Origin of the sequence: Desulfosporosinus cupriresistens (assembly GCF_001707885.1) — a bacterium.
Lineage (GTDB): Bacteria > Bacillota > Desulfitobacteriia > Desulfitobacteriales > Desulfitobacteriaceae > Desulfosporosinus.
This window is the reverse complement of sequence record NZ_MASS01000016.1, coordinates 1-57,671: the sequence shown is the minus strand read 5'-3', so window position 1 is coordinate 57,671 and position 57,671 is coordinate 1. Positions and strand designations below refer to the sequence as shown.

Here is a 57,671-nt window from a genome sequence, read left to right as displayed (position 1 = left end):
GTTCGGCCCTATTTATCCGATCAAAAGATCGTTTCCAATGGGATGCGTCAAGAGATTGACCGTTGTCGAGAAGCGATTCGTTTAGCTGCCGAAGGACACAGAGTGGCAGTAGTAAGTAGTGGAGATGCCGGAATTTATGGTATGGCTGGCATTGTTATTGAGTGTCTGGAACAAGAGGGTCTTTTAGACATTCCGCTGGAGATCATTCCTGGAATTACTGCCGCCACTGCGGCAGCATCCATGCTAGGGGCTCCTTTAATGCATGATTTTGCAGTAATTAGTTTAAGTGATCTTATGACGCCTTGGGAGGTCATTGAGAAACGCGTGCGTTTTGCGGCTGAAGCCGATTTTATCCTCGCGATTTATAACCCCAAAAGTAAAGGACGCACACAGCACATTGAGACTGTGCGCGAGATTCTCCTGCGTCACCGTCACCCTGAAACACCGGTCGGATTGGTCCGAGAGGCATTACGGGGCGAGGAGTCCAGCGTGCAAATGACCACACTTCAAGATTTCACCAATCAGACCATTGACATGCTCACAACCGTAATTATCGGCAACTCTCAAACCCGGATCATCGGTCCTTATATGCTAACTCCTCGAGGGTATAAGCTGTGAGGCTTTTGGTCTTAGCGGGAACTGAGGATGGGCGTGAATTAGCGAATGCCCTAAAACAGCGTGGCCACGATATTTTAGTGTCGACTCTGACCGCGTATGGCGCGGATTTAGCATTAGAACAGGGGCTTCAAGCTCGCTCTGGGGCTATGGATGCTCAGACTCTAACAGACCTTCTCCAGGGAAGTGCCTTTGATGCCCTGGTCGATGCAACCCATCCTTACGCAGTGCGGGTTAAAGAAATGGCCAAAACAGTCTGTGATAAACTATCGCTGCCCTACCTCCGTTGGCAGCGTTCTCCGCTTGATTTGGAGGTTCATCCTCTGATTCATTGGGCCGAGGATATTCCAACTGCTGCTCATATTGCTGCCCAACTCGCAGGTCAACGTATTCTCTTAACTACAGGAAGCAATGCTTTAGCAGAATGGGTATCTCTGTCTGCTTTAAAAGATAAAGTGCTCTTCATTCGCGTTCTGCCTACAGCCGAGGTCTTGGCACGCTGCGAATCTTTGGGGTTCAAGCCAAAGCAAATCATTGCCGCTCAAGGCCCTTTCTCCCAGGAATGGGACGAAGCAATGTTCAAACAATTAAATATCGAAGTCGTGGTTGCTAAAGAAAGTGGAAAAGTAGGAGGTACCCTCGAAAAGGTACAGGCTTGTCTCCGCTTAAACATCCCCTTGATTATCCTGAAACGTCCGGCAGAGGAGACTGACGAAAGCTCACTTCCCCAGTTCATAAAACATTTGGAGGCGATTTTATGAAATCAGAAATTATTTTATTAGGACACGGTAGTCGTCGTGCCGAAGCAAACCAAGGACTTTTAGTAGTCGCTCAAAAAGTAAGTCTTCTAATGGGGCAAACAGTAACACCTGCTTATATGGCGCACGATCAACCCAGTCTGCCAGAAGCAGTGCAGGCTAAGATTAAAGAAGGAGCATTAAAGATTGTTATCATGCCGCTCTTTCTTTTTCGAGGAGTCCATGTATCGGTAGATATTCATGAGGAATTACGAGAAATAAGGGAACAAAATCCGAACGTGGAAATTGTATTTACGGAAGAATTGGGAGCAGATGACGGCATCGCAAATTTGGCTTGCCTACGTATTAAGGAGGCTATGGGTGCATGACATCTTTTATCTTAGATCCGAGTCAAATCGAGACGGAAAGTATGCGCATCATACGAGCTGGACTGACTCGCCCCTGGTCTGAGGATGAATACCCAGTTGTAGAACGTTTAATTCATACGAGTGGGGATCCTTCCTTGGAACAAGCCATTGCCATTCATCCCCAAGCGATTGCTTGCGGACTCAAGGCGCTGAAAGAAGGCGCGAACGTTATTACAGATGTCGAGATGGTCCGAGCGGGTATCTCCAAAGAAAAACTAAAATCTTTGGGTGGAACTGTAGAAAGTTATTTGAATGCCCCTGGCGTTTCAGAACAGGCTAAAGCCTGGGGAATTACACGCTCAATGACAGCCTTTCGGATGCATCCCGAGCGTCTGCGCGGCGCGATCGTAGCAATCGGTAACGCGCCAACAGCACTGCTTGAAGTTTTGCGTTTAGCCGAAAATCAGGAAACTTGTCCGGCCTTAATTGTGGGAATACCCGTTGGTTTTGTGGGAGCGAAAGAGTCCAAAGATTTACTTTGGGAACGAGTCAACCTCCCGTCAATCACAGTATTAGGCACCCGAGGAGGAAGTCCACTCGCAGCGACAGTGGTCAATGCTTTAATTTATACCGCCATTTCGCAAATGCGTAGTTCGTAGTTCGAAAGCCGAATACTGAAAGTCAAACCACGATTATGCGAATATCGAATCGAACCACGAATATCGAAAATCGAACCACGAAAGGAGGGTGACATTCTTGTCTTCTGAAAAAAACTTGTCAGCAAGACTCATGATCCAAGGGACCTCTTCAAGTGTTGGGAAAAGTGTCCTGGCAGCTGCCTTTTGTCGGATTTTTTATCAGGAAGGTTATCTGGTTAGTCCTTTTAAAGCGCAGAATATGGCTCTTAACTCCTTTGTCACAGCAACTGGCGGAGAGATGGGGAGAGCACAGGTGGTACAGGCCCAAGCTGCAGGAGTTGACCCGGATGTTCGCATGAACCCGATTTTGCTTAAACCAAGTGGGCCTAGCGGTTCTCAAGTAATCATCATGGGGCAGTCCCAAGGGAACGTGACAGCCCTGCGTTACCACGGAGAATATCAAAGGATGACCTGGCCATCTGTTCAAGAGGCCCTCCACTCACTGCTTGACGAATACGAGATCTTAGTTATTGAAGGAGCAGGGAGTCCGGCGGAAGTCAATCTTAAATCAAATGATATTGTTAATATGCGAGTAGCTCTGGAGGCGAAGTCACCAGTCTTGCTTGTTGCTGATATTGACCGTGGCGGTGCCTTGGCTTCTGTTGTGGGGACCTTGGAATTGCTGGAACCCGAGGAGAGAGACTTGGTTAAAGGGATTATCTTTAATAAGTTTCGCGGCGAACTGGCCCTACTTCAACCTGCCTTAGATTTCATTGAAGAGCGAACAGGAATCCCAGTGGTAGGGGTTGTCCCTTATTTTAAAATCCGCATCCCGGATGAAGATTCGGTTGCCTTGAATGAGTCTACCGAGAGACCCTCTGTTTCGCTCCCTGATCAATTAGACGTTGCAGTGGTTCGGCTGCCTTACATTTCTAACTTTACGGACTTTGATGCGCTTCAAGACGAATCGGATGTCTCGGTCCGCTATGTCACCGAAATCGGTAATCTTGGCAAACCCGATCTTATTATTCTTCCGGGAAGTAAAAATACCCTTGCTGATTTGCGTTTTCTACATGAGAGCGGTTTTGGGGAGCAGATTTCTAAGCTCAGTGAAGAGGAAATTCCTCTTATCGGTATTTGCGGTGGTTACCAAATGATGGGACGTTCTGTGCTGGATCCGCTGCATACAGAATCTGAACTTGAAGAGGTAGCAGGACTTGGTATTCTTCCAATGGTAACGGAATTCTATCCCCAGAAACATACCGTCCAAAGTACAGGAACAATTCTGGCGAATCGAGACTTCTTTAAAGCTTGTACCGGGGAAACGGTTGTTGGCTATGAGATTCATATGGGGCGATCCACAATGGATGAGGGACATACGCCACTGTTTAATTTGACTTCCAATGGAGTATCTTATCCGGATGGCTTGCAAACCAGGAATTCCTTTGGAACCTACTTACATGGAATTTTTGACAATGACAGTTTACGGACGGAACTTTTGAAATGGCTTTGGCAGCGCCGAGGTCGTTGTAGACCGGTTGAAGCGTCAATTTCTCAGGCCTCACTTCGCGAAGCAGCCTTTAATGAGCTGGCAGATTTAGTACGGCAAAGTGTGGATCTTGAACGTGTTCGTGCTATTATGGGTTTAGATACCCAAGCAATTCATCTGGCTGAGACGGTGTAAGCAATGCCATCAATTAGTTTTCTCACCATCGCCGTCCTGATCGGGTTTCTACTCGACCAAATCATTGGAGACCCCCGTAGTTGGCCCCACCCGGTCGTAGGAATTGGCCAAGTCATTTCCTTTTTAGAGCGCCGACTCAATCTGGGATCCCCCCAGGCACGCCGACGGCATGGAGTTCTTCTAACCTGCCTTGTAGTCGGTGGAACTTATCTGATTACCTGGGCCGCTGTTTGGGGTGCGAATGCACTTCATCCCTTATTCGGTTTAGGCGTGAGCGCGTATTTTATTTTTTCAACTTTGGCAGGAAAATCCTTATTAGATGCAGGACAAAGTGTTATGCAACCATTAAAACTCGGTGATTTGAGCGAGGCCCGATTACGTCTTTCCTGGTTGGTTAGCCGCGACACAAGTAATCTATCCGTTGGAGAGATTGTACGAGGAACCGTCGAAACCCTCGCTGAAAACTTCGTTGATGGGATCTTATCTCCACTTTTTTATGCAGCCCTTGGCGGAGCCCCTTTAGCAATGGCTTTTAAAGCTGTTAGCACTTTGGATTCGATGGTTGGTTATCGTAATGAACAGTATGAAGATTTTGGCTGGTTCTCAGCCCGAACGGATGATTGGGCTAATTATGTCCCAGCACGGTTATCAGTTCCCATCTTACTCTTTGCCGGCTGGTTAACCAGGATGTCGGTACGTCACGCTTATCGGATGTGGAAACGGGATGCCTCAGGTCATCCGAGTCCAAACGGTGGGAATCCGGAAAGCGTCGTCGCTGGGTTACTTGGTATTCGTCTTGGTGGTATCAATATCTATCATGGCAAACCCCATCATCGGGCAGAGATGGGAGATGCCCTTCATCCCGTGGACGCCGCTGATATTGTGCGCTGTCGATTTCTGGTGCGAACGGCAACTTGGATATCCCTTTTGCCAGCTCTTTTGTTAACCTACGTGGCATGATTCGTGGTTCGAACTGCGAACTGCGAACTACAAACTACAAACTAATAACTACAAACTAATAACTACTAACTTCTAACTACTAACTTCTAACCACTAACCACGAACTACGAACTACGAACTACGAACCACGAACCACGAATAGGGGGAGATAGTATGAGGATTCCTCGGATTGTTGTAGCGGGAACGCATAGCGGAGTGGGTAAAACAACTCTAGCTACTGGTTTGATGGCGGCTTTGAAAAAGCGCGAACGGCCAATCCAGGGGTACAAGGTTGGGCCAGATTACATCGATCCTAGTTATCATGCGGCAGCTACGGGAGCAGCTTCCCGCAATCTTGACCGGTGGCTGCTGGGTGAACATCTACCTTCCGTCTTTGCTCAAAGTTCAAAGGAGCGTTGGGCAGTGATTGAAGGTGTAATGGGTCTATTTGATGGAATGAGCGGAACGGCTGGTTTCGGAAGTAGCGCTGATGTAGCAAAACTCCTGCGAGCTCCTGTTATACTCATTATCGATGCCTCCTCGATGTCCCGCAGCGTGGCTGCCTTAGTACACGGCTTTAATACCTTTGATCCAGAATTAAACCTTCAAGGGGTTATACTGAACAGAGTAAAATCTTCGGCCCAAGAAAAGATACTTAGAGAAGCCCTTAGTGATCTTAAGATTCCGATTCTCGGAGTTTTCCCTAAGGAAGTGGCCTTACAACTTCCAGAACGGCACCTAGGATTGGTCCCCGTGGGGGAGGGCGGACCACTGGGAGGCTTTATCGATACCCTTTCCCAACTAATAACTGACCACATCGATCTGGAACAAGTTGAAAGCATTATGCTTAACGCACCGGATCTTCAAGAATCTACTTTTTTAGAAGTGAAAACTAGCACGCGTTCTGTTCTGAGTTCTGAGATGAATCCTGCTTCTATTTCTGCTAAGCCGCTGAATCATGAAACGTTTCGTTTAGGTTTAGCGTTGGATGAGGCATTTCTTTTTTACTACCAAGATGCCTTAGACCTCGCAGAACGCTTGAAATTTATAATTGTACCGTTTAGCCCTTTACATGACCAGGCCCTTCCCCAAGATCTGGATGGTATTTTCCTAGGCGGAGGGTTTCCAGAACTTCATGTACAGCGCTTGAGTGAAAATCTTAGCTTCCTCGATTCTCTGCGCTCCTATGCGGCGAGTGGCAAACCGATCTATGCCGAATGTGGTGGGTACATGTATCTGGGACAATCCATAACGGATTTTGAAGGAAGAGACCTTAAATTGGCGGGTCTTATTCCCATGAAGGCAGAAATGACTAAACGCTTACAAGGCATTGGGTATCGACGCGGGGTATTTCGTGAGGATAATTTTTTAGGTCCTCGCGGGACAACGGTTCAAGGACATGAATTTCATTATTCACGTGTGACCTATGAGCAAGAATATCCTGCAGCTTATGAATTATTCAAAGGGGATCACTCCGATCGAATGGAGGGATATGCCCGGGATAATATCGTCGCCTCCTACCTTCACCTTCATTTTTCTGGACACCGGGAATTGCTTGAACACTGGTTTAAGTCTCGTTCTCAGGGAATTAAGTCATGATTACCGTTTATACCGGACAGGGTAAAGGTAAGACAACGTCAGCCATTGGCGAAGCCGTGCTAGCTTATTCTAGAGGAAAACAAGTTCTAATGGTCCAATTCCTCAAAGGGAGTACTTACAGTGGTGAACTATTGGGTCTTAATCGTTTAGGAATTCCTCTCGTTCAATTTGGAGTAGGATGTCGTTGGTCGGGGATGATCCGTACCGGTATGAAACACTGTACGGGGTGTGGGGAATGTTTTCGCCAAAATCGCAATCCGGAGATCGCTTTAGAGTTGGTTCAACAGGCCTTTGATTTCGTGGTAGACGAAGTTAAGGCAAACACCTATCAAGTGATTATTTTAGATGAGGTGAGCCATGCCCTAAACCATGGTTTTCTGAGCTTGGATCTATTGAAAGAACTGCTGTCAACACATTCCTCCCTGCACTGGATTCTAACGGGACGAGGGATGTCCGCTGACTTAGAGCCTTTAGTGGACAATTGGTGGGACTTAAACTTACTAAAACATCCTTTTGCTAAAGGGGTTAACAGTCGTAGGGGGATTGAATATTAATGGATTTCACTGTTGGGTTGGCCCGGTGTCCGGGGACATGTGGAGAATGGGTACAAGGAGCTCGCAAAGGAGTTCCATTTCTGGTGGATTGTCCCATTGACCGATTTTCGGAGGCCAGGGTGGCATTGAATATGCACGCCACAGGCTGGGATCTTCCTCCGAGTAAAACAAAAGCGCTCCAAGTCTTGCAATTGCTTAAAGACAACTTAGGTCTACCAGCATTAGGTGGTACGGTGAAATTTATCCAGCAGCTTCCGGAAGGGAAAGGAATGGCGAGCTCAACCGCTGACATTTCTGCCGTAGCAGCAGCCGCTCTAATTGCTCTTGGAAAAGATCCTGCTCCAGAGCGCTTAGCGCATTTTGCTTTACGGATTGAACCAAGTGACAGTGTCATGTTTCCAGGAATCACGGAAATTGAACATGTTCAGGGCCATAGCCATAACGTGTTGGGAGCTTCAGTCCCTGCTTTATTTCTCGCCTTAGACTGGGGGGGAACAATTGATACCAGGGTGTTTAATGCCCGCCCAGGTTTAGCGGAGCACTATCGGAGATATGAAGGTGAAATTCAGAGGGCGTATGGTTTGGCCCGTGAAGGAATAGAGCAAGCTGATTTGGGAAAATTAGCTGCAGCCGGGACAATCAGTGCCCGGTGCAATCTTGAGATAAATCCCAAATCGTTGTTTGAGCCCTTCTTGGCCTGGGTTCGTCAGAAAGGAGGGCTGGGGGTTGTTACTGCTCACAGTGGCACCCTGCTCGCTGGCGTATTTCCTCAGAACAGCTTTGCCAATCGGGAGCTACGTAAGAACCTACGACTTGAAGCACATCAACTGTTTAACCCTGTGTATCTCGATCTCTTTAACAGTCATTCCGGTGGAATCTTAGCCACAAAACTGAAATTATCTGAAAATGCGGGGTGAAACTATGCACGGTGGAAATCTGCGCAGAGCTCAAGAATTGTATGGCTTGGATTCGTTTATTGACCTTTCGGCAAATATTAATCCTTATGGGCCGCCGCCTGGGGTTTGGGCATCCTTGCAACAGGGAATGCCAGAGATTGTCCATTACCCAGACCCCGAGAGTCAAGCCTTAAGAAAGACTCTGGCTAGTCATATGAACCTACCGGCCGAAAGAATCATGGTCGGCAACGGTGCTGGTGAATTAATCTTTACAATCGTTCAAGCGTTAAAACCTAAAAAAGTTGTGATTCCAATTCCAACATTCAGTGAATACGAACGGGCAGCGCGTTCTGTCGGGTCTGAAGTGAGCTATATCCCGCTGGGCCCAGAAGGCTGGGCGAAGTTTAAGCGTGTTGCTGGTGAAAGTGAAAACGAAAACACACGTGATGAAGGTGGGGTAGACCGAAAATGGCGAGAATACCTTGAAGGGTGTGACTTACTCTTTCTTTGTTCCCCGCATAATCCGACAGGGAGAGTCCTGGAAAAAGACACCTTTGAACGAATCTTATATCTAACCAAAGAATTAGGCTGTCGGATTCTCTTCGATGAGTCGTTCCTTGATTTTCTTCCGGACGAGTTACGCAACTCTACTCGTGCCTATCTTGAGGCCAACGATCACCTTATTATCTTATACTCTTTAACTAAGTTTTACAGTTTACCGGGGTTGCGTTTGGGCACTGTCTTTGCTCATGAGTCTTTGCTTCACCTATTCGAGCAATACCGTGATCCTTGGTCTGTGAACGTTCTCGCTCAACATGCCGGAATCACTGCACTTCGGGATCTGAAGTATGCGGATGAGGTTCGGGAAAAATTGACAGAGAGCAGATCCTATTTTTATCGTGAATTCGCTCTATGCAATTTTCCCCATCTGCGACTTTGGCCAACCTCTGTTAATTTTGCTTTAATCGAAGTCTTGAATCATACCTCTAAAGAATTGATTGAACATCTGGGACGTCATGGGATACTGGTACGCGACTGTTCCAGCTTTGCAGGTCTGCCCGGTGATTTTATTCGGGTAGCGATTAAAGATATCTTCGTCATGGAACAGCTCATTGAAGGGTTGAAAGGATTCTATTTTTGATGTTCATGGCAACTTAACTCATTCGCAAGATGCGTTAGGTCACCATATCAATTACGGTTACGATGACTTAAACCGCCTAATCCATGTCCATGATCAGGCTACTATCGATACTTACTACAGATACGATGAAGACAATAACCTCATCTTAACAGATGCCCCATACCCCTGGGAAAACCCACGCCACTAATAAGTAGAAGAGCGGTTTACCATTTATGGTGGAACCGCTCTTCATTTTTGTTATATATTTATGCTCTTTTCGCAAATATTGTGGTTATAAAACAAACAATATGTATCTATTATGATAATGTGTTGCCCATCTTTATTAACTTTTTTAAATAGAAGGAAACACCGTACTCAAATCTACAGTTAAATCTGGAAATATTGATACGGTTATTTTTTCCTCTTCTGTGTATATTTCTGGCCTACCGTATCTACCGTTGCTTTGCAATAAGAATACACTTACAATCTTACCTTCTGGCTCTACAATCCAGTATTCTATAACTCCAGCGTTTTCATACTGATTAAACTTGGTAACCCTGTCAAGTTTAATCGAAGATGGAGAAATAATTTCAATTATCAAGTCGGGTATACCCTTACAGCCTTGTTTATCAATTTTAGATTTGTCACATACGACAGTAATGTCAGGCTCAAAAACTTTCTTTATGTCTTCGTCTTTCTTTTCGTCCCCCTTAGTTAACCTAACAGAGAATGGGGCTGCATAAACTTTACAAGGTTTTCCCTTTAAGTAGACTGAAATCTGAGTAGATAAATTCATTGATATCTCCTGATGCTCTGGTGAAGGGGTTGCTTGCATATAGAGAACACCATCAATAATTTCTACTCTTTCATCTTCAGGCCATGATAGGTAGTCTGCATACGTGTATTGTCTTTCTTCTTGGGGTACTAGCATAATAACACTCTCCTTTATTCGATATTGTAGTGTCTTCGCACGCCAGCCAAGTTTTCTTTGTTTGCCTATAAATTTGACGATATTATTATACCATGAAAAGGTAAATATTGCCGAATGAGAGAAGACCAGAACTAAACACACGGCCTGCAATCTATTTTTCTGAATGATTGGTTTTTTGTGACCCATCAAGAGATTCAAGGCACCCAGTATTTCCCACAGATCAATAATTTTGATGTTTTACCTGTTCAAATCAGTGCTACTCGACGCAACATGCTGGTGAGCCGTCATTTATTGTCGTTCCGCGTAAGTTCCAGGTACCTTCGCGGAACGACAAGTTCCGCCGAGTACTAACTTTAGCTCTTACTGCTTTCCTTCCGCCATCCTATAGCTCTCAGGGAGTTTCCTTAATGATAGCAGTGCCAATGGGCCGATGAGTGCACCTATTCCTAAAGAGGCAAAGGCAATACCCCAAGAATGTGTTTTATCAACTAAATACCCAAAAACACCGGGAGCTATTATTGTAACTCCAAAGCCCATCACCGACTGAATTCCTAAAGCCAGCCCTGTAACCTCTGAATCCACAAGTTCTGTTATCGCCGTTGAAAAAATCGGACTATCTCCGATGACTAAGAAACCATACAAAATGGCTATCGCTGAAGCCGCATAAATCGACCATTCACTCATCCATCCAATGATAAACGAACAAAAAATACTCCCGACTAAGAAAACTAGGATACTTTTTATTCTTCCTTTTCGATCAGAGAAAAATCCCCCCGTCCAAGTCGCAATACTCCCTATAATGACACTTAGTCCCCCTATGATATTGCCATACATCTGGGCGTCTTGAGTCGAATACCCATGAAATTTAAACATTGCTACCAAAAAAGGAGCGATCCATGGCCACATGGCGTAAAGTTCCCACATATGTCCCATATAACCTAAATTTAATAATAGATTGGGCCGAGACAAAACCTTTTTAACTTGGCCCCAACTCAATTCAACTTTGACAGCATTGAGGGGCACTTCACCCATCTGATAGACTAAAAAAGCCCCGAACAGTGCCCCCAGAGAAGTAATGGTAATCAGCGTAGCCCAACTGATGATTTTTACCAATATACCTGATAAAAGCAGTGAGGCCCCCGAACCGACAACAAGGGAACCAACATAAAAGCCTATTGCTTTTCCTCTAGATTCGGGTGGGAAAACTCCAGCAAGTAACCTCATACCGGGAACGTAAACTCCACCCATTCCTATCCCAGCAAGCGTTCTTAAAAGCAAAGCACTGTAAAATCCATTTGCACAAAAAGCAAAAAGCAAACTTGAAATTCCTGTAACGAGGGCTCCAAAGATAAAAATTTTCTGTGGGTTATGTCTATCACTTAATACACTAAAAAAGAAAACCGCGATGACATAACCTAACTGAAAGGTAGAGATTATAACGCCTGCCTGAAAGTTAGTTATATTCCACGCCTGTTTTAGCGGAGATAGAACAGCAGAAAAGTTATACCAGATTTGCATAACCATAAATTGTGCAACTGATAATGTCCATAAAAGTCTGTTTCGATTTAAGTACTCATCCATCTATTACGACTCCTATTAAACGTCTATCACCTAAGCGACAATCGCGATTTATTCACGTTATTTTGTAAGTGAGATCTATAATGGCTTATTATCCTATAGATCTCCTTTAAAGCCAGATGGTTCTTCACGACAAGGACCCGTACGTGCAATAGAAAATAAGCCACCCGGCAGATCAGGTGACCTATTTACAAGTATCTACTGTATTACTAGATTTACTTTCGTTTTTAAACTTGCCAAAACCGGCGATTTTCGAAGGGCAATATTCGCAATTTCCATTACTTGTATTTTACTCGCGGAAGTCTCCACCGTTAAAGTAATAACCGGATTTAAAATCCCGCCATCGCCCTCCTCGATCCCTAAAAACACCGCGGCATTTAAATCGGCTTCAATTGTGACATCTACATTCTCCAGCTTTATCCCTTGCTGGCTCGCTAACACTTGAAAGGTTATTGCAAAACATCCTCCTACAGCAGCTACTAAATATTCTACAGGGTTTGGGGCTTTATTCATTCCGCCCATAGGCTTTGGCTGATCCATTTCAAATGGGGTAAATTCCCTTATCCCCACTTGATTTTGTACGCCATCTACCCAGTGGATCTTCGCAACCCATTTTTTTATGGCTAGATTTTGGTCCACCTTCATTGCACTCATAGTTTGCGTTAACATGTTAAAGTCAATATTATTCATTGTAAGCTCATCTCCTCTCCTTTTAAAGGTTAGCATGTGGGAAGCTCCATGTATGTAAGGAGGCTTACCTTATTAACAAATATTACACTTTGTTAATCGAGTTTCGTCTAAGTAAATCCAGATTCTGTTGTTATCGATTCGAATGGTGTTTTCCTGCCGTAATTTATTTAGCAATAAGGTCACTGTTTCCCTGGTGGAAGCAATCATACCCGCTAAATCCCTATGCGTTATGGAAACCGGCAAAGGATACCAGTCTCCGTCACCTTCTAAAGGGTCAGCCAGTTTGCGAAGTAAGAAAATTAACCTTTCTTCCACTTTACCGTAGGCCACCTGTTCTAAAACCTCGATTACTTCTTGGTACCGCTCCGAAAAGAAATGTAATAGATTAATGGCCAAAGTAGGATTTTCGTTAACAATTGTTATAATTTCTTGTTTTGGTATTTTCACAATGGATAGATCCGTTAAAGCCTTACAAAATATAGTAGTTTCCTTGCTAGAGAAAGTATCTAAAAGATTTACAAACTCCCTTGGGGATACTAATCCCAGAATACACTCCTTTCCATCAATATGAAGCTTGTATACACTTGCATTGCCCGTCTCTACGAGATAAACAGATTGTATTAACATTCCAGGGGTAATAACGTGTTCCCCTTTTCCGAAAAAAACCCTTTCTCCTTTTTCCAGCATATCCCTCATAACATCCGTGGGAAACAAGCGAATGTTTTTTATAATATATAAGTTATTATTAAACACGGTCCAATTTCACCCCTCTCTTTCATGATTTAAACATAAAACAAAATGGCTATTTTCTTTTTAGAAGATTTTATTCGCTCCATTTCGCAGTAGTAAGTTTGACTAAACCAAAGACCCTCACTTGAGAGGGCCTTTGGTTTTTTTCTGTACATTTAGTTAGATAAGGAAAGGTACTATTTACTAGCCTCAGCCGGCACAACAATTGGGGATATGACACTGTCTTTAAGCAATTCCACACACTGGGCCGGATCCACGGTTGGAATCCCCAAGCATCGGGCAACGAGCTCGGTCAAGTCCATTTGTTGTACTTGCGTACCCATGGCGTGACAGGTGGCGTTGAACTGCGAGCCACAACCCGCACTGTTGGTGACCAACCATTCCGCCCCTGTCTGCTCAGCTTCCTGGACGCGCTTCATCCCGCTGTGGCCTACCGAAGCGAGCAAGTCGAAAGCTGAAACAAGACCGCAACACAAGCTTTGATACATCCTTTTTTCACGAGAAATTCACAACTTACAGATATTCGTTAGATCACGAGATGTATAAGTGAATAGTCTCTTTCTTTAGGCCAGAAGGAAACTAAATCTGCTGGTCTTTCTTTCTGTTTTTTTCGAAAGTATAAGTATAACTCATCCTTGACAGCATCTTAGGAACATCAAGGGTTTGTGTACAAGTTTGCACTAAGAAAACAACAACTTGTTGAAGGAAACAGGTACCAACAAAGGTTCAACACAGGTGCTGTTAACTACCAGTACCGAAGCGATAACAAGCTTAGGTCAGTTACGTTACCGGATGAAAATACCCTTTATTTTAACTACGATGAAAATGGTCGCTTATTCCAAATCCAGTATCCGGGGACGAATGTCAAGAAAACGATCCTTTATCAAGGGAATGGTTGGTGTACTCAAATACAAGACTCCCAATTTCCCGATAAAAACTATTATAACATAGTTATAATGCCGATGGGAGTATCTCCAAAGGTTACCTCATGGGCTGGCGTGCATGAGTATATGACAATTTTAACAGACTAAAAAGTTGGTCGAATACTCCCGTTGGCGGCAGCAAAGTAACAGAATATTATACCTATGACGCTATAGGAAACTTAACCAAGAAAGGGATTAAAACCTATTCCTACGATGAATCCAACCAAATAACCACTAATGGATTCACGTATACACGTATAATAGTAATGGAAATTTGACCAGTGACGGAACCAATAGCTACAAATACGATAACAGAGAACAGGTTAATTCAGGTGAATAAAATAGTAGGCGGCACCTTGGTTGCTACCTATTCGTATTACCACGATGGGTTGAGAAAAAGTAAAATTGTTGACGGAGTAACAACAAACTATAACTGGAACGCTTCCGGCAATCTAGTGTCGCTTCCTTAAACTATTTGTCACTGGAATTCCAGAATTCACTGTCAGTTAGAAGTTAGCATTTTGGAGTTGTCATTTATAGAATCATACTACAGTCGATTACGACCCTGATATCTAAAACTTGCTAAAACCGTGCATACTAAACAGTGGCATGATATTTTGATAATGCAAATAACGAAAGCTTTTGTATTATCGATTGGAATTGCTAAGTCGGTATAGATAGGCGGAGATATCATGGTTTGGTTTAGTCTTCTGGTTTTAAGCATCATGCAGGTGATACTTATTGGCAAGGTGATACTCTTGGAAAATCGAGACCCAGGGAAAACAGTTGCTTGGCTCTGTATGCTCGGTCTTCTCCCTATCTTAGGATTCATCTTATATGTAGTCTTCGGCAAAAAAACTCAGGGACAATTATTTCATAAGAAACATATCCCCGATAATCGATTGGCCAGAATGGTTCACCAGCAGCAAAGCGACTCCAATCAGGAAGATATTTTACCTCTAGCGAATAATGACTCAGAAAAAAAACTGGCCAGTCTGCTCTTGAACAATGGCTTCGCCTCCATGACTGTTCATAATCAAGTTGAGATTCTCTTAAACGGAGGAGAGAAATTTCAAGCGTTATTTAATGCCTTAGAAGGAGCTAAACATCACATCCATCTCAGCTACTATATCTTTAAAGACGATGAAATCGGCGCAGATGTTTTGAAAATTTTATCTCGTAAAGCAACAGATGGGGTAGAAATTCGCGTCCTGCTTGATGGAATGGGCTGTGTTTCAGTTTCTGGGGGTTTTGTCCGCAGTATGCGGCAAGCCGGGATTCAGGCTGAATGGTTTTTTCCGATTCGGTTTCCTTATTTAACATCTAAGCTCAACATCCGCTATCACCGCAAAATTGTAGTTGTTGATGGATGTATAGGTTTTATGGGGGGACTCAATATTGGGGATGAGTACTTGTCTCGCGACGCTAAACTAGGATTTTGGCGGGACACTCATCTAAAATTGGAAGGGGAAGCAGTCCATAGCCTGCAATCTATTTTTCTCAATGATTGGTTTTTTGTGACCCATCAAAAGATTAGAGGTACCCAGTATTTCCCCCAGATCAATGATTATGATGTTTTACCTGTTCAAATCAGTGCGAGCGGCCCAGATTCCAACTGGGCGTCGATTTTGCAGGGTTTCTTTAACGCAATTGCAATGGCTAAGCACAGCGTCTACATTGAAACACCCTATTTTGTCCCAGATCAAAGCCTGATTATGGCCTTAAAAACAGCAGCGCTGAGCGGTCTTGACGTGCGACTTATTGTTCAGGGCATCCCCGAGCATAAAGTGACGTTTTGGGCAATGCGCTCCTATTTTTTAGAATTACTTCAAGCAGGCGTAAAGATCTTTCAATACATGAAAGGAACCCTGCATGCTAAGATCTTCCTTATAGATAATCATCTCGCTTCTGTAGGATCTGCTAACATGGATAATAGGAGCTTTTTTATTGATTTCGAGATCTGCGCTTTTATATATGATCAGTCCTTGGCTGATCGCCTAAGATTAGATTTTGAGCAGGACTTTAAAGACAGTAGCGAGCTTGACCTGCAGGCCTTTCGATCCCGTCCTGCCTTGGAACGCTGGAAAGAATCAAGTGCCCGTTTGTTATCACCACTTTTATAGATTGGTTACTCAGTACCCTGTCCAGATACAGAATTCAAAAATGATACACTGTAGGAGGATGACATCTTTGTCTAATATGACATTATGCGATCCTCTTTTAGTTTGCCTTCATACTAAGGTTATGCAAGACAAAATTCTCGTTTTTAAAATTTCACCAATTAACCCCATCAGAAAAGGCGTTTCAGATACGTCTATAGAAATAGTAACGCCATACCTATCTTAAATGGACAATGTGATGGTTTCGTTACAATATGCAGAGATTAAGAGTATGCAGCGAGAAGGAAGGAGGCTGACGACGAGGTGGAGGCCGATTCGTCCTTTGATGAGATCTATGAACTATTATTTCCTTTGATCTACCGATTTGTTTCGATCCGCGTGCCTAAGTCGGATGTGGAAGATGTGGCAGCCGAAATTATTGTAAAAGCATGGCGAGGTTTACCTAGTATAGAAAGGAAAACCGCTCTGAAATCGTGGGCCTTAAAAATTGCTACCCATCAGATCGCCGATTATTATCGGAGCCATAAACGCATCCCAGTGATACCTTTAGAAGAAATACCTATGCCTCTGTCTCAGGAGTCCGATCAAAGTGAGTCATGGACAACCCTTCTCAGTGTTGGAGAGGCCTTGGCAAAGCTCTCCCCTCAACAGGTCAATGTTATCCAACTCCGCTTGATCGAAGGTTTTAGTGCTGGAGAAGTTGCCGAAATCTTAGGAACAACTCAACAGGCAGTAGACAGTCTTTTATACCGAGCGAAGAAAGGTTTCCGTAAAATCTACCAGGGAAACCCGGGCAAAGGAGGAAGAGGCTGATGAACAGGTTTACGAAGAGAACGGATCTCGAGTCCCTCTGGGAAGAGGATGGTGATTTAAAGCGAATGAAAGCTTTCTTCCATATAATCGACACTGCTCCAGAGGAGAATGAACAAATCAAGCAAAGTATCAAACAAAAGGCCCTTGAGAAAATCTCTCAAGAAGAAGCCTTAGATGTATTTCCTGTAACCGACAAGCCAGGAGTAGTTCAACGAATCCAGGCAAAATTAAGGGTAATGACTGGAATCGAACGCTGGAAAATCGGATTTTCGGTCGTCGGACTAGCTATCTTAATGATCATCGGGCAAAGTGCTCTGAATTCTTCATGGAACATTTTCCCTCATATGGGCAATAAGGCTGAATTAAGCCAATCCGTAGCTAGGGCTCCTCAGATGACTAATTCGATTGAAGCAGGCGGACCAGTTATGAAAGGAAAGCTTTACGATGGCTCAGCTCCGGACGCGGCAGCAGACCAGAAAACGGATTCCTCATTTAGCTCGGCGGCCCCTTCTGCTAAAAACGCAGCCATAGCACCCCTGCCTCCAGACCAAGCGGTTGTTCCACCTGCTGATGCCGGTATTCCCCGGAAAATCACCTACGATTTGACTTTAACTCTCGAAGTGGATTCCATCGATGATACTGTTGCCCAGATCACTCAGGAGGTTCAACAACTCGGTGGATATATTGCTGAATCCCAACAAAGTGGAGTGGATAGTCATTCATCTGCCCAGATGACATTAAAAATTCCAGCCGTTAAGCTTAATGGCTTACAGGATTCCTTTTCTGCATGGGGCAAAATTCTCGATCAACGTTTGCTTGCCAATGATATTACCAACCAATACTATGATTCCCAAGTTCGCTTGCAAACTTTAGAGGCTGAGGAGAAACGTTACCTCGAAATCTTAGATGAGGCCAAAACCGTAGATGACGTTCTTAAAGTAGAAAACGCGTTGGGCAATATTCGTCAACAAATAGAACAACTCAAAGGGCAGCTTAAACTCTGGAACAATCAAGTGGATTACTCCACCGTAAATCTTCAGCTCGTCACTCTTCAAAGCCCAAACGTCAATGTCATAAACCCATGGCAACCAATCTCCTGGAGCAAAACTTGGCAAGCGACCCAGGATGCCGTACTGAAAACCATTAGCAGTACTTGGAATGTCCTTAATTATCTGGTGGTCGGGGTGGGGTATGTATTACCCTTTCTACTCATCGGTGTTTTGGGGTGGTTAGTATACCGGGTGTGGCGGAAGTAAAATCTAACAGACATTTTAACCGTTCTCAGATTCCAGTCGGACCAGAAGGCAGAAAGCGTTACTTCAAAGAGACGTGAAACAGGGGCGTAGCGAAACTAAACTTTCGCTACGCCCAGTTCTTGTTTGCTTCATGCCTGGCCCTTAACAATACTATAACCCCTCTCATAGCAATTCTTTACTGAAAAGACAAATGTCTGTATAATGAATTATATGCTGTGAGATCAGAGATTAAGAGATAGAAGATAAAAGATAAGAGACATCAGTAATAGGGGGTAACCACTTGAAATTAACGCAGCGATCAAAGTCTATCCTTGGAATCATTGGGATTACAATCGGAGCCATCATTGCCGCCTACGGTGTTCAGGGTTTTATTGTCCCTTCTGGATTAGGCGGAGGTGGCGTCGGCGGAATAGCCTTGCTTCTTTACTATACATTCAAATTACCCATAGGTCTTGTGACCTTTCTCTTAAATATTCCTTTGCTTGTGCTAGGCTGGCGTGAAGTGAACAAACAGTTTGTTTTCAAAACCATCTGGGGCTTGGTGATATTTTCCACATCGCTGGACCTATTTAAAGGAGTTCAGCCTGTAGCCCTAAATGACATTTTTCTGGGGGCACTTTATGGAGGGGTTATCTCCGGGATTTCCTCAAGCCTTGTATTTCACTTCGGTGGCAGCTTAGGCGGTACAGATATTGTATCTAAAGTCATTCAGCGTAAATATGGAGTACCCATGGGAACATCTGCCCTTGCTATTAATGGTGTTATTATTATGATCTCTTGGGCAATACTTGGCTCCAAAGCAACACTTTACACATTAGTTACCTTGTTTGTATATGGTCGTATACTTGATTTAATACAGAGTGGAGTTCCGTCGAAAGCAATTACCATCATTTCTGACCAGTCCGAAATCTTAGTTGACCGGATTATGATTGATTTAGGTAGGGGGGCAACGTTTTTACATGGAAGAGGCGCGTACTCTAACGAACCAAAGAACGTAATCATCTGTGTCGTCAGTCTACCAGAAATAGGTCGCCTAAAACAAGCTGTGCGAGAAGTAGATCCTCTAGCCTTTATGATTGTCCAAAATGCCGGTGAAGTCCTCGGCAGAGGATTTGTTACAAACGAGTAGTTTATTTACTTTTATATATTTAGAACATGCAGGATTCTAATTTCCAAAAGATAATTTATCGATCGGAATTATAACGAAGGTTTAAATTCCATTCCAAAATTAAAACCAGCGAAGTTTGAAGCGGAGACCACAATATTTAACTCTGAGGAAAAACCCGCTACTTAATTTCACAATCCATCGTTTTGAGCTTACTTAAGGTGACCAAACGATAACCACTAGCTTGGAGAGAATCAATAATGGGACCCAACGCTTTAACTGTTTGAATACGCTGGTAACCACCATCGTGCAGAAGGACAATTGCACCAGGAAATACATTTTTCGTAACATTAGCCACGATTTGTTTTACCCCTGGGTTACGCCAATCCTTGCTATCCACACTCCAAAGGGCCACGACTTGCCCATTTCTTTTGATAGTAGCGAGTTGACGCTCAGATAAGAACCCGCCTGGGGGGCGGTAAAAATAAGTGTGGACACCGGTTACAGCAAAAACTTCTTGGTCTGTTTGATTCATTTCCTCAATTAAATGGCGTTGCTGATAATCATGGTTAAAGCTATGGTTTCCGATTTCATGTCCTTCGTTAACTAAGCGCTTTAACAGAGCCGGGTTAGATTGAGCCGCCTGCCCCAAAACAAAGAATGTCGCCTGAACTTTCTTTTCTTTAAGGATATCCAACACATCGGGCGTATCTGTCGGATCTGGTCCATCATCAAAGGTTAGTGCTACAACTTTTTCCTGAGTATGAGCCATATAATAGGTACCAGGAGTCCGAACCAGAGAGGGTGTTGACATTGAACGCTGAGTGATGGTGAGTAAACCTCCCACGGCAATTAGAAACAAAATCACTAAGGCAAGCTTAAAGCGAGTTAACACATAAATACGCACGTTATTCACCCCCAAAATCGGCTTCTATATATACCTATTGATGAACCATAGGTTCCATGCATAATCATACAAAAAGACGTTCTGTACGGCACGAATCGACCCCATTAAGAAGCTGTAGAAAAAGCTGGTATTGGATGCGTCAATTGAGAATAGGGAAGTGATAGCTTGAAAATTAAAATCGGGGTTGACGGCGGAGGCAGTAAAACAGAGATTGTCGCACTGGATCAAAAGGATCAAGTGCTACGCTGCCTGCGCAAACCAGCGAGCAATTACCATGCGGTCGGGATAGAGCAAGCTGTCCAGCATATTGTAGAGGGGATTCGTGATGCCTTACAAGGTGATACACTAGAAGGAATCGGAATCAGCCTTGCCGGTATTGACACCCCCGAAGACTGGAATATTATGGCCGACGGCCTGAAACAAAACTTAAAAGCCTTATCCCTGAAAACAGTCTCATCACAAGAGGTTCCTGTGGTCCTAGAGAACGATGCCTTTGGGGCTTTAATGTCCGTTCGAGGAAAATTCTCCGGAAATGTTTTAGCGTCTGGAACAGGGGCAGTTGCCTTAGGTGTAAACACTGAGGGTGAGGTTTTTCGCGTAGGCGGATGGGGACATCTCATCGGAGACCAAGGTAGTGGCTATGATATTGGACGTAAAGCTTTAGCTGCAGCGGTTGCATCCTACGATGGGTACGGTCCTAAAAGCCTATTAGAAACTAAGATTACTGAACATTTGGGATTAGCACAAGTGCCTGAGATCAGCTACTGGCTCTACCAACCTAACCGCACGAACAAAGAAGTGGCTGCTTTGGTTCCAGTAGTTGTTGAGACCGCTCGGATGGGAGACTATATCGCCAAATTAATTCTCGATGAGTCAGGCCAAGCTTTAGGTTTATTAACGAGAGCGCTACTGCGGAAAACTCATGGCTTAGAAGTGGGGTTAGTCGGAGGAATCAGACATATTCTCGGTTTTATTGAACCGTCTTTACTGGCCACTATTCAAGAAGAATTTCCTACTGTTCAAATACTTAAGCCGAACTATCCTCCATCCGTTGGGGCTGCTCTCTTAAGCATGGTTAGCCAAGTCCGACACATTGCATTTTAAATCGTCAGAATGAAACCTTTTTTAAATTATGAACAAGATGTCCTTTGGAAGGGAGCGATTTATTTTGGGTGTCCGTTTTGTGTTCGGTCGAGCTGGAAGTGGCAAGAGCACCCTATGCTTGGAAGAAATCCGTAGCGAACTTCGACTGAAACCATGGGGTGCACCACTGATTCTCCTCGTCCCCGAGCAGGCGACCTATCAGATGGAAGTGACTTTAGCCAATACACCTGATTTAGGCGGAAGTTTACGAGCCCAAGTCTTGAGCTTTCGACGACTGGGTTGGCGAGTGTTTTCTGAAACCGGGGGAGGGCAAAAAGTTCTAATCGGTGCGATTGGAAAACGGATGCTTCTGCGGCGAATCCTTTTAAAGCATCGTCTTCATTTAAAAGCGTTCGCCCGAACCTCTACCCGACCTGGTATGGCCGATCTCCTAGCTCAAACAATTGGAGAGTTTAAAATTTATCGCATTACTCCAAACGATTTACATAAAATTAAAAATTCGAATCAACTTTTATTGGATAAGCTTCAAGACATAGCTCTTATTTACGAAGAATTTCAAACAGCTTTAGGCCATGAAATCCGTGATCCGGATGATGAATTGTCGATTCTTGCAGAAAAGATACCTTACGCACCCGTTATCCAAGGGGCACGCTTATGGGTAGATGGCTTTACAGGATTTACCCCTCAAGAGTTAGACGTTCTAAAAATGATTATGATCACGGCCAATGAAGTTGTTATAACGTCTCCACTTGATCCAGTTTTACTTGCAGATGAGCGCCAGCTGGAAGCGGGACCCTTTAAAGTGGGCGAGGAGTTATTTGCAGGTCCTTGGCAGACTTATCAGGACCTGCAACGCCTTGTTGCCGAGACAGCTATCCATTTACACCCTCCCGTCTTACTTGAAAGTACGGAACGCTATAAACATCCCTGGCTCTGGCATTTAGAAAAGTATTTTTTTACATATCCGACCGTGGCTTACGGGGAGGTTCCTTCTCCCTCACCTATGTCCAATCTCGCTGGATTTTCGATTAATCCAGAAAATCCTCTGGGGGATGGGATTCGGATTTTTTCAGCCGTCAACCGAAGAGCTGAAGTGGAAGGTGTTGCGCGAGAACTGCGTCGTTTAGCCCGGGATGAGGGAATGTGCTGGAATGAGATGGCGGTCATGACTCGCGACCTCACTGGGTATCACGAGCTGATTACCCAGGTGTTTACGGCTTATGAGATCTCACATTTTCTTGATCACAAACGTTCTGTCCTGCATCATCCCTTAATTGAGCTGATTCAATCCTTACCGGAAGTGGCGGAGAGTCATTGGGCTTATGAACCACTTTTTCGCTGCCTGAAGACGGACTTTTTCCCACTTCAGCGAGATTCCATCGATTGTCTGGAAAACTACGTAATCGAACATGGAATACACGGAGAAGGCTGGAACAGGAACGTAGCCTGGAAATACCATCGTCAATGGTCATTAGGGCAAAACGAAGCCCAACTTGCTACCGAGATAAAGTTTCAAGCGAAGCTTAATTCCTCTAGACAGATTGTTTATGACTCGATAGCCCCATTTATTCAAAGGGTCCAACCCAGTAAAAAAGCTAACGGATTAACGGTACGGGAAGTTACCGAAGCTCTCTATGAATTCTTAGAAAGACTTGATGTTCCTGCAACCTTAAGGACATGGTCGCAAAAGGCTCAAGAAAGTGGAGAACTTAGCGAGGCCAAGCTACACGAACAAATCTGGGAAGCCGTTATTCAGGTCTTGGATGAAATAGTTGCTGGATTGGGAGAAGAATATTTAGAGCTTGAGGACTATACCTTAATTCTTGCTTCTGGAATAGAAGCGATCGAACTAGGGCTGATTCCCCCTGGGCTTGACCAGGTTTTGGTAGGCTCATTGGATCGTTCACGAAATCCTGAAGTGCGGGTTCTCTTTCTTGTAGGGGCTAATGAGGGCATTCTTCCTGCTCGACCTAACTCCGATGGCCTACTTGATGCCGAGGAAAGGGAACAATTAGAGGAGGCAGGAATCACTCTTGCCCCGAAAGGGAAAACTCAGACCTTTGAAGAGCAGTTCTTTATCTATACAGCACTCACTAGAGCTACCGAAAAACTTATTGTGTGTTATCCCCTGACAGATGAAGAGGGGAAAGGACTGGCGGTTTCACCTATAGTCACACGACTTAAGAACCTTTACCCGCTTACGGAGAGCTTCTTAGGAAATCAGGAAGACATTGAACGTATTAGTCAAGCAGATTTTGCCCTTCAAACCTATGCTGAACAGCTGCGCACAGTTCGTCAGGGAGAACCGCTTTCTCCCCTCTGGAAAGCTGCTGAAATGTGGCTGATTCAAGATCCTATCCACAAAAATCAAGTGCAACGGTTACAGTCCAGTCTTCAGGTTCAAAATCAAGAAGATAAGATTCAACGCCCGCTAGCACGACGTTTATACGGTAAACGCCTAAAGGCTAGCGTATCTCGTTTGGAACAATTTGCCAAGTGTCCTTTTGGACATTATGCCCGATACGGTCTGAAGTTGCGTGAGAGGCCCACATACCAGCTTTCCAGTCCGGATATGGGTGAATTCTTCCATACTCTCCTGCATGATTTTGCCATTCAATTACAGGAGCGGGGCTTAGATTGGGGAAAATTGACGAAGGAAGAATCGTGGGCACTTGTCAGTGAACTAGCGGAACAACTCGCCCCTAGTCTCCAACACGAGATCCTCCTAAGTAGCGCTCGCTACCGCTATTTAACTCATAAACTCAAACGCACCGTTCATCACGCTGTTAGAGTACTCGGCGAGCATGCTCGTCGAGGGGTATTTATCCCGATCCAGCTAGAAGTGGGTTTCGGCCCAACGGAAACCCTCCCTGGGGTAGACATCCCGTTGTCAGAGGACGATTCACTACTTCTATGTGGGCAAATCGACCGTGTCGATGCTGCCTTCTTAGACGGAAAGGTGTATTTGCGAATCCTCGATTACAAATCCCGCGAAATATCCCTAGCACTGGATTCAATTTATTATGGTTTAAACCTTCAATTACTCACTTATCTAGATGTCGCCTTACAAGGAGCTGAAGTCTTGCTTAATACGACTTCGGCTTTGCCCTCACTAGAAACAAGTTCAGAAAACGCAGATACCGAAGTAGCAGCAGGCAGGGACAACAACTTTATACTGCAGAAAACTCCCGCAGGTTTCCTGTACTTTCCTGTGCTGGAACCCCAGCTAGAGGAAAAAATCCCCCTCAGCTCGGAAGAGTTGGAACAGCACCGTGTCAAGGCCGTTAAAGTAAGTGGGTATTTATTAGCTAATCCACGTGTCTTAGAAGCCATGGATTCTTCCTTTTCTACCGGACAATCTGATTTACTCAGTATCAAATTAAAAAAAGACGGGACCTTCAAAAAAGGCTCGAATATCTTGACCGAAGATCAGTTTTCCCGGCTCAGAGACTACCTTCGGCAGTGGTTTCGCCAGACAGGTGAAGAGATATTAAATGGTGATATCTCGCTTTCCCCTTACCGACGAGGGAAGAACACTGGATGCCAGTATTGTGCTTATAAGCCTGTTTGCCACTTTGACCCCTATCTGCCAGAAAACCAATACCGAGACCTGCCAACTTTAAAGCAAGACGAAATCTGGAAGCGTCTCGATGGGGTGGAGGAGGAAAATCCATAAATCATCAAGCTCAGAATTGTCTTAAAGGACAAAAGCGGACTTAGTGAAGAACAGAAATTAAGATTTTGCGTCAGTCGTTTGTCACTAAGTCCCTCTTCCGATTCACAAGAATTCTAGGAACTGTCTCAATTATTTAGCCATTAAAGGAAAAAGAAGAATTAGATAAACAATATTTTAATGCGTTGGTTGAGAACTTCTCAACCAACGCATTTTCGCCTTCATTCCATGACCTTTTTCGGATCCCACCCGCTGTAACCCACTGAGCAGAGCCATGGTGCGATAAGTACTGTACTTTTTTAGTCCAGTGCTTTGTCTGCCAACTTCTTGTACTTCCTAGTTACATTATGGCTTAATGGAATCACTAATTTTATCTTTAGTAATGATACATCAAGGTATAAACCGGGGTGTTGCTTCATTATTAACTAAATTTATAGATGTGTTTGATAAGATTAAGGACGTGAGCTATAATGCGTGGGCTGATTTTCCTCGCTAAACTTATGCCAGAATTAACAAAACTCCGACGCAGTTCAGCATACAGCTTTTCATCCTTTCGCCTGATGAAGTCCCAAAGATCGTCTGCCTTGCGATAAAGCCCTTTGTCCTCAGCAATATAGATATGAGTAAGAGTGATGGCTACCATCCTTGAAAGATAGAGAAGCATGTACCGTCTAAGATTCACACATTGAATGTCATTGAAAACATCGTACGCTTCAATCATCATGCACGTCACCTTAATCTGCTGGTCAATCCGTTTGATCATAACCTGTGTGTTAACAGATTGACCAGGCCGACCAATTAAATAGTGATATGGAGAACAGTCCAAATAAACCAAGCTTTTTACATAGGGCAGAGGTAGATAGGCGACAAGGTTGTCCACATAAAAAGTATGTTTGGGCAGCTTAAGGCCACACTGTCGCAACAATTCCGTCCGGTAAAACATGGAGTGCATGAGCATAAGCTGGTCAAAGCGAAAACGATGCATACTATCCCATGAAATTACTTTGCCCTGTGGAAAAACATTACTGTAGCGCATGACTTTCTGCTTTCCGTTGTAGGAATATTCGTAAACATAGTTAGTGATAAGCAGGTCTACGGAGCCAATGCTGCGCAGCAACGTAAGCACAGATATATAGTCCGAAATATCCAGCCAGTCGTCGCTATCGACAACCTTGAAATAAGTCCCCGTGGCCACCTCTAGGCCGCGGTTGACTGCCGAACCATGGCCACCGTTTTCTTTCTGCTCAAGGCGGACAATTCCGGGAAAGAGACTACAGTATTCGCGGGCAATTTCCGCCGTGTTATCTGCGGAACCATCATCCACTACAATAACCTCTACATCCTGCCCGCCCAGCACTAACGTATCCAGGCAGTGGCGAAGATAGTCCTGCGAGTTATATGACGGTACGACAATTGATAAAAGTTTAATAGTATTCATCTCCAGATTATCTTCATTTTGTCCGTTTTAGTTTCAGTTTAGTGTTCTTTTGCCGATTCGTACACCACATTTTGCTGAGTGCTTCTCCATATTGACCGTGAAGGGCTTTAATGTAAAGGAACATGCCCAGAGGCAGGAGTGCAGCATACTGTATCAGATGCAACAACAAGCTCGCTGACAGTGCCGTGGTCTGATCAATTCCCAGACCCCCAAGGCCCAGAATTGTCCCGTATTCAAAAAGGCCGATGGCACCTGGTGTGGCCGGTATAAAATTGATTATATTGGTTGCGGCAAATACGGCAAGCGACATGCGAATGGACGCCACCCATGGGAAGCCGAAAGCCACAAGTCCAATCCAAGTCGACACGAGCAAGAGAATCCATGAAAGGACTACCCAAAACATCATTTTCACTGTGTCAAAATTTAGATATTCATCGATATAGCTGTGAAGACGTGGCAGCAAAAAGATTAGAATCACAAACAATATAAACACAGCAATACAAAGAAATGTAAGAATCCACAGGGCCTCTAACAAATTTTGGTCCTTAAAACCGGCAAATGGAACTGCGAGAATTGAAAGCATCATAATGGCAGCAAAATCTGCAAAGGCCGGAATAATCAGCAGTTTTGTTCGACGTATGGCACTGTACCCTGGCGGGAAAAAAGCCGCCCGCAGACCCTCACCGACATGGAACGGCAAAACCATGTTAGCAGCGTGTCCTAACCCCACAATTTGTAGGGCCGTCATTCTGTCCATGTCCCGGTCAATACCACGTGTATAGGCAAGTCCACGAACATAATTGGCATATGCATAGATTGCCACTGAAACCACAGTAAGGCTTAAATTGATGTTCGCACGGAAAAGTTGGCCTACATGCAAGCCTTTGAGTGCTCCGATCGAGTAATAAACAATGATCGCGGTGATGGCTATACCTATAAACAGCTTTAGTTTTGTATTAATGGGCATTCACTTACTCCCTTGGTTCAATAATTCTGTAGATTATATATCCGTTAATTAAATTTATAGACTTTACGAGCAATGTTATATAAGCCAATGGTAATTTTGTTGCCGGAATTTCCAGGTAGGTTTGCAACCATTCTCAAAAACCTACTGATCGCATGTCGGTACAGACCATTGTCGCTACTAATAAGGAAAGCCCAAAGTTCTTTCTCTTTCTCATTGTCTTCCTTTGTGCCGGAAATTCTCAAGAAAACTGTGCAAATTGTCATCATAATAGCTAAATGGCTAAGCATATAGCTGGACAACTTTTTACTTGATATGCTACCAGGGAGGTTATGACAACCTATCAATATGCGCGTTACCAGGAGTTGCTGGTCAATTCTTTTTAGCATTACGCTTTCATTGACAGATTGATCTTCCCGCCCGATAAAATAATGGTAAAGATCTACATCCAGATAGTAGATTGTTTTCACAAAAGGCAGTGGCTGGTAGGCAAAAATATTGTCTACATAAAAGGTGTGTTTTGGCAATACAAGACCACATTTGTGAAGCAGTTGTGTTTTGTAAATCAATGAATGCATTAGAAGATATTTCCACGGGGGGAACTTCCTCATCTCATCCCAAAAAAATATCTTATTGCAAGGAAAGACATTATTATAATTAATTACGTGCCTGGTCCCTTCCTGCAACTTTTCATAGACATAGTTGCAGACCATCATATCAGGAGCGGAGTTAGCACTTACTAAAGTTTTAAGAGTTTTCAGTACCTGAATCATACCCGGGCCATCGATCCAGTCATCTGAATCGACAACTTTAAAATAAAGACCGGAAGCGTTTTTTAAGCCAGCATTGACTGCTTCGCCATGTCCGCCGTTTTCTTGATGGATCACCCGTATTATATCAGGGTATCGCACGGCATATTTATCCGCGATTTTTCCGGTTTCGTCGGTAGAACCGTCATTTACAATAATAACTTCCGCATCATTGCCGCACGGAAGAAGTGAATCAATGCAGCGCTCAATATAAGCCGCTGAATTGTAGCATGGTATGGCAAATGTAATTATTCTCAATCTGTGTGCTCCGTTCTGCTGCTTTAATTGGCATAAAAAGTAATTAACTAAATTAATCACAATAGTAAGACGTCAACAAGCTCCAAGACCTTCTTAACTATAGCGTCCATGTTGTAATATTTGTACTCTGCAAGCCGGCCCATTAAGTGCAGTTGTGGAAATTCGTCCGTAAGCTTCCGATATCGCTCATAAAGGGTGAGATTTTCAAGCGTTTGGATCGGGTAATAGGGGGTCTCGCTGTCGGTACCCATATATGCCCGTGGATATTCTTTAACTATAGTAGTTCGTCCGTCTAGAGCTTGTCCGGTGAGGTGCTTGAATTCGGTTATCCGGGTATATTCTTGGTCAACAGGATAATTCACAGTCCCCTTGGACTGGTACCATGTGGTATTGAGGGTTTCAAAAACAAAATCCAAAGTCCGGTACGGCAGGCGTCCGTATCGGCAGTTAAACAGTTCGTCTGTCGCTCCAGAGTATAGTACAGTGCCGTTGAACGGGCAACCGTCAAAAAATATTTTTCCTGATTCCAGCCGGAGTAGTTTGTGTGCATCAGAATTAAGACGGAGCTCAATATTGGGATGATTTAACATGCGCTCGAAAAGTGAAGTATAGCTCTGGGCAGGGATACCTTGATAGGTATCCTGAAAGTAGCGGTTATCATAGGAGATAAATACAGGGACGCGCGCGGTAACCAAAGAATCGATTTCGTCGGGAGCCAGTCCCCATTGCTTTTGAGTGTAATAGCGAAATATGTTGTCATATATGAAATCTGCGATTTGTGCAAGTTCTGCATCGGGCTGTCGACGCAGATCCAATATGGGCACCTTGCTGCCAAAGCCATAGATGTCGATCAGTTTTTGCTCTATACGCCCTGCTTTGCTAGGCTCAAAGGCTAAATGGAGGGAATTAAGATTAAAAGGAATGGGCAGAAGCTGCCCGTAGATATTGCCAACTACCTCGTGAGAGTAATTCCGCCACTGTGTGAACCGGGATAGATAATCGAATACCCTTTTGCAGTTCGTATGAAAGATATGGGGACCATAGCGATGTACTAAAATTCCGTTTTCGTCCATAAAATCACAGGCATTCCCACCTATATAGTCATGCTTTTCAAGGATTAGTACTTTTTTACCTGCCCGTTCCGCCAGTTCACGCGCTATAACTGTGCCTGCCATGCCGCAGCCTACGACTAGACAATCATACATTTCGATTTTTTTCATGTTTATTCTACCTTACATCTTATATTATTATCATTTAACACAATGACTGCGAGTTATATACAAGAACCGGAATTATATCAAAACTTTACGCAAGCCTTTAATGTTGTTTTTCCTCCACTATTATAATCTCTTCAATGAAAAATTTGAAGACTCTTATTTTCTTCGTTTCCTTTCAATTATTAGATTCATTAGTTTGCTGTTTAACTTTTCTTATGTGGTACCAGGTAGATGCAATTAAAACTAATGTAAAAAAGGCAACACCAGTGTTCTTGCTCATAATTAATCCCAATCATATACCCTCTCTCTATATCCTTATATCTAACAAATTAGCATAGTTATCTTAAAAACAGCTTAAAAACAGCTTAAATTTCATACTAATCACCTGGCCTAATAGATTGATCGAAGGGACTACGGTTAATCTATTAGGCGTAAATACTTGGAGAAGAATGGGATATTAACCTCTAGCTTCAACAGTGATAAAAGAGAAAGAGAGTAATTAATTTTCCTTTGGTAACCGAATTGTAAAAGCGGTTTCTTTTCCCGGAATACTAGAGACTTTAATGGTGCCTTTATGCTTTTTAACAATCCAATTTGCAATAGAAAGACCAAGCCCTGTACCCTCTATACTTTTAGCTCTGGCCTTATCAATTCGATAAAAGCGCTCAAAGATTTTATCTAAATGTTGTTCTTCGATTCCTTCGCCGGTATCAGATACTAAAATATCTACATCATTACCGACAACCCACATTTTTAATCTAACTTCACCATTAATTGGAGTGTGTTTAATGGCATTGTCAACTAGAATAAGTATGAGTTGGCTTATTCTTTTTTCATCCCCATAAAAGTCCACTTCTGGCTCAACCTCAATCTTTAATTCAATACCTTTGTTGTTTGCCATAGGTATAAACGGCTTGACGACCTGATTAATAGCTCTGTCTAAGGAGAAATTACTTCTTTCAAGTAACTGTTGTTCAGAATCAACTCTGGCCAAGAACAATAAGTCTTCCACTAGTCTAGTCATATGAGACACTTCAATCTTTATATTTGTTAACCATTCTTCCTGTTCTTCTACGGTTTCTTTCGGATTGCCCATCACCAATTCAAGGTTTGTTTGGATTACTGCCAAGGGAGTGCGTAATTCGTGCGAGGCATCTGCTACAAAATCTTTTTGCCTTTGCCAAGACTTTCTAATCGGAATTAATGCTCTATTGGCTAAGTATAGGCTAGAGTAAAACGCTAATCCTAAGCAGATAAGACCAGTTATAAAAAGAGCTGCCAGTAAAAATTTAAGAACCATTAGTTCTCTATTTAGACCTACAGAAACGATCAGTAAACCTTGTTGTTGTTTTTGAGGGACTTTGAGAAAGGTAAAAGAGAGATCGTGCCAATCAAAATCCCCTTTACTACTTTTCTTTCTTAGAATCCCTTCAGCGAACTCACTTAGTTCCTTTGGACCGAAGTGTGGGTTCGTTGAAAAGGCTTGCGTAATTTCGCCAGATTCCTTTATCTTAATATAAAAATAATCTGCCTTATCAAACTGTTCCAGTTGTTGCGCTGAACTGGACTCAATGGCAGTTGCGATATTTTGTACTAATTGTTCCGATTGGTTGAAAATTTGATGTTCCATAAGAAAATAGGTACTTATGACAAATAGCATTAAGAGAATGGTCATAATTATAATGTTTGATAAGGTAAGCCTTAATCTCAAAGAATCGAATAGCTTATCGCCTTTAAATATATATTTTAGTCTCAACGAGCTAAACTTTTTAATCGCTTTAAACAATAACCTACACCCCGAATCGTTTCTATTGAACAATTTTTAAATGAAATAAAACTAATTTTTTTCCGTAAATAGTAGATATATACTTCAACATTAGATAACTCTACGTCAGAGTCTAATCCCCAAACCCGATCTAGGATTTGTTCCTTGGATATCACCTGAGAAGGATTACGCATGAAAAGTTCAAGTAATAACGATTCCTTATAGGTGAGCTTAACGTTATTCGTTCCGTCCGTTACCTCACAACCAAGAGGGTCAAGTACCAGGCCAAATACCTCAACTCTGTCCCCAGTTATTTTAACTCCTTTTCTTCTGGACAATGCTCTTATACGGGCCATCAATTCATCCGTCGAAAATGGTTTTATTAGGTAGTCATCGGCACCGGCATCAAGCCCATCGATTCGATCTTCGACGGAATCTTTGGCTGTTAATAGGATTATAGGAGTCATAATCCCTTTATTTCTAAGTTCCTTTAAAACCTCTACTCCCTCTTTATAAGGAAGCATCCTATCTAGAACAATTAAATCATATACACCAGTTTCGGCCATTGCTTGACCTGTCTCCCCGTCATAGGCTAGGTCAACACCGTAATTATTTTTTCTCAGAATATAAGCTAAGGGGCCTACTAACCTTTGTTCATCATCGACTAGTAATAACCTCATTAAAATCACCTCCTAATAATCTTAACCTACTTTTCTTTAAATTTCTTTAAAAAGTGGTTATCTTTTCTAAGGTAAATTAGATAGCATTCTGTATAGATAGGTAGTCATTCAATAACGAAATCACATATTTATAATCTGAGTAGGCCTTTACAACATTATGTTACTATCTCAAAATAGTAGCCCATTCCTATCTGAATCAGGAATGGGCTATACGCATCACTTGTTTAAACCATTCTTAAGTCAAACAAACCTATCGCTTCTGTTTTTATTCTTTTACTTTTAAGCGAGTGGTTAGGGAAAACCTACAAGTCTTAAGTTTATCATACTTATGGTTTCCCGGAGCATTATTAATTATCTTGCGCAAAATAAATTACCAGAATCTGAGGTAATTAATTTTCATGTATGGAAAAATGCACAGTTGGAAGTCGCTTGTAGCAAGAGCTCCGAGTTTGGATGAAAATTTAGAACAATTTTGTAGGACCAGCTTCGTCCGTAGGAACATATTCGTAGGGTATTACGAAAGAACAGGATGGATTTCCGAGACAAGTAAAATTAGAAAAATAAAAAACCCGGGGATACCGGGTTCTTTATCAAAGACTTTTAAGACTTTTAAGACTTTTAAACCTTTTAACATAAAGAGTTACAAAAACTTATTTGCTTTGAATAAATATCGGATTAGAATAGAACCACAGGTCAGCATAAGCCTTGTTCTCATTATTATCACCCATCAGACTGTCCACAAGGGGGTTGCCCTCTGCATCGGTTTCATTCAGTGTATTTGGTGCTAGATTTGTACCCCTCAGGCGGAAATACTGATTTTTCTCAACATTTTTCAAGTTATAAACAATTACGTTCCATCCGTTATCCTTTTTCCAGGACTTGCTGTCAAAGCTTGCGATTACCTTCGAGGATTCATTTGTATCTTTGGTGTATTCATCAGTACCGGGCTGAGCTTTACCGGTTACATCACCGGCAATCAGGTCTATGTGGCTAACAACGGGCTTATCTCCATTATTGTTTACTTCCGGGCTTTTGAAGCGGATTGTGATTTGGGCGTTGTCCCCCTTTTCAACTTCTAGGTCTTGCCCCATCACAGCTACGTTGTTTTTGCTGCTGATACTGAAATCAAGGGCATTGATCAGGTCGCCATGAACAGCAAAGGAGTTGCCGGAGCGTAGGCTTGCAACTACTGATTTGGGATCATCGCCTTTGAGCAAGGAGTAGGTCTTACAATATTCACCTGGCCAGAAATCGCCAGCTTCATTGTGAAAATCGGAGTTAACAAAGTTCCAGAAATGGCGGCCTTCACCGAGGAGTGCGTCCCAAAGACCTCCAACTTTAGCGATCATGTAGTCGGCACCGCCATATGTCCTAGCCTTGTAGGTATTGCTGCCAAAATTATTGCCAAAACCACCCCTGTTAGCTTCCTTCTGATGACCGGGCAGTCCTTCAAAGCCAAAGGCAACATCAGGAGCAGCGTTGTTAAAATCACGAATGTCAGCTATAGAATACTTTTGTTGCCGCGAAGGGTGGGCGAGAACAAAATAGCTGCTGTCGGGGTAGTTATCCTCCAGCCATTTTGCACCATCTACGGCACTTTGTGCGGTAGTATTGTCTTTAGTTAGCCCTTCGCTGGCCCTACTGGTGTCTTTGTCGTTTTGATCAAATATGTACTCAAACTTACTGATCGCAGTTGGCTCATCGGCTGCAATACCGACACTAGCATGCTCATGAGTAGGAACATTCCATTCAAGTCCCTGGAGCAGGATCTTGTCATTATATTGTTTTCTTGCTGCCTGAATAATCGGGTAAGAGTAATCCTTCAATGTTGCCCAGCGCCATAAATAATATTTGCTATCGGTACTCAATAAAGCGTTTGGAGTATCCATAGTAAATTGGCTTCCGTTTGCATCTCTGGAGAAAGCGCCCCCATGCTCGGAGTTAGTAAACCAATCCAGTCCATATTGAGTAAAAGCGTGATTCAGAACATCTGCCTCTGTTTTACTTCCGTCCGTCAGATAAGTATGATTGTGAAAATCTCCAGCCACCCATTTTCCATCTTTTGAAACATTAGAATTACTGTTAGCGAAAGCTAATGAGCCGGTAACGAGGCAAAAGGCCATAGTCGAAACTAGGGAAAATACCGTGAGTCTGTGGTTTCTTTTCATTAGTTAATTAATCCCCTTTCTTTATTACAACTCTTTTCCAAGTTTGGATAATAGTATTATAAAAGATGAATGTAAATTTAATATAAATATCATGTAAAAAATTGTTAAATAAATGTTAGTTTCTGTAAAGATAAAAATCTCAGGTGGCCTCATATATGTTTCTTGATGTTCTTTCAAACCCCTACGCGCACTCTCCCCAACAGGCTGATTACTCCACACCACCTGCGCAATCAACCCTTCCTTACCGAACCTTTTGCGGTACTTGATATGAAGCAGTAGGGCGGTGCCTTCTGCGTGCAATTAGCTAATGCTTCTAAACGCCTTTAAACTAGAGGCGTTAATTTTATGCCTGAAACGAAAGGGAGAAAAGAAACTGCAATTAGTGAGTACCACCATTCAAAGAATCTAATTATCAACGATTTTGTAAAGAAGGCTGATATAATTTTGCGCAAGAGAGATTTTTGCATTGATATTCACACAAGATGCGGTTATAATAAGAACATAGGTTCTGTAAACAAAATATACGTACTGGAGAATCGGCATAATAAAGGCCCAGTGTTCCGGAACAAACTCATACATATGGGAGGATGAACCGAGTGCATCAAGGGAAATTGGGCGATGTGTCGTTGTGTGGAGGTGTAATAGTGCCAAAAGTAACAGTTATTTGTTATCTTTCTTCCTTATTGTTCTATAGAATGGGCTATTCGAAAATGTTAGTCCTCAATTCGGGACATGCAAATACTTATAACTATACTATTTATGTATCTCAAGCAACGGCTTACTTTGTTTTAACAATCTTCTTAACTGTAATCGGATCTCTTTTATTTTACATTCAGACTAATAATAATCATAAAATTATTGAAATTAAAAGCATCAAATATAGAATTAAAGCAAGTAAACAATCGAATAATAGAAGGCTAGTGAGTACCTCTGAGGTAAAATCCCGATTATCACAGTCTGAGTATGGCGTTAATCTAGACAAGAGGATGTCCTCCTAAGATGAACAAGTCCGAAATTTCGAATGGTTGATCAGCATAGAGAATTTGAGCAATAACAAGTTAGGCAGATTATATTTTTAACTAAAAACAATAATTTGCCGATAATAACACCGAAATGGGCATATCACACAAGCCTGATTTCGGTGTTTTTTCTCTTATTCCAGAATAGCATTCGAAATTCTAAGCTGGCCAATAATCTTTATAAGCTAGATGTACTGTCAACCACGCGAAATTGGAAAACAAGTGCTCCCTGTTAGCTGGCCAGGTGCAGGTAATTTTTATTAATTGATATTCACCCAGAATCTAGTTATAATTAGGAATATAAGTTAGTAAAATTTATCCAATAAAAGTACTGCGACAAACACCGTATCAGTTCGGTCTGACTACGGTGTTTCTGACGTATGGGTGTTAACTCGTGGCTATGATATGACGCTAACGAGCTGCAAATCTTCAGAATCCCTGCTGAACAGAGATGTCTAAAATATGATCACTGCAAGTCAACGGAAACCATAAATGCTGAGCTGGTTTACAGGTTGAGACCCTTAATAGAAGGAGGTGCTCAGGGTGAGTAAACCCAAATGGACTGCGGAACAACGTGCCGCCATCACATTACGAGGCCAAGTCATGGTCGCCGCTGCGGCTGGTTCAGGCAAGACGGCGGTGCTTGTCGAACGGTTAATCCATCGCATCACACATCCTGAAGAACCCGAGGATGTGGATCGTTTTCTTGTTGTAACCTTTACTAAAGCGGCAGCGAATGAGATGCGAGAACGTATTGGTAAAGCCTTGGACGATGCTTTATTTCATGAACAAGAAACACGAGAAGTCAAGCGTCTCCTCCAGCAACGCGCCCTTCTGCATGGGGCAAGCATTACAACATTGCATTCTTTCTGCTTAGAGTTAATCCGCAAGTATTTCTACCAACTGGATCTTGATCCATCGTTTCGGGTTGCAGATCAAGCAGAAGCTGACCTTCTGCGCCAAGATGTAATTGAAGAACTCTTTGAAACGAGGTATGAATGTGCTGACCCGGACTTCTTGAAACTCGTCGATGCCTTCGGATCAGATCGTGATGATCAACCATTGATGGACCATATATTGCGTCTTTTCGAGTTTGCTTATAGTCAACCCTACCCGGCGGTTTGGTTAAGTGAACTTGATAGGGCTTATATATGGGATGATATTGATTCCTTGATGCAGAGCGTTTGGGGGCAAGCCATTCGCCAGGGACTACTCGACCTAGCGAGTGAAAGTATTCACTTACTAGAACGGGCAGAACAAATTGCTCAACTTCCAGGAGGTCCTAACCTTTATGCTGCGACCTTACAAGATGATCTGAACCGAGTTCAGTTATTAAATAGGGCTTTAATTGAAGGGAATTGGACTCAGGTCGAAGCACAGCTCCAAGCCGTTGTCAATTTTCCGAAGCTGCCGGCCATACGCTCTAAAACTAAGAAAAATTCTGTTGACAAAACCGACGAACTCTTCCAGAAGTCGTTCCAAGAAGAATGCAAGAAGTTAAGGGATGAGGCCAAAAAGAAACTTAATTCTTTAAATAAAGATGTTTTTGCTTTTCCTCTTGGAGAACAGCTTCCTGCCTTACGTGGAATGGGCACTATGGCCCACACACTTGGCAGTTTAGTGAGTGAATTTTCACAAGTCTATGGGACCGCAAAAGCACAACGTAACATCTTAGACTTTACCGACTTAGAGCATTTCGCCCTTCAATTACTGGAGGAAAACGGTGAGGCTTCTGTGATTGCTCAAGGATTAAAAAAATATTTTGCGGAAGTTTTGGTGGATGAGTATCAGGATATTAATCCTGTCCAAGAGCGTATCTTGCAACTGGTATCTAGGCAGGAGGAATCCCCCAATCTCTTTATGGTTGGAGATGTTAAGCAAAGTATTTATCGTTTTCGCATGGCCGACCCCAGCTTATTTCTCATCAAATATAGTACCCTGCCGCATTGGCACCCTGGAATGCCTGACAACACGACTCCTTCGGAGATCGTAATTGATCTGAATCGCAATTTCCGGAGTCGTCTTGAAGTAGTGGAGGGGGTTAACTTTTTATTCCGCCAGATTATGACCAAAGGGGCAGGGGAGATCCCCTATGATGATCAAGCAGCCTTACAATATGGCGCATCCTTTGTTTTGGGACAGGATCAAATTCACACGGCTGAAGGGCCGATAGAAATCCACCTCATTGACCCTAAAAGTATAAGAAACCAGCTGAACATTCCTTCCTTAGATGAGAATCCAGCAACTTTGCAGGCGAGGGAAGATCAAAGCGGAGAGAATGACCCAGAATCTGGCCCTACGGAAAGCGCCTCAGCTAATGACGATGAATTATCTTCTGGAACCGAAGAACTTATCTCCCCAGAAGATCTCGACAAGGCTCGAATCGAAGCGCGTCTTGTCAGTAAACGCATTCAGCACATGGTGCAAGGGGCTGAATTCCAAGTATATGATAAAGGCAATCAGAAATTTCGCCCAGTACGTTATTCGGATATTGTCATCTTAATGCGCTCATACTCAGCCGTGGCGCCTATCTACGTCGAAGAATTCCAAAGCGCCGATATCCCCGTTTATGCTGAAACGACCACAGGTTACTTCGGAGCCAGTGAAGTGGAAACGATGTTGTCTCTGCTCAAAATCATCGATAATCCACGCTTGGATATTTCTTTAGCTGCGGTCCTTCGCTCTCCACTTGTCAACCTCAATGGGAGTGAGTTAGGGAAAATCCGAATGATGCTCCCGGAAGGTGACTTCTATGAAGCGTTAACCCTTGCAGTCTGGGCTGGCATAGCCGATGAAGATTTGCAGTCAGAGAAAATCAATAATTTTAAACAAATCTTAGTTCTCTATGAAGAATCTCTAGCAATTCACTTGGAAAAAGCACGTGAAGTATTAGCCACAGCGCCAGGGATGAAGGATAAAATCACAGATTTCTGGGTCAAACTTCAAAGCTGGCGAACACGTTCCCGTTGTTCATCACTGGCTGATCTGCTTTGGTCTCTTTATGAAGAAACAGGGTATTTGGCATATGTCGGAACCCTACCAGCTGGGGTGCAACGTCAGGCTAACTTACGAGTACTCTATGATCGTGCCAGTCGCTTTGAGGCAACAAGGTACCGAGGATTGTTCCGTTTCCTACGCTTTCTGGAGCGGTTCCAAGGGCAAGGTAAAGATCTGGGGAATGCCCGCGCTTTGGGAGAAAACGAAGATGTCATTCGTCTAATCACGGTTCATGCCAGTAAGGGGTTGGAGTTCCCGATTGTGTTCGTGGTAGGTCTCGGTCGCACCTTCAACACCCAAAGCCTCAGAGGAAAGGTGCTCCTTCACTCAAAATTAGGCATAGGTATGCCCATCATTGATGTCGAAAACTATGTTCGCTATCCTTCTCTAATCCAGTACGCAGTTAAGCAACAATTGGCTCAAGAATCTTTGGCTGAAGAGTTACGCATTCTCTACGTCGCTCTAACTCGTGCTAAAGAACGATTGCTCCTCTATGGCAACCTAGATAACTTGGATAATACCCTTCACAAATGGCAACGTTCTGCCCAATGGGAAGGAGTCTCCTTGCCGGACGGGCAACTCCGGAGCGCCAAATGCTTTCTGGATTGGATCGGCCCAGCTTTAGCTCGCCATCCTGAACATTTCTTCGGTGAAGCAGAGGGACAGTCGGCCTTGTCTATTCCGGAGATTAATTCGCGGTGGGAAATCCATATTCATCGAAACTTAACATCGGTCAAGGACGAGAGCCTGGAAGATTGCACAGCGAATGACACCGCAGCTATGCTTGTTGAGAACATTGATGAACAGCTAAGTGATTCTACTGACGATAATACTGTCGAGCTATGGTTTACCGAAGTCAACCGACGACTAAGTTGGCAGTATCCACACCTCCATTCAGTTCGTCAGGTAGCAAAAACCAGTGTCAGTGAACTGAAACGTCAATACAACTGGCAGACAAACGAAGAGGCATCACTACTTTCAACGCTTTGGCAAAGCTCTGATTCGATGAAACGACCAAAATTTCTACAAATGGCTCAACCATTAACCGCGGCAGAACGAGGAACCGCTTTACACGCTGTGATGCAACACATTCCATTTAAAGAATGGGCGAATCCTTGGCCAACCTTGTCTCAGGCAGAACAGTTTAGTTACGTCATTGAATTTTTAAGTATGCTTGAACAGCGTGAAGTTATCAACGCAGAGCAAAAAAACAGTATCCAACCCTTACTGATTGTCCAGTTTCTGGGCACCACACTGGGACAACGGCTCTTTAGTTCAGAACAAATACTTCGAGAGGTTCCTTTTACCTTAACTGTTCCATCCGAGGCCCAAACAAATATCTTGGTTCAAGGCGTCATTGACGTTGTACTTATCAGCAAAAATGATCAACTGGAATTTCAAGCGGAAATTATCGACTATAAGACGGATTCGTTTGCTAAGGCAAGCCGAGAAAACAGTTCAGACACCGCAGATTACCAAGATAGTGAAACAAATCCTGAGCAGATCTTGCGCAACAGGTATGCCTTCCAACTTTCGCTATATGCCTTAGCAATAGAGAACCTCCTTAAAATAACGGTCACTCGTAGTACTCTTTATTCATTTAGCCTTGGCCGCGAAATTTCTATTCCCGATAAACTTCGCGGTGATATTCAAGTACCTAGTTATTCTTACTAAAACTATAAAAAGTTGCGATTTAACCGTTTTGTATTTTTTTATAATATTTTGTTATTTAAAAAGGATTTTTGATTTATATGGCGAATTAAACATTCAAGGTATCTTTGTGATTGTTGTAACTATCTTTAAACAAGGAGTAATGATGAAAGAGGTGTTGTAATGAGTCAAAGTAAAATCGGTGCCGTTTTGATAGTTGGCGCAGGAATCGCCGGTATCCAGTCTGCACTTGATTTAGCAGAGTCGGGATACTTAGTTCATTTGGTAGAAGAGTCGTCAGCTATTGGCGGAACTATGCCTATGTTGGATAAGACCTTCCCTACTAACGATTGCTCTATGTGTATTCTGTCCCCTAAATTAGTGGAATGCGGACGCCATCTTAATATTCGCATCTATACTAATTCTCAGGTCGTCAAGACAGAAGGTGAAGCAGGAAATTTCAAGGTAACAATCAAACAGAAAGCACGATACATTGATACCGAAAAATGTACAGGTTGTGGGTCGTGTGCTTCAGTATGTCCTGTAAAAGTCGATGATGAATTTAATCAGGGTATTGGAAAACGCAAGGCAGTTTTCAAACAGTATTCTCAAGCATTCCCTAATGCCTTTGCAATCGATGACAAGAATTGTTTGTTCCAAAAACATGGTACCATTAAAGGCAAGGACGTATGTAAAAAATGCGTTGAAGCCTGCCAAGCTGGAGCAATCGACCATGCCATGCAAGACAAAGAGATTGATGTTGAAGTTGGCTCAATGATTCTCAACCCTGGTTTCAAGGTCTTTGATGCTTCTAGGTTAGTATATTACGGTTATGGCAAGATCAAAAGTGTTGTTACCAGCCTTGAATTTGAGCGTCTTTTAAGTGCCTCGGGACCTTTTGATGGACATTTAGTCAGACCTTTTGACCAAAAAGAACCCCAGAAAATTGCCTGGATTCAATGTGTTGGTTCCAGAAACGCCAAAATCAATAATAATTATTGTTCTGGTGTTTGCTGCATGTACGCTATTAAAGAAGCGGTCATTGCCAAAGAACACAGCCATATTCCGGTAGATACTACAATCTTCTATATGGACATGAGAACCCATGGCAAAGACTTTGAAAAGTATTATGACAGCGCTAAGAATCAACATGGCGTAAAATTCATTCGTTCCCGTATTTACGAAGTAAATGAGGCGGAAGATGGTTCAGGTGATTCTGTTATCCGCTATTCTACCGAAGATGGCCAAATATTAAGTGAACAATATGATTTGGTAGTTCTGTCTGTAGGATTAGAAGCAGGAGACAGTTCCAAAGAATTATCCAAAATTTTAGACTTGAAAGTTAACAAATATGGTTTTGCTGAGCTCGAACCGCTAACTGGTGTGAATACTTCTAAAGAAGGTATTTTCGCAGCAGGTGTTTTTAGCGGGCCAAGAGACATCCCGGAAACAGTTATGCAAGCCAGCGCAGCTGCTAGTGCGGTTGCCTCCTTATTATCTGAAGAACGTGGAACCCTGGTCAGCGAAAAACAATATCCTCCAGAACTGGATGTTGCAGGAGATGTTATTCGCACCGGAGTATTTATTTGCCACTGCGGTGTCAATATCGGCAGTATTGTTGATGTACCGGCTGTTGTCGAATATGCCAAGACTCTGCCTACCGTCGTAATGGCTACTGAAAAAATCTATGCCTGTTCGCAGGATGCTCAGGCCTCGATGAAAGCTCTGATTGAAGAATACAAATTGAACAGAGTCGTCGTGTCTTCCTGTAGTCCACGAACCCATGAGCCTTTATTCCAGGAGACATTGAAAGAAGCTGGCCTGAACGCTCACTTATTTGACATGGCCAATATTCGTGACCAATGTTCCTGGGTTCATATGAATGAGCCCGAAAAAGCAACCGAAAAAGCCAAGGACCTCACGAGATTAGCTGTTGTCCGTGCTTCTATGCAACAGCCCGTTCAACCTGTATTTATGCCGATGAACCACGACGCGCTGGTAGTCGGAGGCGGGATCGCAGGAATGACGAGTGCCTTATCTCTGGCCGGTCAAGGATATCAGGTTCATTTAGTAGAAAAAGATCAGACTTTAGGCGGCGTAGCCCGGAGATTCTCCAAAGGATTCAGAGGAGAAGATATGAAGGCGTTTGTTGCTGATCTGATTGAAAAGGTCAACCAAGATCCCAAAATCAAAATCTATGTGGGTACTCAAATTAAAGATGTCGCAGGCTTCTTAGGCAGCTTTACGACGACTTTAGATAATGGCGAACAAATAGCCCATGGCGTCGCTGTTATTACAATTGGTGGTCAAGAATATCAGCCTAAGGAATATTTATACGGCCAAGACCCCCGTATAATGACCCAACTCCAATTAGACGAAGCTTTAGTCAACAACGATTCTAGAGTGGAAAAAGCTCAGAATTATGTCTTCGTTCAATGCGTGGGTTCACGTTGTGAAGAAAATCCTTATTGCAGCCGTACCTGCTGTACCAAATCCGTCAAGCTAGCTCTCAAAGTTAAAACTCAAAATCCTGCGGCCAAAGTATTCATTTTATATCGCGACATGCGTACCTATGGTTACTTTGAAGAGGACTATGAACTAGCCAGAAGAAGTGGCATAATCTTTGTACGCTTTAGTGAAAATGAAAAGCCTGTCGTTGCCAAAGAAGGCGAAACCCTGGTAGTGACCGTCAAAGATCACGTCTTAGGTTGCCCGATCGAGATTGAAGCAGATGTTATTTGCCTGGCTGCCGCCATTGTAGCTCCGGCAGACGGAGCTAAGCTTTCCCAATGGTTCAAAGTTCCCTTAAATAAGGAAGGCTTCTTCTTAGAAGCGCATATGAAATTAAGACCTGTTGATTTCAGTACTGATGGGGTATTTATGGCAGGTCTAGCTCATAGTCCTAAAAATACGGAAGAAGTAATAGCTCAGGCCAAAGCTGCTGCTGGACGAGCCGGTGTAGCCTTGTCTAAGGAAATGGTAGAATCTGCAGGATTAAATGCGTTCGTTGATAAACGCAAATGTACTGCTTGCGGTACTTGCGAAGCTGTATGTTCGGCTAAAGCCGTATCCGTCGATATGGTTAACCGTGTTGCGGTAGTTAATGACGCTCTGTGTAAAGGCTGTGGGGCATGCGCTTCAAGTTGCCGTTGCGGTGCCATCAATCTTAGAGGTTGTACTAATCAGCAAATAGCTGCGATGTTAAACACCTTCTAAATTGAAAGTGCCTCAATAATGATGGGAAGGTAGATGATTATGGGAGAAACTAAACCGTACGAACCTAAAATCGCTGCTTTTTTGTGTAACTGGTGTAGTTATGCAGGAGCGGATCTCGCTGGCGTAGGCAGATTTCAATATCCAGCAACGATACGAACGATTCGAGTTCCATGTTCTGGAAGAATTAACCCTCTCTATATCTTAAAAGCTATGGCTAATGGGGCTGACGGAGTATTAGTCTCTGGTTGCCACCCTGGGGATTGCCATTACATGAGCGGGAATTATGTGGCACGCAGGAAATTTGCGCTTATCGATTCTCTTTTAAAACATGTAGGTTTGGAAGAAGGTCGGGTTAATTTTTCATGGGTATCAGCAGCAGAAGGTGTTCGATTTGCTGAAGTAGTTAAAGGGGTTACTGAACGCGTTGCAGCGCTAGGACCTAATACCGGTGTATTTAAAGTAGACGGGGGGGGAACGGATGAATAGCATAATTGATGATATCCGAGAAACGGCACGTCAATTACTCGCTGAAGGTAAAGTGGACGTTGTAATAGGCTATGAAAAAGGTTCCTTGCCTTTAAAATCAACGCCTTGCTTTGTGCGTTCTCCTCAAGATGTCGATAAATTAATCTGGGATGAAACTTGTGAGAACAATCTGGCAACCTATGCAGCTCAGACTGCAGGAAAAAAAGCGATCATCGCTAAAGGATGCGATAGCCGGGCTTTAATGGTGCTATTGCAGGAAAATCAGTTAGTACGAGATGATTTATATATCATTGGCGTTTCCTGCCCAGGTGTCATAGATAAAAATAAAATTGAGGCTGAAACTGGTGAAATCATCGAAGCCACCATTACCAATGGAAAAGTATCCGTTAAAGGCATCGCTTGTGACAAAGAGTATAACTTTGCTGACGTAAAAGATGCTACTTGTCAGACCTGTCGTTATCCAAATCCGGTTATTCTGGATCTTAAAATTGGAGGATCGGTTGAAGTTCCTCAATCAGACTTTTCGGATGTCATTGCTCTGGAAAACAAGTCTGATGCCGAGCGTAAAGCTTACTTTAAAGAGCAAATGAGTAAATGTATCCGTTGTTATGCCTGCCGCAATGCCTGTCCTATGTGTTATTGTCAGGAATGTTTTGTGGATTGCAATGCTCCCAAGTGGCTTACAGGTGGAGTTGATACTGCGGAAAATCTACTTTTCCAAACTGGACGTGCGCTTCACTTAGCCGGTCGTTGTGTTGAGTGTGGTGCGTGTAGCCGAGCCTGTCCACAAGGCGTCGATATTCGAGCTTTGAGTCGGAAGGTTAATAAAGATGTTAAAGAAATGTATAACCATGAATCCGGCATCAGCGAAGATATCAAACCAGCTCTCAATGTATACAGCTCAGATGATCCAGAAACGTTCTTGGTAAAGGAGTGAGGTGAAGAAATGAAGATAAGTAAAGAGAAATTTGGCCAATCATTTGATGCTTTAACTGCTGAATACCAAGTCATTGCTCCAGTGAGTGAAGCAGGTGCGGTGAACTTCAAAGCAGCAAAGAGCTTCTCAGAAGTCAAGCAAGATTATCTGAATTCCAAACTTCCTCCTAAATCCCTCCTGTTCCCTCAACATGAAAAGCTCTTGTCTTATGTCAAAGATGGCAAGGATATCACTGTTAAGAACGAGCTGAAGGTTGGGAAAACTGTTTTATTTGGAATCAGACCCTGTGACGCTAAAGCGATGCTTCTTTTAGATAAAGTATTCAAAAACGATCAATATCGCGACCCTTATTATTTTGATCGTCGTGACAACTCGGTTATTATAGGGCTTGCTTGTAATAAAATTGCTCCAACCTGTTTTTGCTCCTCGATGGGCATTTCTCCTGCCTGCAGTGAAGGCTCCGATCTTTTATTAATTGATCTGGGAGATTCCTACAATGTTGAAGTAATCACTGAAAAAGGGAAAGAGTTATTAGCCAGTTTGGGAGAACTTGCCGAACTATCCGCCCAGGAACAAGCACTCGTTGACACTGTTAAAAGTGCTCAAACTACGAGTAAAGTTGATGTTTCAACGATTACAGCTAAACTTGATAAAATGTTTGACAATTCCTATTGGGACACTCTCCATGAAAAGTGCTTAGGCTGCAATGCGTGTTCTTTCTCTTGCCCTACCTGCCATTGCTTCGATATTTCTGAGGAAGTGATCAAGAATGAAGGTAGCAGAGTGAGAACGTGGGATGCTTGCATGGCGCCTCTCTTTACTTTGCATGGTTCCGGTCATAACCCTAGGGATAAGAAAAAATCGCGTTGGCGTCAACGGATGATGCACAAGTTTAACTATTTTGTCCATAACAATGGCGATATCGCGTGTGTAGGCTGCGGTCGCTGCATTAAAGGTTGCCCAGTTAATATGGATATCAGGCAAGCCATTGATGGGGTTAACAAAGCAGAAGTGGTGGTGGACTAATGGAACAGAATCCTTATCTCCCTATTACAATGAAACTCATCAAAAACATGTGTGAAACTGAAGATAAATTGATCAATACCTTTACACTGCAGTTTCAAAATAAACAAGATGAAGAAAACTTCAAATATATGCCTGGTCAGTTTGCTGAACTCAGTGCTTATGGTCACGGAGAAGCTCCTTTTGGAATTGCAACATCTCCAACTGAGCCTGGAATTATTAAGTTCTCTGTTGCTAAAGTGGGATGTGTGTCTAATGCCTTACACCTTATGGAAGAAGGAACTATGGTTGGGGTAAGAGGACCTATGGGGAACTTTTATCCGATGGAAGAGTTTAAAGGTAAAAACCTTGTCATTATCGGGGGAGGTTTTGCTTTTACTACTCTGCGCTCGATGGCAGTCTATATGCTCGATGAAAAACATCGCGCTGACTATGGTGACATTACCGTTATTTACGGTGCCAGAAATCCTGGATTGTTGCTTTACAAAGAAGAACTAGCTGAATGGGAAACGAATCCCAATATTAATCTGGTAACCACGATCGACAGACCTGCAGAAGGTTGGACTAAACACGTAGGCTTTATTCCTACCATCACAGAGCAAGTGGCTCCTTCATCTGTGAACACTTATGCTGTTGTGTGCGGACCCCCGGCCATGATTAAATATACTCTGCCAGTTTTAGAAAAACTAGGATTTCCTCCAGAGCGGATCTACACTTCTTTAGAAATGCGGATGAAGTGCGGCTTGGGAATCTGTGGTCGCTGTAATATCGGGCCGAAATATGTATGCAAAGATGGACCCGTCTTTTCTATGGCTCAATTGAAAGAACTACCGAGTGAATATTAATTTAAAGGCCGGAGGTGATAGTAAGAATGGCTGAAACCATAAGAGTTAAAAGTTTAGATCCAACTTTACGTGATGAAGTAGCAGGCATGTTAAATGGCTACGACTTTGCCAATTGCCTTACTTGTGGTATGTGTACTGCAGGGTGTGTCTATAGTGATCTCCACGAAAATCAGGACCCCCGTAAGTTCATTCGCAAAGTAGCCCTGGGTATGCGGGAAGAAGCGGAAAAAGATCCTTTCATCTGGAATTGTACCATGTGTGAACGTTGTACTGTGGAATGCCCAATGGGTGTAAATATTGCAGCCCTCACAAGGTCATTCCGCGGCAAAGATGATGCACCTGGCCATTTGCAGATTATTGCCGATGACCATATCCGCACAGGTAACCAGATGGGTGTCGATCAGATTGACTACATTGAGACTCTGGAATGGATTGAGGAATTATTACAGGAAGATCTGAAAGATCCTACTTACAAAATTCCTTTAGACGTGCCAAATGCCGATTTTATGTTTACTTTCAATGCTCGCGAGATTAAACATTACCCAAGTGATCTGCAAACGATTTTAAATATTTTCCATGCAGCTAAAGCAAACTTTACAATCAGTACCAAGCGCTGGGATGCTACAAATATTTGTTTGTTCACTGGGAAAGAGGATGAGTTCTGTGAGATTTCACGTCCACTCTTTGAAGAAGCCGAGCGGTTGAATTGTAAAGAAATCATCGTCACAGAATGTGGCCATGCTTTCCGCTCGACAAGAGTATTTGGGCGTAAATATTGGGAAAACAAGATACCTGTCCGACACATTGTTGAATTGTATGCGGATTGGATCAGAGATGGCGTAATAAAACTAGATAAGACCAGAAATACCGTCCCTGTGACCATGCATGATCCCTGTAATACGGTTCGTAAAGAAGGCGTCTATGAAGCGCAGCGCTACGTAATCGAAAACGCTGTTATGGATTATCGCGAAATGAATCCCAACCGAATGTATAACATTTGTTGTGGAGCTGGTGGGGGAGCTTTAGCTGTAGCTGCAACTAAAGGAATGCGGATGGTCAAAGCAAAACCTAAAGTTGATCAATTAGTGGCTACTGGTGCCAAATATGGATGCATACCATGCCATAACTGCATGGACCAGTTTGTAGACATGAATAAGCACTACAAACTAGGTATGAAAATGATGCATCTCAGTGCCTTAGTGGAAGTTGCTATGGGGTTGGTTGATGAGGCAGATATAGGTACTCATTAATTTCTCCTCTTTACCAGAAAAATTTACTTTGGGTTAACAAAAGAGAATTAGTTTTAAGTTTTCTCTAAATTAGGAAGCCCCTACGGCGAAAATCGCATCGTACGGGGCTTTTTCTTTTTTATTAAACCTTGAGTCAATAAACATGGCTGCTTAGTGTTTTCGCTATATCATATAATAATCATGGTCATATTGACTTGTTATAGACACAATGTTAATCTTCATTAGTAAGGATATAATAATGTGATATATAAACTCTCAGAATTTTAACCTATGTCCTTTCTAGCATAAAATATTGCCTCAAAAATCCAACAAACGTCATTAAGCTTAACGCTGAGAGGGTTGAGATCAGAAAATGAAGATGAAGTTAAAGCAAGACACAGGAGAAAGAGCTTATCCAATTTGGCTTTTAGTAAATCCAAAACACCCAACTGTTCGTCACAACATTTGGTCACCTATATTAGATGAGATACAGGATAGAGTATATAGAGAAATACAAACCAGAATAGATACCACTAATATTTTTATGCGGAACGCGGTTAGCGATTGCCGACTCGTTCCTAATACATTAAATTGGTGGGGATCAGAAGTAGCTCGGGAAATAGCAGAATTTAAGGAAATAGTATTAGAACATAAACCCAAGCTTCTAATTTCCTTTGGTGCATTTCCGTTTGAATTTGTGAGGCGTGTTTTCGAGATTAAACCTGAAAAAGGTCCTAAATATTGGGGTAATTCTAGGTTAAGCGATGAATTTGAACGATCCATTGAGAACTTTGATATCAACAAGATCAATCAAATTCCCTTACTTCGCCGAGTAATTGCGAGTGATAGTTATATAGAGGCTCAGAATTGTTTTGGGCGGAAAGACGGCGGGAATTACTATGCTAATGTTGGAGCAAAGATTGCCGAGAAGATTATTGAAAACAAGGATAGTCTTAATATATGGATTTAATAACCATGGTTCCAATAATACATAATACATAGCCAGAAACGATTTACTTTCGGGCCAATTTCTAATTTAATGATAGTTATGAGTTAAACCAAACAAATAAAGATTGGATGGGGAAAATGATGGCTTCTGAAACAAAACTACCTCCAGTGTTAGAAATTATACGCGGTAATATAGTTAAACACGGCAATCCGCTTGCTATGAAAGGTTCAGAGGTGGCTGCCTGGGCTCATGCTCTAAAATTACCTGAACATGGTGACTTGTTATTTTACACAGGGGGTGAATATCAACTTCTTCCTTTTATTGATTCGTTAGTGAGTACGATGACCCATATGGATCAAGGAAGTAAAGTATTTTCCTTGATGATGGGTGCAAGAAATATTATTAATAAAACTGGTATCAATGCCGAGAAGATTTATGCTTCTGTTCTGGCTAAAGACCGAGAACGATTTAATTCCATTTCTTATAAAGCAGCGATAATTCTGCAAAAGTTAGGTTATGACCTTTGTTACGCTGGCAAGAAAGAACTTTACAGTGGGGCATTGCTTTCTGAACTAGGCTTTTGTGAAGATATGGAATCTTATGCCCTAAGAGTAGCAGAGGTATTAAAACAGAGTAGGGCGAAGACTATTGTTTGTCTATCTCCTCATGCTGCAGAAGTATTTAAATTTGTGTATCCTAAACTAGTCAAGGACTTCCCCTATGAAATTCGGACGTTCGTGGATTTAGTATGGGAAAAAAGGCACAGACTTCCTGCCATCAAAACTGATAAAACTGTAGTAATCCATGACTCTTGTCGTTTGGCTCGTGAATTAGAGATCGATGAAGAGCTTAGAGATATTTTGCAAAGTGTCGGTGTCCCAGTGCGAGAGGCTATGTGCAATCGGCAATGGACAACTTGTTGTGGTGGTCCAAATAAACTTCTTTTCCCAGATGTCTCTCACACTGTAGCAACGCGCAGGGTAGAAGAGCTAGAGGAGACGGGAGCTGATCTAATCTTAACTTCATGTCCTTATTGCTTATCAGCTTTGCAGGGTGGACAAGGAAAAGATACTAAAACTGAAATAGAAGATTTGATCGAATTTTTATTTAGGGGGTTTGAAGCGTAATGGCCGATTTGCAGAAAGAATTCAATGACTATACAAAAAATCTTAATAAAGCGAGCAAAGACGAAAATATCAAGAAGGCCATTACTCGTGCGGTTAAATCTTATCGCGAGACGACTGCCGAAACTCTAAATCGCTTCCCTCACACTCCTGAAATGGCTGAAGAAGTACGGGGGATTAAGTCAAATTCTATAGCCCATAATTCCGAACTACTTAAACAAGCTATGGATTCCGTCGAACGAAATAAAGGAAAAGCCTTTTATGCTAAAGATAAACAAGAAGCGTTGGAAATGACAGCCAAAATTATTGGGACTGGCAAAACGATTGTTAAGGGAAAAAGTATGTTGGGGGAAGAACTTTCCTTAAGAGAATATCTAGAAGAAAAAGGCAATGAAGTCTGGGAGACCGACTTGGGGGAATTCATCTTACAACTTAATCACGAAAAACCAATGCACATTCTGTCGCCTTCCATTCATGTGCCTCGTGAGAAGGTGGCTGAACTATTTACTAAGTTCTTCAATAAAGAAGTACCCCCTGATATAGCCCAGGAAGTGGCAGTAGTAAGAGATTTCTTAAGAGAAAAGTATTTCACTGCTGATGTGGGTATAAGCGGTGCCAATGTAGTGGCTGCCGATACCGGGGCCATGGTTATTATCGAAAATGAGGGTAACGTCCGACTCTCGACCGGGGCACCACCAGTTCATATCGTTTTAGTTGGTATAGAAAAAATTGTGCCTACCTTTCAAGAAGCGATGAAAGTTACTGAGGTCACTTGGCGTTATGCTCAATATGGCGTACCTGGTTATGTTAATATTATCAGCGGACCAAGTAAAACTGGTGATATTGAAAAAGTCACAACGTATGGCGCTCATGGACCTAAAGAATTCTATGTAATTTTTGTTGACAACGGGCGTAGTGATATGGCCAAAGAAGAAGAATTTAGCGAGGCCCTGCATTGCCTGCGATGTGGGGGATGTATGTATGAATGCCCTGTCTTCCAAGTCACAGCCGGGCATTTTGGTCATGTTTATATGAGTGGTATTGGCGCGGTTTGGACTGCCTTCGTTGCCGGAGGGTTAGAAAAGGCAGCTCCACTAGTATTCACCTGTCTTCGCTGTGGACGGTGTGTCGAACGATGCCCGATGAAAATTAATGTTCCTTCTATGATACAAAAATTACGCGAAAGAGTCGTATGCGGGTAAAGAGGAACCTTAGTTAATAGTTAATAAGTGTCATTAAACAACTTAACCAGGGGATGTGTGAAAACTCAGTCTCCAAAATTTCAAGTGGTTACAACAATCAATAAGCGTCCTCATTTCACTATTAAAGTGGAGTGAGGACGCTTGTGTTTTGATGATATAGAAGCAAAAGTGGGGATGTGAAAAATATAGTAACAAGTTTTAGCACAGCCCTTTCTTAAGTTATACTATTTTGCATCTAAAGTATGGATGGGGATGAACGCCATGATATCAATTAAGTGGTAGCAGTGAACTTTGATCTTTATAAATGAGGAGCATAAAAAAGGATTATTTGGAAATGACGGAGAACAATTAAAATTGCTTGGTTTTATAGGCTTAATCCCTCATGCCTCTTTGGGGCCATAAGTTTTAGATACCTATTCTAATTGAATTTAGTCAGGAGGAAATCTCGTGGGGATTGAAATATTAGGTATCTCAGCAAGTCTCATACCTAATAGCAACACGGACCGATTGGTTTTACAAGTCCTGCAAACAAGTGGCTTAGATTATGAGTTTGTGAAACTCAGCCATTTAAACGTCGGACCATGCCGAGCTTGTAAAGCCTGCAAAGAAGATAATATTTGCAAAGCATCTGATAATTTTCCTGAACTCGCCATAAAATTACAAGCGGCAAAAGGATTAGTAATAGGGGGATATACACCCTCCGGAGTGCTCGATTCTTTTACTAAAACATTTTTAGAAAGGCTTCGATCGAGGCGACATTTAAACGGTTCAACTGAACAAAAATATGTCGTTACAATTATTTCAGGGTTGAGTAAGCAAACTAGAGAACTTGCACTTAAGGCAATAGGCAAAGAATTGTTAATGGAAAACATGCAGCCTGTAGCTCAATTAAATATTGAGGAAAATGTTCCTGACCTTACAATGGAAGATCAACCAGTATGGGAAATGGCTGGTCAATCAGGAAAATTGTTGGCTCAATTTATCACAGAGGAGATAGAATGTTGGCTGGATTACGAGTAAATATTACTGAGCTGTAAAGGAGAAAACTAAAAATGAAAAATGCTGTTGACTTAAAAAGCAAATTCGCCACGGGCGACTTTATTTACACCACAGAATTAGGTGCAATTGATGGTACGCTCCTGGAGGACAGGCTTACGCTGGCTCAAGACTATGAGGGATTAGATGCCATCAATGTTCACGATTGTCCCAATGCGAATTTGAGAATGAACTCGGTTATGGCGGCGAGTATTCTTAAACAACAATTGGGAATTGAGACTATTCCTCATTTCACCTGTAGGGACAGAAGCTTATTAGGGACACAAGCAGATTTGTTAGGCGCTCATGCTTTAGGGATTAGGAGTATTTTAGCAACTACCGGGGATGCTCCCAATCATGGACCCTATAAAGGGTCCAAAGGCGTTTATAATTATAATAGCTTTGAACTAATTAAACTGATTACTAATTTAAATTCTGGCAAAGATGCCAACGAAGTTGAAATCAAAGGATGCACCGACTTTACTATTGCAGCCACCGCAACCCCAGGGACAACGAACCTGACTGTAGAAATTGAACGAATGAAGAAAAAAATAGAAATGGGCGCTGATTTCTTTCAAACGCAGCCCATTTATGACGTGGCCAAGACGAGAGAGTTCTTAGCTGAAGCTAAAATGCTAGGTAAACCTATTCTTTTAGGAGTAATGCCTCTAATTAATTTAAAATTAGTCAAGTTTATTAATAATAAGATGGCGGGAGTCACGGTCCCGGATGAAATAATTAAGCAAATGGAAGAGGGAAAGAGTGGCTTAGAAATCGCTTTCGAGTTTGTTGCAGAATTCTCTAGAGACATTCAGGGCATTCATATCTACGGTATGGGGGATGTTCAAATGACCAATAAAATCATTGCATTTGCAAAGAACCTGCGCTAGTGATTAAACGCGAACTCCTCAATTATTTTGCCAGAGTTCTTGGGCAACCACAGGGAATAGATACTTCAGGCGGCTGCGCCTTTGTATTGCTCCTATGTTTCCTGACAGCCTCTTCGTCATATTCAACAGCTTCTCTTTCCACAAGGACGATGGCTCCGGTTGAACACTCTGGTAGACAGTCACCAAGACCGTCACAATAGCTTTCAGAGGCAAGACGAGCTTTTCCATCCACCAATTCTAAAGCCCCTTCATGACAGGCGCCGACACATAGGCCACAACCGTTACATTTTCCTTCATCTATCTTTATTATGTTTCGTTTCAAGATCATAACCCCTTTCCAACAATTTTATTTTCAGTTTAATTATAATACAACGTACGAATTAAACTAGTAGCCCTTTTGAAGTAATACATGGGCCCGCAACTGTTCAGGTGATGTTTGTTCTTAAGTACATGAGTACAATTTAGTGGAGTTCTTTGAGCGACCAAGTTAACTGTCAGCAAGTATCCCAGTGGAATATAATGCCATAGACCCATGGAAGGAGGGGTAAGAGATGGCATTGGGAGAAAGCAAGAGAGTGGAAGACATGAACTATTTTGAACTCCTGGCTTGGCTGGGCATTGGCAGTTCCCATCCGGGAGGTTTCCCCGCTACCAAACAAAATTTGGATGCTATTCAGATAAAGCCTGATGAATATGTTCTTGACGCCGGCTGTGGAAGCGGTCTTACAGCTTGTTACTTGGCTAAAACTATTGGCTGCCAAATCATGGGGCTAGATATCAGTTCTCAAATGATTGAAAAAGCAGGCCTGAGAGCTGAAAAAGAGGGAGTTTCTCATTTAGTTGAGTTTAAGGTAGCAGATGTTTGTGATTTACCTTTCCCCAGCAACCACTTTGATGTGGTCATGGCTGAGTCAATAACGGTGTTTTTAGATAAGGTTAAAGTTTACCAGGAGTTCTATCGAGTACTAAAACCTGAGGGCAGAGTTGCTGACCTAGAAATGGCTCTGCTCAGAGAATTGCCTGCTAATCTTAGAAGACAGTTGGAGGAGTGCTTCGGTCCCAGCACCAATCCCTTGCCTTTTGAAGAATGGCTCGATGCTATATCACAAGCTGGATTTCTGGATGTAGACATTAAGAATCCTCAACCATTGAGAACTAAAGGCAATTCGATCATGAACGAACTCAAAAAGGATTGGGTTTTAGTCAAAGACCTTACGGACAAAGTTAGAAAGCAGCCTGGCTTACTGGCTAGACTACAAAGAAATGCTGGTTTTATAAAGAAAAACCAAGGCTACTTTGGCTATGGTCTTATCTGTGGACGAAAACCAGTTCCCGAGAAATTGAGCTTTAAAGGTTGGCTACTGAAAGTATTATTCAGGAAGTAAGCATATCCAATCAAGATCAAAGACATTTGTGATGATCTTAAGATATAATTAACGAGCGTACTGTGGCAGGGTATAAAAATATTGTTGGGATTGAGAGAGGTTCGGCAATATAAACTAGAGAACATGAAAAGGGGTAAGAACATGGGGAAAGAACTATTAGAAGACATCATAAAAGCTGGCCAAGCTCTCAAAGGCATCATTAATAAGACGCCGCTCCAACGAAATGACATTCTCTCAGAAAAATACAATTGCAACCTATATCTAAAACGTGAAGATTTACAAGTTGTCCGTTCTTTTAAGATTCGGGGAGCTTACAACCTGATTCAAAGCATTCCCTCTAACCAACTAAGTAACGGTGTAGTCTGTGCCAGTGCCGGCAACCATGCTCAAGGAGTCGCCTATTCATGCCAAGCCTTGGGGATCTCAGGAAGAATATATATGCCTTCTACTACCCCAAAACAAAAGGTCTCCCAAGTTAAACGCTTTGGCAAAGAATTTGTTGAAGTCGTTCTGACTGGAGACACCTTTGACGATGCGTTTTATGAAGCTAAGACGCATTGTGAAGCAGAAAATAAATATTTCATTCATCCTTTTAATGATCTTCTTGTTATCGCAGGACAGGGTACGATTGCCATTGAAATCCTTAACGATTTAGAAGATCCGGTAGATTACGTTTTTGGAGCCATAGGAGGGGGTGGCATGATGTCGGGAGTTGGCACATACATCAAACGCCTGAGCCCCTCCACCAAAATTATTGGAGTAGAACCCCAAGGGGCCTGTTCTATGAAGCAGTCCCTTGATCGTAATGAAGTGGTAACTTTAGACAAAATTGATAAGTTTGTTGATGGAGCTGCCGTAAAGCGTGTTGGCGACCTAACCTTTGATATTTGTCAGGAGGTCTTAGATGATATCTTAGTCGTTAGTGAAGGAAAAGTCTGCACAACGATTTTAGAGATGTACAATGATAATGCGATTGTCGTAGAACCCGCGGGTGCTCTTCCGATCGCGGCTTTAGACGGCTATAGAGATCAAATCAAGGGTAAAACAATTGTTTGTATTATTAGCGGCGGAAATAATGATATTGAAAGGACTCCCGAGATTAAAGAACGTTCACTCCTTGATCAAGGACTCAAACATTATTTCATCATTAATTTCCCCCAGCGTCCTGGTGCACTTAAGGAATTTGTGGTCGATGTCTTGGGACCTAACGACGATATCACGCGGTTTGAGTACACGCAAGTTAACAATAAAGAGAACGGTCCGACCTTGGTAGGGATTGAGCTCACCGTGAAAGAGGATTACCAAACCCTCATTGAGAAAATGGATAAAAAAGGGATACAATATACCGTGATTAATGATAATCAAGAATTGTTTAATCTTCTGATCTAAGTCCTTAATTCTCATTGAACTTCAGAGAAATCACTGATGGCTTGGTGAATAGGAGGATACCAAGAATGTTTTAGACAGTTAAACAATATACTAGTGATAACTATACGTCGAATTAGGGGGAGACTATGTCTTGGGACATAAAAAAACGTAATTGGTCAGGCACCATCGTTACGGTTTCAACGGCAATCTTTGCTTTAGTCTCGATAATATCTGTCTATATCTCTGTCACCAGCTGGCAGACTCAACGTGAAGCAGCTCGCCCATATTTCACAATCAAAGAATCTCCTTCTATTCATCAAGCAAATGAACTTTGTTTCGAATTCGAATTCAAATTCAATAATGTAGGTACTCATCCGGCAACAAACCTTTCCAGTAAAACCATTGTCTTTAACGAAAACTTGTTAGAAGAACCTATTCTTATTGATGAATATACCGTGGTTAACGATATTCCCAGAGATACCACCACAAGTCTGCTCCTTAGCATAGAGAGCGCTGACTTCTTACAAGCCGATATCGCTCCACAGTTTCTCATCATTTATCTGAGTTATGCTGACCCAATCACTCACAAACTTTATAACCAAACCATTTATACCAAATGGTCCGGTGTTATTGCCCAAAAGCCTCAACCACTTATCCATGTTGAACTAAGCGAAAAGCAAAGCATTCTGAACTATTTAAAATTTCATCACCTTTTGAAGTCGCCAAAAAGTTGAGTCAGAATAGTTCTTAACAACTATTTTGACTCAACTGACTAGACAACCTTTATGAAGTTTTGAAGAATAGGAAACCTTAGCTAAAAAGAAATAGACTTTTGGCCACGATACTCGGCCAAAGAGTCTATTTCTTTTTATATTTACATTATAACCTTGTCTTTAATTTTATAATTCGTAAGCTACTTCGCCGTGTATGGCAGTGTCCAGTCCCAAACCCGCTTCTGGGGTGATGGTCGCCAATCCGGCAACTGCACCAGTCAGAACTCCGACCATGGTTGGTTTCTTTTCATGGATCCAGGAAATCTTTAATCTATTTGCTTTAATTAGCAATTCAATCCTTATGTTTTCTTTATGCTTTTCGGATATATATTTAGACTATTTTTATGGGATTTCAGGCTATAATAAGTCAGCATGAGGTTTATGTTTAAATTCGAGGGGGAACTTCAATATTTCCCAAAGGGTTAGTAGATCTTGAAAGCTACTTGTATCAAAAGGAGATGAATTGGTGTCAAAAGGAGTTAATATGATAATTTCATCTGCGAAAATCTTATTAGAAAAGAGATTATTGTAATGAAACTGTTGGAAAAGCTAATTTGCTCCTTATTCGGTTTGGATCTTACTTCAGAAACAGAACGTCAAGAGTGGGCTTTAGCCATTTTAGGTTTTAGTTTTCTTCATGAAATGGATTTTGAGGTATGTGATGAGTTGGAGAATATTGAAACTGCCGGAGAAACGAAAAGGCTTAAATAATCCAAAGATTCCGGTTTAGGGGGAAGAATAAATGTCTGATATGATTTTAGGTGGAATTGTGGCGCTTGGCTTATTAATCTATCTTTGTTTCTCACTGATGAACGCGGAGGAATTGTAATGAAAGGCATAGATCTTTTACAATTTGCAGTATATTTAATACTCCTAATCGGTTTAGCTATACCATTGGGCGGATATATGGCCAAAGTATACCAAGGTGAAAAGACATTTTTAGATAGACTTTTCAGTCCTATAGAAAAGGCCGTCTTCCGTGTATGTGCAATTGACCCTCAAGCAGAAATGAGTTGGTGGCAATATGCTGTATCTCTTTTAGCATTTAACTTTCTAGGATTTGTGGCTTTATTTATTCTTCAGCTTCTACAAGGTCACTTGCCTTTTAATCCACAGGGATTCAGTGTGTGCCTTGGGATTTGGCGTTTAATACAGCAGCTAGTTTTATCACCAATACCAATTGGCAAGCCTATGCGGGTGAATCGACGATGAGTTACTTTACCCAGATGACCGGGATGACGGTA

At 42.6% G+C, this 57,671-nt stretch carries 49 protein-coding genes and 2 pseudogenes (1 of these 51 running past the window's edge); 36 read left to right on the top strand and 15 right to left on the bottom strand.

The features are described 5' to 3' along the window. From cobJ to DSBG_RS08665, 10 genes are all read left to right on the top strand, one after another. Positions 1–618, top strand: partial view of a precorrin-3B C(17)-methyltransferase gene (cobJ, locus tag DSBG_RS08710; RefSeq protein ID WP_068963755.1) — the 3' portion only. The gene continues 72 nt to the left of window position 1, outside the view; 618 of the gene's 690 nt are visible here — the last part of the coding sequence; its start codon lies off the left edge, out of view; it ends in the stop codon at positions 616–618. Continuing rightward, positions 615–1,376, top strand: coding sequence for a precorrin-6A reductase (gene cobK / locus DSBG_RS08705; protein ID WP_068963754.1), 762 nt, complete (start codon positions 615–617; stop codon positions 1,374–1,376). Before cobJ ends, cobK begins: the two co-directional genes overlap by 4 nt. After that, a complete protein-coding gene (locus DSBG_RS08700) occupies positions 1,373–1,741 on the top strand; it encodes a sirohydrochlorin chelatase (RefSeq protein WP_068963753.1) in 369 nt (122 codons plus the stop codon). The genes cobK and DSBG_RS08700 overlap by 4 nt, the downstream gene beginning before the upstream one ends. After that, positions 1,738–2,379 (top strand): precorrin-8X methylmutase, encoded by a 642-nt coding sequence (locus DSBG_RS08695; protein ID WP_068963752.1) that lies wholly within the window; start codon positions 1,738–1,740, stop codon positions 2,377–2,379. Before DSBG_RS08700 ends, DSBG_RS08695 begins: the two co-directional genes overlap by 4 nt. 130 nt (positions 2,380–2,509) lie before the next feature. After that, complete coding sequence (locus DSBG_RS08690) at positions 2,510–4,042, top strand: cobyric acid synthase (protein ID WP_141694265.1); 1,533 nt, start codon at positions 2,510–2,512, stop codon at positions 4,040–4,042. A 3-nt stretch (positions 4,043–4,045) separates the two neighbouring features. Next, positions 4,046–5,002: an adenosylcobinamide-phosphate synthase CbiB gene (cbiB, locus tag DSBG_RS08685; RefSeq protein ID WP_068963750.1), complete on the top strand. Its 957-nt coding sequence runs from the start codon at positions 4,046–4,048 to the stop codon at positions 5,000–5,002. 153 nt (positions 5,003–5,155) lie between these two features. Further along, positions 5,156–6,580 carry a cobyrinic acid a,c-diamide synthase CobB gene (locus tag DSBG_RS08680; protein WP_068963749.1) on the top strand — a complete coding sequence of 475 codons (1,425 nt, stop codon included), beginning with the start codon at positions 5,156–5,158 and terminating at the stop codon, positions 6,578–6,580. Further along, positions 6,577–7,134: a cob(I)yrinic acid a,c-diamide adenosyltransferase gene (locus tag DSBG_RS08675; RefSeq protein ID WP_068963748.1), complete on the top strand. Its 558-nt coding sequence runs from the start codon at positions 6,577–6,579 to the stop codon at positions 7,132–7,134. The genes DSBG_RS08680 and DSBG_RS08675 overlap by 4 nt, the downstream gene beginning before the upstream one ends. Continuing rightward, the gene (locus DSBG_RS08670) at positions 7,134–8,051 is read left to right on the top strand and encodes a GHMP family kinase ATP-binding protein (RefSeq protein WP_068963747.1); all 918 of its coding nucleotides are present in this window, start codon (positions 7,134–7,136) and stop codon (positions 8,049–8,051) included. The genes DSBG_RS08675 and DSBG_RS08670 overlap by 1 nt, the downstream gene beginning before the upstream one ends. 4 nt (positions 8,052–8,055) lie before the next feature. Then, a complete protein-coding gene (locus tag DSBG_RS08665; protein ID WP_068963746.1) occupies positions 8,056–9,171 on the top strand; it encodes a pyridoxal phosphate-dependent aminotransferase in 1,116 nt (371 codons plus the stop codon). Between the two features lie 331 nt (positions 9,172–9,502). Here DSBG_RS08665 and DSBG_RS08660 read toward each other — a convergent pair whose 3' ends face one another. The 5 genes from DSBG_RS08660 to DSBG_RS08640 all read right to left on the bottom strand — a co-directional run bounded on the left by DSBG_RS08660 (position 9,503) and on the right by DSBG_RS08640 (position 13,587). Next, on the bottom strand, positions 9,503–10,081 hold the full coding sequence (locus DSBG_RS08660; RefSeq protein ID WP_068963777.1) for a Uma2 family endonuclease: 579 nt from the start codon (positions 10,079–10,081) through the stop codon (positions 9,503–9,505). 360 nt (positions 10,082–10,441) lie between these two features. Beyond that, positions 10,442–11,662 carry an MFS transporter gene (locus DSBG_RS08655; RefSeq protein ID WP_068963745.1) on the bottom strand — a complete coding sequence of 407 codons (1,221 nt, stop codon included), beginning with the start codon at positions 11,660–11,662 and terminating at the stop codon, positions 10,442–10,444. 195 nt (positions 11,663–11,857) lie between these two features. Further along, entirely contained in the window at positions 11,858–12,349 is a 492-nt protein-coding gene (locus DSBG_RS08650; protein WP_068963776.1) for an OsmC family protein, read from the bottom strand. 72 nt (positions 12,350–12,421) lie between these two features. Continuing rightward, positions 12,422–13,102, bottom strand: a complete 681-nt coding sequence (locus DSBG_RS08645; protein ID WP_068963744.1) for a Crp/Fnr family transcriptional regulator — start codon at positions 13,100–13,102, stop codon at positions 12,422–12,424. Positions 13,103–13,275: 173 nt separating this feature from the next. Beyond that, positions 13,276–13,587, bottom strand: coding sequence for a heterodisulfide reductase-related iron-sulfur binding cluster (locus DSBG_RS08640; RefSeq protein WP_348980967.1), 312 nt, complete (start codon positions 13,585–13,587; stop codon positions 13,276–13,278). A gap of 177 nt (positions 13,588–13,764) precedes the next feature. Between DSBG_RS08640 and DSBG_RS08635 the strand changes: the two genes are divergently transcribed. The 6 genes from DSBG_RS08635 to DSBG_RS08615 all read left to right on the top strand — a co-directional run bounded on the left by DSBG_RS08635 (position 13,765) and on the right by DSBG_RS08615 (position 19,340). Beyond that, positions 13,765–14,130, top strand: coding sequence for a hypothetical protein (locus tag DSBG_RS08635; protein WP_068963742.1), 366 nt, complete (start codon positions 13,765–13,767; stop codon positions 14,128–14,130). Between the two features lie 224 nt (positions 14,131–14,354). Continuing rightward, positions 14,355–14,492 carry a hypothetical protein gene (locus tag DSBG_RS22400; RefSeq protein ID WP_176716229.1) on the top strand — a complete coding sequence of 46 codons (138 nt, stop codon included), beginning with the start codon at positions 14,355–14,357 and terminating at the stop codon, positions 14,490–14,492. Positions 14,493–14,714: 222 nt separating this feature from the next. Next, a complete protein-coding gene (gene cls / locus DSBG_RS08630) occupies positions 14,715–16,145 on the top strand; it encodes a cardiolipin synthase (RefSeq protein ID WP_068963741.1) in 1,431 nt (476 codons plus the stop codon). A gap of 300 nt (positions 16,146–16,445) precedes the next feature. Continuing rightward, entirely contained in the window at positions 16,446–16,955 is a 510-nt protein-coding gene (locus tag DSBG_RS08625; protein ID WP_068963740.1) for an RNA polymerase sigma factor, read from the top strand. Next, entirely contained in the window at positions 16,955–18,211 is a 1,257-nt protein-coding gene (locus tag DSBG_RS08620; RefSeq protein WP_068963739.1) for a DUF4349 domain-containing protein, read from the top strand. Before DSBG_RS08625 ends, DSBG_RS08620 begins: the two co-directional genes overlap by 1 nt. A gap of 280 nt (positions 18,212–18,491) precedes the next feature. Beyond that, on the top strand, positions 18,492–19,340 hold the full coding sequence (locus DSBG_RS08615) for a YitT family protein (protein ID WP_068963738.1): 849 nt from the start codon (positions 18,492–18,494) through the stop codon (positions 19,338–19,340). A gap of 157 nt (positions 19,341–19,497) precedes the next feature. On the opposite strand, the gene DSBG_RS08610 is transcribed toward DSBG_RS08615, so the two are convergent. After that, a complete protein-coding gene (locus tag DSBG_RS08610) occupies positions 19,498–20,223 on the bottom strand; it encodes a polysaccharide deacetylase family protein (RefSeq protein ID WP_068963737.1) in 726 nt (241 codons plus the stop codon). A 165-nt stretch (positions 20,224–20,388) separates the two neighbouring features. Here DSBG_RS08610 and DSBG_RS08605 point away from each other — a divergent pair, with 165 nt between their 5' ends. Then, positions 20,389–21,327, top strand: a complete 939-nt coding sequence (locus DSBG_RS08605; protein ID WP_068963736.1) for an N-acetylglucosamine kinase — start codon at positions 20,389–20,391, stop codon at positions 21,325–21,327. A gap of 28 nt (positions 21,328–21,355) precedes the next feature. Further along, a complete protein-coding gene (gene addB / locus DSBG_RS08600) occupies positions 21,356–25,003 on the top strand; it encodes a helicase-exonuclease AddAB subunit AddB (protein WP_242877492.1) in 3,648 nt (1,215 codons plus the stop codon). A gap of 418 nt (positions 25,004–25,421) precedes the next feature. Here the strand turns inward: addB and DSBG_RS08595 are convergent, their stop codons facing one another. From DSBG_RS08595 to DSBG_RS08565, 7 genes are all read right to left on the bottom strand, one after another. Beyond that, complete coding sequence (locus tag DSBG_RS08595) at positions 25,422–26,438, bottom strand: glycosyltransferase family 2 protein (RefSeq protein ID WP_068963734.1); 1,017 nt, start codon at positions 26,436–26,438, stop codon at positions 25,422–25,424. Positions 26,439–26,451: 13 nt separating this feature from the next. After that, positions 26,452–27,405, bottom strand: coding sequence for a lysylphosphatidylglycerol synthase domain-containing protein (locus tag DSBG_RS08590; RefSeq protein ID WP_068963733.1), 954 nt, complete (start codon positions 27,403–27,405; stop codon positions 26,452–26,454). Between the two features lie 44 nt (positions 27,406–27,449). After that, positions 27,450–28,469, bottom strand: coding sequence for a glycosyltransferase family 2 protein (locus tag DSBG_RS08585; RefSeq protein WP_068963775.1), 1,020 nt, complete (start codon positions 28,467–28,469; stop codon positions 27,450–27,452). Between the two features lie 56 nt (positions 28,470–28,525). Beyond that, positions 28,526–29,689 carry a UDP-galactopyranose mutase gene (gene glf / locus DSBG_RS08580; protein ID WP_068963732.1) on the bottom strand — a complete coding sequence of 388 codons (1,164 nt, stop codon included), beginning with the start codon at positions 29,687–29,689 and terminating at the stop codon, positions 28,526–28,528. Between the two features lie 496 nt (positions 29,690–30,185). Beyond that, positions 30,186–31,472: a sensor histidine kinase gene (locus tag DSBG_RS08575; RefSeq protein ID WP_176716228.1), complete on the bottom strand. Its 1,287-nt coding sequence runs from the start codon at positions 31,470–31,472 to the stop codon at positions 30,186–30,188. After that, the gene (locus DSBG_RS08570; protein WP_068963731.1) at positions 31,439–32,131 is read right to left on the bottom strand and encodes a response regulator transcription factor; all 693 of its coding nucleotides are present in this window, start codon (positions 32,129–32,131) and stop codon (positions 31,439–31,441) included. The genes DSBG_RS08575 and DSBG_RS08570 overlap by 34 nt, the downstream gene beginning before the upstream one ends. Before the next feature lie 650 nt (positions 32,132–32,781). Further along, a complete protein-coding gene (locus DSBG_RS08565; RefSeq protein WP_068963730.1) occupies positions 32,782–34,299 on the bottom strand; it encodes a CehA/McbA family metallohydrolase domain-containing protein in 1,518 nt (505 codons plus the stop codon). A 1,562-nt stretch (positions 34,300–35,861) separates the two neighbouring features. On the opposite strand from DSBG_RS08565, the gene DSBG_RS08545 reads away from it, so the two are divergent. The 12 genes from DSBG_RS08545 (at position 35,862) to DSBG_RS08490 (ending at position 52,901) form a co-directional block, all read left to right on the top strand. Then, positions 35,862–39,989, top strand: a complete 4,128-nt coding sequence (locus DSBG_RS08545; protein ID WP_068963726.1) for a UvrD-helicase domain-containing protein — start codon at positions 35,862–35,864, stop codon at positions 39,987–39,989. A gap of 159 nt (positions 39,990–40,148) precedes the next feature. Beyond that, positions 40,149–43,181, top strand: a complete 3,033-nt coding sequence (locus tag DSBG_RS08540; RefSeq protein WP_068963725.1) for an FAD-dependent oxidoreductase — start codon at positions 40,149–40,151, stop codon at positions 43,179–43,181. A 39-nt stretch (positions 43,182–43,220) separates the two neighbouring features. Then, positions 43,221–43,667, top strand: a complete 447-nt coding sequence (locus tag DSBG_RS08535; RefSeq protein WP_040413510.1) for a hydrogenase iron-sulfur subunit — start codon at positions 43,221–43,223, stop codon at positions 43,665–43,667. Beyond that, entirely contained in the window at positions 43,660–44,604 is a 945-nt protein-coding gene (locus DSBG_RS08530) for a 4Fe-4S dicluster domain-containing protein (protein ID WP_068963724.1), read from the top strand. Before DSBG_RS08535 ends, DSBG_RS08530 begins: the two co-directional genes overlap by 8 nt. A 9-nt stretch (positions 44,605–44,613) precedes the next feature. Continuing rightward, positions 44,614–45,630 (top strand): 4Fe-4S dicluster domain-containing protein, encoded by a 1,017-nt coding sequence (locus DSBG_RS08525; protein ID WP_068963723.1) that lies wholly within the window; start codon positions 44,614–44,616, stop codon positions 45,628–45,630. Further along, positions 45,630–46,472, top strand: coding sequence for an FAD/NAD(P)-binding protein (locus tag DSBG_RS08520; RefSeq protein WP_068963722.1), 843 nt, complete (start codon positions 45,630–45,632; stop codon positions 46,470–46,472). Before DSBG_RS08525 ends, DSBG_RS08520 begins: the two co-directional genes overlap by 1 nt. Positions 46,473–46,498: 26 nt before the next feature. After that, positions 46,499–47,722, top strand: coding sequence for a (Fe-S)-binding protein (locus DSBG_RS08515; protein ID WP_009624583.1), 1,224 nt, complete (start codon positions 46,499–46,501; stop codon positions 47,720–47,722). Between the two features lie 358 nt (positions 47,723–48,080). Next, positions 48,081–48,671: a hypothetical protein gene (locus DSBG_RS08510; RefSeq protein WP_068963773.1), complete on the top strand. Its 591-nt coding sequence runs from the start codon at positions 48,081–48,083 to the stop codon at positions 48,669–48,671. Between the two features lie 107 nt (positions 48,672–48,778). Continuing rightward, positions 48,779–49,777 (top strand): (Fe-S)-binding protein, encoded by a 999-nt coding sequence (locus DSBG_RS08505; protein ID WP_083236784.1) that lies wholly within the window; start codon positions 48,779–48,781, stop codon positions 49,775–49,777. Beyond that, positions 49,777–50,976 carry an LUD domain-containing protein gene (locus tag DSBG_RS08500; protein ID WP_068963720.1) on the top strand — a complete coding sequence of 400 codons (1,200 nt, stop codon included), beginning with the start codon at positions 49,777–49,779 and terminating at the stop codon, positions 50,974–50,976. Before DSBG_RS08505 ends, DSBG_RS08500 begins: the two co-directional genes overlap by 1 nt. A 447-nt stretch (positions 50,977–51,423) precedes the next feature. Further along, positions 51,424–51,996: a flavodoxin family protein gene (locus DSBG_RS08495; RefSeq protein WP_068963719.1), complete on the top strand. Its 573-nt coding sequence runs from the start codon at positions 51,424–51,426 to the stop codon at positions 51,994–51,996. A gap of 32 nt (positions 51,997–52,028) precedes the next feature. Beyond that, positions 52,029–52,901 (top strand): methylenetetrahydrofolate reductase, encoded by an 873-nt coding sequence (locus DSBG_RS08490; protein WP_068963718.1) that lies wholly within the window; start codon positions 52,029–52,031, stop codon positions 52,899–52,901. Positions 52,902–52,926: 25 nt separating this feature from the next. Here DSBG_RS08490 and DSBG_RS08485 read toward each other — a convergent pair. Further along, positions 52,927–53,223: pseudogene (locus DSBG_RS08485) on the bottom strand (ATP-binding protein); the annotation flags it as partial. Between the two features lie 229 nt (positions 53,224–53,452). On the opposite strand from DSBG_RS08485, the gene DSBG_RS08480 reads away from it, so the two are divergent. From DSBG_RS08480 to DSBG_RS08470, 3 genes are all read left to right on the top strand, one after another. Continuing rightward, positions 53,453–54,286, top strand: coding sequence for a class I SAM-dependent methyltransferase (locus tag DSBG_RS08480; protein WP_083236783.1), 834 nt, complete (start codon positions 53,453–53,455; stop codon positions 54,284–54,286). Between the two features lie 141 nt (positions 54,287–54,427). Beyond that, positions 54,428–55,675: a threonine ammonia-lyase gene (ilvA, locus tag DSBG_RS08475; RefSeq protein ID WP_068963716.1), complete on the top strand. Its 1,248-nt coding sequence runs from the start codon at positions 54,428–54,430 to the stop codon at positions 55,673–55,675. Between the two features lie 125 nt (positions 55,676–55,800). After that, positions 55,801–56,388 (top strand): DUF8453 domain-containing protein, encoded by a 588-nt coding sequence (locus DSBG_RS08470; RefSeq protein WP_068963715.1) that lies wholly within the window; start codon positions 55,801–55,803, stop codon positions 56,386–56,388. A gap of 165 nt (positions 56,389–56,553) precedes the next feature. On the opposite strand, the gene DSBG_RS23660 is transcribed toward DSBG_RS08470, so the two are convergent. Beyond that, on the bottom strand, positions 56,554–56,718 hold the full coding sequence (locus DSBG_RS23660; RefSeq protein ID WP_242877490.1) for a hypothetical protein: 165 nt from the start codon (positions 56,716–56,718) through the stop codon (positions 56,554–56,556). A gap of 240 nt (positions 56,719–56,958) precedes the next feature. On the opposite strand from DSBG_RS23660, the gene DSBG_RS08465 reads away from it, so the two are divergent. The 3 genes and pseudogenes from DSBG_RS08465 to DSBG_RS24300 all read left to right on the top strand — a co-directional run. After that, complete coding sequence (locus DSBG_RS08465) at positions 56,959–57,138, top strand: hypothetical protein (protein WP_068963714.1); 180 nt, start codon at positions 56,959–56,961, stop codon at positions 57,136–57,138. Between the two features lie 31 nt (positions 57,139–57,169). Beyond that, positions 57,170–57,256 (top strand): K(+)-transporting ATPase subunit F, encoded by an 87-nt coding sequence (kdpF, locus tag DSBG_RS24305; protein WP_068963713.1) that lies wholly within the window; start codon positions 57,170–57,172, stop codon positions 57,254–57,256. Next, positions 57,256–57,671, top strand: a pseudogene (locus DSBG_RS24300) (potassium-transporting ATPase subunit KdpA); the annotation flags it as partial. The gene kdpF and the pseudogene DSBG_RS24300, both read left to right, overlap by 1 nt.

What these genes read in the sequence shown, in the direction of transcription:
- DSBG_RS08675 (WP_068963748.1), top strand. Translation starts at nt 6,577, where the DNA reads ATGATTACCGTTTATACCGGACAGGGTAAAGGTAAGACAACGTCAGCC.
- cbiB (WP_068963750.1), top strand. Translation starts at nt 4,046, where the DNA reads ATGCCATCAATTAGTTTTCTCACCATCGCCGTCCTGATCGGGTTTCTA.
- DSBG_RS08665 (WP_068963746.1), top strand. Translation starts at nt 8,056, where the DNA reads ATGCACGGTGGAAATCTGCGCAGAGCTCAAGAATTGTATGGCTTGGAT.
- DSBG_RS08695 (WP_068963752.1), top strand. Translation starts at nt 1,738, where the DNA reads ATGACATCTTTTATCTTAGATCCGAGTCAAATCGAGACGGAAAGTATG.
- DSBG_RS08640 (WP_348980967.1), bottom strand. Translation starts at nt 13,587, where the DNA reads ATGTATCAAAGCTTGTGTTGCGGTCTTGTTTCAGCTTTCGACTTGCTC.
- DSBG_RS08690 (WP_141694265.1), top strand. Translation starts at nt 2,510, where the DNA reads ATGATCCAAGGGACCTCTTCAAGTGTTGGGAAAAGTGTCCTGGCAGCT.
- DSBG_RS08700 (WP_068963753.1), top strand. Translation starts at nt 1,373, where the DNA reads ATGAAATCAGAAATTATTTTATTAGGACACGGTAGTCGTCGTGCCGAA.
- DSBG_RS08670 (WP_068963747.1), top strand. Translation starts at nt 7,134, where the DNA reads ATGGATTTCACTGTTGGGTTGGCCCGGTGTCCGGGGACATGTGGAGAA.
- DSBG_RS08470 (WP_068963715.1), top strand. Translation starts at nt 55,801, where the DNA reads ATGTCTTGGGACATAAAAAAACGTAATTGGTCAGGCACCATCGTTACG.
- DSBG_RS08595 (WP_068963734.1), bottom strand. Translation starts at nt 26,438, where the DNA reads ATGAATACTATTAAACTTTTATCAATTGTCGTACCGTCATATAACTCG.
- DSBG_RS08540 (WP_068963725.1), top strand. Translation starts at nt 40,149, where the DNA reads ATGAGTCAAAGTAAAATCGGTGCCGTTTTGATAGTTGGCGCAGGAATC.
- cls (WP_068963741.1), top strand. Translation starts at nt 14,715, where the DNA reads ATGGTTTGGTTTAGTCTTCTGGTTTTAAGCATCATGCAGGTGATACTT.
- DSBG_RS08655 (WP_068963745.1), bottom strand. Translation starts at nt 11,662, where the DNA reads ATGGATGAGTACTTAAATCGAAACAGACTTTTATGGACATTATCAGTT.
- kdpF (WP_068963713.1), top strand. Translation starts at nt 57,170, where the DNA reads ATGTCTGATATGATTTTAGGTGGAATTGTGGCGCTTGGCTTATTAATC.
- DSBG_RS08530 (WP_068963724.1), top strand. Translation starts at nt 43,660, where the DNA reads ATGAATAGCATAATTGATGATATCCGAGAAACGGCACGTCAATTACTC.
- DSBG_RS08515 (WP_009624583.1), top strand. Translation starts at nt 46,499, where the DNA reads ATGGCTGAAACCATAAGAGTTAAAAGTTTAGATCCAACTTTACGTGAT.
- DSBG_RS08620 (WP_068963739.1), top strand. Translation starts at nt 16,955, where the DNA reads ATGAACAGGTTTACGAAGAGAACGGATCTCGAGTCCCTCTGGGAAGAG.
- DSBG_RS08565 (WP_068963730.1), bottom strand. Translation starts at nt 34,299, where the DNA reads ATGAAAAGAAACCACAGACTCACGGTATTTTCCCTAGTTTCGACTATG.
- DSBG_RS08505 (WP_083236784.1), top strand. Translation starts at nt 48,779, where the DNA reads ATGGGGAAAATGATGGCTTCTGAAACAAAACTACCTCCAGTGTTAGAA.
- ilvA (WP_068963716.1), top strand. Translation starts at nt 54,428, where the DNA reads ATGGGGAAAGAACTATTAGAAGACATCATAAAAGCTGGCCAAGCTCTC.
- addB (WP_242877492.1), top strand. Translation starts at nt 21,356, where the DNA reads ATGAACAAGATGTCCTTTGGAAGGGAGCGATTTATTTTGGGTGTCCGT.
- DSBG_RS08490 (WP_068963718.1), top strand. Translation starts at nt 52,029, where the DNA reads ATGAAAAATGCTGTTGACTTAAAAAGCAAATTCGCCACGGGCGACTTT.
- DSBG_RS08650 (WP_068963776.1), bottom strand. Translation starts at nt 12,349, where the DNA reads ATGAATAATATTGACTTTAACATGTTAACGCAAACTATGAGTGCAATG.
- DSBG_RS08535 (WP_040413510.1), top strand. Translation starts at nt 43,221, where the DNA reads ATGGGAGAAACTAAACCGTACGAACCTAAAATCGCTGCTTTTTTGTGT.
- DSBG_RS08590 (WP_068963733.1), bottom strand. Translation starts at nt 27,405, where the DNA reads ATGCCCATTAATACAAAACTAAAGCTGTTTATAGGTATAGCCATCACC.
- DSBG_RS08680 (WP_068963749.1), top strand. Translation starts at nt 5,156, where the DNA reads ATGAGGATTCCTCGGATTGTTGTAGCGGGAACGCATAGCGGAGTGGGT.
- DSBG_RS08520 (WP_068963722.1), top strand. Translation starts at nt 45,630, where the DNA reads ATGGAACAGAATCCTTATCTCCCTATTACAATGAAACTCATCAAAAAC.
- DSBG_RS08570 (WP_068963731.1), bottom strand. Translation starts at nt 32,131, where the DNA reads ATGAGGTTATTACTAGTCGATGATGAACAAAGGTTAGTAGGCCCCTTA.
- DSBG_RS08660 (WP_068963777.1), bottom strand. Translation starts at nt 10,081, where the DNA reads ATGCTAGTACCCCAAGAAGAAAGACAATACACGTATGCAGACTACCTA.
- DSBG_RS08500 (WP_068963720.1), top strand. Translation starts at nt 49,777, where the DNA reads ATGGCCGATTTGCAGAAAGAATTCAATGACTATACAAAAAATCTTAAT.
- DSBG_RS08480 (WP_083236783.1), top strand. Translation starts at nt 53,453, where the DNA reads ATGGCATTGGGAGAAAGCAAGAGAGTGGAAGACATGAACTATTTTGAA.
- glf (WP_068963732.1), bottom strand. Translation starts at nt 29,689, where the DNA reads ATGAAAAAAATCGAAATGTATGATTGTCTAGTCGTAGGCTGCGGCATG.
- DSBG_RS08465 (WP_068963714.1), top strand. Translation starts at nt 56,959, where the DNA reads ATGAAACTGTTGGAAAAGCTAATTTGCTCCTTATTCGGTTTGGATCTT.
- DSBG_RS08525 (WP_068963723.1), top strand. Translation starts at nt 44,614, where the DNA reads ATGAAGATAAGTAAAGAGAAATTTGGCCAATCATTTGATGCTTTAACT.
- DSBG_RS08510 (WP_068963773.1), top strand. Translation starts at nt 48,081, where the DNA reads ATGAAGTTAAAGCAAGACACAGGAGAAAGAGCTTATCCAATTTGGCTT.